General features: G+C 72.4%; 51 protein-coding genes and 1 pseudogene (2 of these 52 only partly in view). 27 read left to right on the forward strand and 25 right to left on the reverse strand.

All coding sequences use genetic code 11. The annotated features are described in order from the left end of the window. A protein-coding gene (locus ACFYXC_RS07700; protein WP_389548108.1) for a hypothetical protein crosses the window boundary here: on the forward strand, positions 1 to 44 show its final stretch. It extends 445 nt beyond the left edge of the window; only the last 44 of its 489 coding nucleotides appear in the window; the start codon falls outside the window, past its left edge; its stop codon occupies positions 42 to 44. Between the two features lie 114 nt (positions 45 to 158). Here the strand turns inward: ACFYXC_RS07700 and ACFYXC_RS07705 are convergent, their stop codons facing one another. Both ACFYXC_RS07705 and ACFYXC_RS07710 read right to left on the reverse strand, forming a co-directional pair. Next, positions 159 to 698: a hypothetical protein gene (locus tag ACFYXC_RS07705; protein WP_388905353.1), complete on the reverse strand. Its 540-nt coding sequence runs from the start codon at positions 696 to 698 to the stop codon at positions 159 to 161. 271 nt (positions 699 to 969) lie between these two features. Beyond that, on the reverse strand, positions 970 to 1,734 hold the full coding sequence (locus ACFYXC_RS07710; RefSeq protein ID WP_389548454.1) for a hypothetical protein: 765 nt from the start codon (positions 1,732 to 1,734) through the stop codon (positions 970 to 972). Between the two features lie 935 nt (positions 1,735 to 2,669). Here ACFYXC_RS07710 and ACFYXC_RS07715 point away from each other — a divergent pair. The 3 genes from ACFYXC_RS07715 to ACFYXC_RS07725 all read left to right on the forward strand — a co-directional run bounded on the left by ACFYXC_RS07715 (position 2,670) and on the right by ACFYXC_RS07725 (position 6,931). Then, positions 2,670 to 3,650 (forward strand): SCO0930 family lipoprotein, encoded by a 981-nt coding sequence (locus ACFYXC_RS07715; RefSeq protein WP_388905354.1) that lies wholly within the window; start codon positions 2,670 to 2,672, stop codon positions 3,648 to 3,650. Positions 3,651 to 3,986: 336 nt separating this feature from the next. Then, positions 3,987 to 4,799 carry an SAM-dependent methyltransferase gene (locus ACFYXC_RS07720; protein ID WP_389548111.1) on the forward strand — a complete coding sequence of 271 codons (813 nt, stop codon included), beginning with the start codon at positions 3,987 to 3,989 and terminating at the stop codon, positions 4,797 to 4,799. Then, the gene (locus ACFYXC_RS07725; RefSeq protein WP_388905356.1) at positions 4,796 to 6,931 is read left to right on the forward strand and encodes a putative bifunctional diguanylate cyclase/phosphodiesterase; all 2,136 of its coding nucleotides are present in this window, start codon (positions 4,796 to 4,798) and stop codon (positions 6,929 to 6,931) included. The genes ACFYXC_RS07720 and ACFYXC_RS07725 overlap by 4 nt, the downstream gene beginning before the upstream one ends. A gap of 409 nt (positions 6,932 to 7,340) precedes the next feature. On the opposite strand, the gene ACFYXC_RS07730 is transcribed toward ACFYXC_RS07725, so the two are convergent. Continuing rightward, entirely contained in the window at positions 7,341 to 8,225 is an 885-nt protein-coding gene (locus ACFYXC_RS07730) for a LysR family transcriptional regulator (protein WP_388905357.1), read from the reverse strand. Positions 8,226 to 8,319: 94 nt separating this feature from the next. On the opposite strand from ACFYXC_RS07730, the gene ACFYXC_RS07735 reads away from it, so the two are divergent. From ACFYXC_RS07735 to ACFYXC_RS07760, 6 genes are all read left to right on the forward strand, one after another. Further along, on the forward strand, positions 8,320 to 9,027 hold the full coding sequence (locus ACFYXC_RS07735) for a succinate dehydrogenase (protein ID WP_388905359.1): 708 nt from the start codon (positions 8,320 to 8,322) through the stop codon (positions 9,025 to 9,027). 2 nt (positions 9,028 to 9,029) lie between these two features. Next, positions 9,030 to 11,000, forward strand: a complete 1,971-nt coding sequence (locus ACFYXC_RS07740) for a fumarate reductase/succinate dehydrogenase flavoprotein subunit (RefSeq protein ID WP_389548115.1) — start codon at positions 9,030 to 9,032, stop codon at positions 10,998 to 11,000. Then, positions 10,997 to 11,746: a succinate dehydrogenase/fumarate reductase iron-sulfur subunit gene (locus tag ACFYXC_RS07745; RefSeq protein ID WP_388905362.1), complete on the forward strand. Its 750-nt coding sequence runs from the start codon at positions 10,997 to 10,999 to the stop codon at positions 11,744 to 11,746. The genes ACFYXC_RS07740 and ACFYXC_RS07745 overlap by 4 nt, the downstream gene beginning before the upstream one ends. Before the next feature lie 272 nt (positions 11,747 to 12,018). After that, complete coding sequence (locus tag ACFYXC_RS07750; protein ID WP_389548120.1) at positions 12,019 to 12,789, forward strand: GNAT family N-acetyltransferase; 771 nt, start codon at positions 12,019 to 12,021, stop codon at positions 12,787 to 12,789. A 221-nt stretch (positions 12,790 to 13,010) separates the two neighbouring features. Further along, positions 13,011 to 13,856, forward strand: a complete 846-nt coding sequence (locus ACFYXC_RS07755; protein WP_389548457.1) for a lysophospholipid acyltransferase family protein — start codon at positions 13,011 to 13,013, stop codon at positions 13,854 to 13,856. Between the two features lie 33 nt (positions 13,857 to 13,889). Then, entirely contained in the window at positions 13,890 to 15,410 is a 1,521-nt protein-coding gene (locus ACFYXC_RS07760; protein ID WP_389548123.1) for an acyl-CoA synthetase, read from the forward strand. Here ACFYXC_RS07760 and ACFYXC_RS07765 read toward each other — a convergent pair. Continuing rightward, positions 15,398 to 16,453 carry an LLM class flavin-dependent oxidoreductase gene (locus tag ACFYXC_RS07765; RefSeq protein ID WP_389548126.1) on the reverse strand — a complete coding sequence of 352 codons (1,056 nt, stop codon included), beginning with the start codon at positions 16,451 to 16,453 and terminating at the stop codon, positions 15,398 to 15,400. The genes ACFYXC_RS07760 and ACFYXC_RS07765 overlap by 13 nt on opposite strands. Before the next feature lie 86 nt (positions 16,454 to 16,539). Between ACFYXC_RS07765 and ACFYXC_RS07770 the strand changes: the two genes are divergently transcribed. Further along, a complete protein-coding gene (locus ACFYXC_RS07770) occupies positions 16,540 to 17,496 on the forward strand; it encodes a TerC family protein (RefSeq protein WP_389548129.1) in 957 nt (318 codons plus the stop codon). Positions 17,497 to 17,506: 10 nt separating this feature from the next. Further along, complete coding sequence (locus ACFYXC_RS07775; RefSeq protein ID WP_389548132.1) at positions 17,507 to 17,995, forward strand: hypothetical protein; 489 nt, start codon at positions 17,507 to 17,509, stop codon at positions 17,993 to 17,995. 68 nt (positions 17,996 to 18,063) lie between these two features. On the opposite strand, the gene ACFYXC_RS07780 is transcribed toward ACFYXC_RS07775, so the two are convergent. The 5 genes from ACFYXC_RS07780 to egtA form a co-directional block, all read right to left on the reverse strand. Continuing rightward, positions 18,064 to 18,279 (reverse strand): dodecin, encoded by a 216-nt coding sequence (locus tag ACFYXC_RS07780; RefSeq protein WP_388905371.1) that lies wholly within the window; start codon positions 18,277 to 18,279, stop codon positions 18,064 to 18,066. 124 nt (positions 18,280 to 18,403) lie between these two features. Next, the gene (gene egtD, locus ACFYXC_RS07785) at positions 18,404 to 19,366 is read right to left on the reverse strand and encodes an L-histidine N(alpha)-methyltransferase (protein WP_389548135.1); all 963 of its coding nucleotides are present in this window, start codon (positions 19,364 to 19,366) and stop codon (positions 18,404 to 18,406) included. Further along, positions 19,363 to 20,169 carry an ergothioneine biosynthesis protein EgtC gene (egtC, locus tag ACFYXC_RS07790; RefSeq protein WP_388905374.1) on the reverse strand — a complete coding sequence of 269 codons (807 nt, stop codon included), beginning with the start codon at positions 20,167 to 20,169 and terminating at the stop codon, positions 19,363 to 19,365. Before egtC ends, egtD begins: the two co-directional genes overlap by 4 nt. Further along, entirely contained in the window at positions 20,169 to 21,509 is a 1,341-nt protein-coding gene (gene egtB, locus ACFYXC_RS07795) for an ergothioneine biosynthesis protein EgtB (RefSeq protein WP_389548138.1), read from the reverse strand. The genes egtC and egtB overlap by 1 nt, the downstream gene beginning before the upstream one ends. Then, positions 21,506 to 22,831, reverse strand: a complete 1,326-nt coding sequence (gene egtA, locus ACFYXC_RS07800) for an ergothioneine biosynthesis glutamate--cysteine ligase EgtA (protein ID WP_389548141.1) — start codon at positions 22,829 to 22,831, stop codon at positions 21,506 to 21,508. Before egtA ends, egtB begins: the two co-directional genes overlap by 4 nt. A 257-nt stretch (positions 22,832 to 23,088) precedes the next feature. On the opposite strand from egtA, the gene ACFYXC_RS07805 reads away from it, so the two are divergent. After that, a complete protein-coding gene (locus tag ACFYXC_RS07805; RefSeq protein WP_389548143.1) occupies positions 23,089 to 23,970 on the forward strand; it encodes a TIGR02452 family protein in 882 nt (293 codons plus the stop codon). On the opposite strand, the gene ACFYXC_RS07810 is transcribed toward ACFYXC_RS07805, so the two are convergent. From ACFYXC_RS07810 to ACFYXC_RS07830, 5 genes and pseudogenes are all read right to left on the reverse strand, one after another. Further along, positions 23,955 to 24,401: a type II toxin-antitoxin system PemK/MazF family toxin gene (locus tag ACFYXC_RS07810; RefSeq protein ID WP_388905379.1), complete on the reverse strand. Its 447-nt coding sequence runs from the start codon at positions 24,399 to 24,401 to the stop codon at positions 23,955 to 23,957. The genes ACFYXC_RS07805 and ACFYXC_RS07810 overlap by 16 nt on opposite strands. A 294-nt stretch (positions 24,402 to 24,695) precedes the next feature. Next, a pseudogene (locus ACFYXC_RS07815) lies at positions 24,696 to 24,902 on the reverse strand (hypothetical protein); the annotation flags it as partial. Positions 24,903 to 24,912: 10 nt separating this feature from the next. Continuing rightward, the gene (locus ACFYXC_RS07820) at positions 24,913 to 26,355 is read right to left on the reverse strand and encodes an amidase (protein ID WP_389548147.1); all 1,443 of its coding nucleotides are present in this window, start codon (positions 26,353 to 26,355) and stop codon (positions 24,913 to 24,915) included. Positions 26,356 to 26,706: 351 nt separating this feature from the next. Next, positions 26,707 to 27,531, reverse strand: a complete 825-nt coding sequence (locus tag ACFYXC_RS07825; protein WP_389548149.1) for an HAD family hydrolase — start codon at positions 27,529 to 27,531, stop codon at positions 26,707 to 26,709. Positions 27,532 to 27,724: 193 nt separating this feature from the next. Continuing rightward, on the reverse strand, positions 27,725 to 28,288 hold the full coding sequence (locus ACFYXC_RS07830) for an NAD(P)H-dependent oxidoreductase (RefSeq protein ID WP_389548152.1): 564 nt from the start codon (positions 28,286 to 28,288) through the stop codon (positions 27,725 to 27,727). A gap of 130 nt (positions 28,289 to 28,418) precedes the next feature. Between ACFYXC_RS07830 and ACFYXC_RS07835 the strand changes: the two genes are divergently transcribed. Both ACFYXC_RS07835 and ACFYXC_RS07840 read left to right on the forward strand, forming a co-directional pair. Next, positions 28,419 to 29,081 (forward strand): TetR/AcrR family transcriptional regulator, encoded by a 663-nt coding sequence (locus ACFYXC_RS07835; RefSeq protein ID WP_388905384.1) that lies wholly within the window; start codon positions 28,419 to 28,421, stop codon positions 29,079 to 29,081. 111 nt (positions 29,082 to 29,192) lie between these two features. Next, on the forward strand, positions 29,193 to 30,227 hold the full coding sequence (locus ACFYXC_RS07840; RefSeq protein ID WP_389548155.1) for a LacI family DNA-binding transcriptional regulator: 1,035 nt from the start codon (positions 29,193 to 29,195) through the stop codon (positions 30,225 to 30,227). A 139-nt stretch (positions 30,228 to 30,366) separates the two neighbouring features. On the opposite strand, the gene trxA is transcribed toward ACFYXC_RS07840, so the two are convergent. Further along, positions 30,367 to 30,738, reverse strand: a complete 372-nt coding sequence (trxA, locus tag ACFYXC_RS07845) for a thioredoxin (RefSeq protein ID WP_388905387.1) — start codon at positions 30,736 to 30,738, stop codon at positions 30,367 to 30,369. Positions 30,739 to 30,860: 122 nt separating this feature from the next. On the opposite strand from trxA, the gene ACFYXC_RS07850 reads away from it, so the two are divergent. Beyond that, positions 30,861 to 32,297, forward strand: coding sequence for a dihydrolipoyl dehydrogenase family protein (locus tag ACFYXC_RS07850; protein WP_389548160.1), 1,437 nt, complete (start codon positions 30,861 to 30,863; stop codon positions 32,295 to 32,297). Positions 32,298 to 32,312: 15 nt separating this feature from the next. Here the strand turns inward: ACFYXC_RS07850 and ACFYXC_RS07855 are convergent, their stop codons facing one another. Next, complete coding sequence (locus ACFYXC_RS07855; protein WP_389548163.1) at positions 32,313 to 32,972, reverse strand: peptide deformylase; 660 nt, start codon at positions 32,970 to 32,972, stop codon at positions 32,313 to 32,315. Positions 32,973 to 33,122: 150 nt separating this feature from the next. On the opposite strand from ACFYXC_RS07855, the gene ACFYXC_RS07860 reads away from it, so the two are divergent. Beyond that, positions 33,123 to 34,535 (forward strand): PepSY-associated TM helix domain-containing protein, encoded by a 1,413-nt coding sequence (locus tag ACFYXC_RS07860; RefSeq protein ID WP_389548165.1) that lies wholly within the window; start codon positions 33,123 to 33,125, stop codon positions 34,533 to 34,535. A 63-nt stretch (positions 34,536 to 34,598) separates the two neighbouring features. Here ACFYXC_RS07860 and ACFYXC_RS07865 read toward each other — a convergent pair whose 3' ends face one another. Continuing rightward, a complete protein-coding gene (locus ACFYXC_RS07865; RefSeq protein ID WP_388905391.1) occupies positions 34,599 to 34,946 on the reverse strand; it encodes a tetratricopeptide repeat protein in 348 nt (115 codons plus the stop codon). Between the two features lie 175 nt (positions 34,947 to 35,121). Between ACFYXC_RS07865 and ACFYXC_RS07870 the strand changes: the two genes are divergently transcribed. Continuing rightward, on the forward strand, positions 35,122 to 36,087 hold the full coding sequence (locus ACFYXC_RS07870) for a pirin family protein (protein WP_388905392.1): 966 nt from the start codon (positions 35,122 to 35,124) through the stop codon (positions 36,085 to 36,087). Between the two features lie 75 nt (positions 36,088 to 36,162). On the opposite strand, the gene ACFYXC_RS07875 is transcribed toward ACFYXC_RS07870, so the two are convergent. The 8 genes from ACFYXC_RS07875 to rhaI form a co-directional block, all read right to left on the reverse strand. After that, positions 36,163 to 37,098: a squalene/phytoene synthase family protein gene (locus ACFYXC_RS07875; protein ID WP_389548168.1), complete on the reverse strand. Its 936-nt coding sequence runs from the start codon at positions 37,096 to 37,098 to the stop codon at positions 36,163 to 36,165. Positions 37,099 to 37,213: 115 nt separating this feature from the next. Continuing rightward, positions 37,214 to 38,131 (reverse strand): lytic polysaccharide monooxygenase, encoded by a 918-nt coding sequence (locus tag ACFYXC_RS07880; protein ID WP_389548171.1) that lies wholly within the window; start codon positions 38,129 to 38,131, stop codon positions 37,214 to 37,216. A 178-nt stretch (positions 38,132 to 38,309) separates the two neighbouring features. Further along, on the reverse strand, positions 38,310 to 38,957 hold the full coding sequence (locus tag ACFYXC_RS07885) for a lactate utilization protein C (protein ID WP_388905396.1): 648 nt from the start codon (positions 38,955 to 38,957) through the stop codon (positions 38,310 to 38,312). Continuing rightward, on the reverse strand, positions 38,954 to 40,411 hold the full coding sequence (locus tag ACFYXC_RS07890) for a LutB/LldF family L-lactate oxidation iron-sulfur protein (protein WP_389548460.1): 1,458 nt from the start codon (positions 40,409 to 40,411) through the stop codon (positions 38,954 to 38,956). The genes ACFYXC_RS07885 and ACFYXC_RS07890 overlap by 4 nt, the downstream gene beginning before the upstream one ends. Before the next feature lie 20 nt (positions 40,412 to 40,431). Next, positions 40,432 to 41,184: a (Fe-S)-binding protein gene (locus ACFYXC_RS07895; RefSeq protein WP_388905397.1), complete on the reverse strand. Its 753-nt coding sequence runs from the start codon at positions 41,182 to 41,184 to the stop codon at positions 40,432 to 40,434. 153 nt (positions 41,185 to 41,337) lie between these two features. Then, positions 41,338 to 42,771 carry a rhamnulokinase family protein gene (locus tag ACFYXC_RS07900; protein WP_389548463.1) on the reverse strand — a complete coding sequence of 478 codons (1,434 nt, stop codon included), beginning with the start codon at positions 42,769 to 42,771 and terminating at the stop codon, positions 41,338 to 41,340. A 44-nt stretch (positions 42,772 to 42,815) separates the two neighbouring features. Then, on the reverse strand, positions 42,816 to 44,867 hold the full coding sequence (locus ACFYXC_RS07905) for a bifunctional aldolase/short-chain dehydrogenase (RefSeq protein ID WP_389548175.1): 2,052 nt from the start codon (positions 44,865 to 44,867) through the stop codon (positions 42,816 to 42,818). A 229-nt stretch (positions 44,868 to 45,096) separates the two neighbouring features. Beyond that, entirely contained in the window at positions 45,097 to 46,257 is a 1,161-nt protein-coding gene (gene rhaI / locus ACFYXC_RS07910; protein WP_388905399.1) for an L-rhamnose isomerase, read from the reverse strand. A gap of 283 nt (positions 46,258 to 46,540) precedes the next feature. Here rhaI and ACFYXC_RS07915 point away from each other — a divergent pair, with 283 nt between their 5' ends. The 9 genes from ACFYXC_RS07915 to ACFYXC_RS07955 all read left to right on the forward strand — a co-directional run. After that, a complete protein-coding gene (locus ACFYXC_RS07915) occupies positions 46,541 to 48,058 on the forward strand; it encodes a sugar ABC transporter ATP-binding protein (RefSeq protein ID WP_389548179.1) in 1,518 nt (505 codons plus the stop codon). Continuing rightward, positions 48,055 to 49,095, forward strand: coding sequence for an ABC transporter permease (locus ACFYXC_RS07920; RefSeq protein WP_389548182.1), 1,041 nt, complete (start codon positions 48,055 to 48,057; stop codon positions 49,093 to 49,095). The genes ACFYXC_RS07915 and ACFYXC_RS07920 overlap by 4 nt, the downstream gene beginning before the upstream one ends. Beyond that, positions 49,088 to 50,098: an ABC transporter permease gene (locus tag ACFYXC_RS07925; protein ID WP_389548185.1), complete on the forward strand. Its 1,011-nt coding sequence runs from the start codon at positions 49,088 to 49,090 to the stop codon at positions 50,096 to 50,098. Before ACFYXC_RS07920 ends, ACFYXC_RS07925 begins: the two co-directional genes overlap by 8 nt. 97 nt (positions 50,099 to 50,195) lie before the next feature. Then, the gene (rhaS, locus tag ACFYXC_RS07930) at positions 50,196 to 51,281 is read left to right on the forward strand and encodes a rhamnose ABC transporter substrate-binding protein (protein WP_388905404.1); all 1,086 of its coding nucleotides are present in this window, start codon (positions 50,196 to 50,198) and stop codon (positions 51,279 to 51,281) included. Positions 51,282 to 51,383: 102 nt separating this feature from the next. Further along, positions 51,384 to 51,704 carry an L-rhamnose mutarotase gene (locus tag ACFYXC_RS07935; protein ID WP_388905405.1) on the forward strand — a complete coding sequence of 107 codons (321 nt, stop codon included), beginning with the start codon at positions 51,384 to 51,386 and terminating at the stop codon, positions 51,702 to 51,704. Between the two features lie 59 nt (positions 51,705 to 51,763). Beyond that, a complete protein-coding gene (locus ACFYXC_RS07940; protein ID WP_389548188.1) occupies positions 51,764 to 53,185 on the forward strand; it encodes a BNR repeat-containing protein in 1,422 nt (473 codons plus the stop codon). A gap of 78 nt (positions 53,186 to 53,263) precedes the next feature. Next, entirely contained in the window at positions 53,264 to 54,289 is a 1,026-nt protein-coding gene (locus ACFYXC_RS07945) for a LacI family DNA-binding transcriptional regulator (RefSeq protein WP_389548191.1), read from the forward strand. A 137-nt stretch (positions 54,290 to 54,426) separates the two neighbouring features. Continuing rightward, positions 54,427 to 55,728: an alpha/beta fold hydrolase gene (locus tag ACFYXC_RS07950; RefSeq protein WP_389548194.1), complete on the forward strand. Its 1,302-nt coding sequence runs from the start codon at positions 54,427 to 54,429 to the stop codon at positions 55,726 to 55,728. Positions 55,729 to 55,804: 76 nt separating this feature from the next. Next, positions 55,805 to 56,245, forward strand: the 5' portion of a protein-coding gene (locus ACFYXC_RS07955; protein ID WP_388905410.1) for an SDR family NAD(P)-dependent oxidoreductase. The gene runs 336 nt beyond the window's last position; the window shows 441 of its 777 coding nt (coding positions 1-441); its start codon is at positions 55,805 to 55,807; its stop codon lies off the right edge, out of view.

Consider the following 56,245-nt stretch of genomic DNA (forward strand, 5'->3'; position numbering starts at 1 on the left):
GCGGGGTGTTCTGGATGCGGCGCCGCTCCGAGAGCAAGATCTGACCCCCGCCGCCCCTCCCCGGAGTCCGGCCTCTTCCCGCCGGAGCCGTGCCCGCACGCGAACGGCCCTGCGCCCCGGCCCCACGAGGGTCCCGGGGCGCAGGGCCGTCCGGTGCGTCAGCCGCGATGCTCGCCGGCGCGCCTGCGTGACCAGTGGTACGCCGCGCCGACCGAGCCGGCGATGAGGAGTGCCCCGAGCCCGATCTCGCCCGGGTCGAAGCCGTCGGCGGTGCCGCCGACGCCCGCCTTGACGCCCCGGTGGACGGGGGGATGCGTCGGATCGTCGGGCCGGCCGGTGGCGATGGTCAGGTCCGTACGGCCGGACTCGTGCCCGCACCGGAACGTCACCTCGTACACCGCGCCGGGCTTGGCCTCCCAGTCGACGGTGGCCGTGGCCGTGCCCTGCCCTTTGTGGATCGTCACCGTGTCGAAGACGCCGGAGGTCACCTTGGTCTGCGACCTGCAGCCGTCGACCGAGAGCGTGACGCGGCCGCCCGCGGCGATGGTCGACGGCGTGACGTCGAAGCCGAACGAGGTGATGTTGCGGTCCCTGCCGCCGTCCCCGTCGCCCTCGCCCTCGGCGACGGCGACGGGCGTGGTGAGGGTCAGGGCGGTCATGCCCAGCAGTGCGGCAGAGGCGACACGTATCGCGCGCATGGTGAGTCCTCCGGGTCCCCGAGGAGCAGACCGCGGACCTTTTCCGCTGCGCCGTACATGCACCTCGATGACCGAAACGCTAGGAAGGTGCGGGCGCGGGCGCGATCGCAGTAGCGCGAATGGGGCAACCGTGTGGGCCGAACCGGTTGCCCCGTACCCGCGACCGGGGGACGGGCGCGGCGTGGCGCACGTCCCCCGGCACCGCTCTCCGGTGCGGTCCGCTGTCTCCCGCCTCCCGCCTCTCGGCCGCCGGCTCGCGGTGCGCGGTCCGTCAGCCTCCGGCTCTGGGGAAGTGCGACAGGAACGGGTCGGCGGTGGCCGTGATCCCGCGGCTGTAGGGCGCGTCGAAGTCCCAGATCAGGAAGAGCAGGAAGGCGATCAGCGCGGCGAACAGACCCGCCAGGACCACTTCGCGCAAGGTGCGGCGGATCTGCAGGGCGAAGATGAGCCCCACGGTCACCACGGCCCCGGTGATCAGACCGAACCACACGACCCCCGGCATGGTCGGCCCCGTCGACTCGGCCCGGGCGGTGCGCGCCGTGTCCGCCACGGTCACCTGGTCGACGAGCGGCTGGTACGCCTGGGCCTCGAAGTCCGACCTCGGCTCGTAGTCGGTGATGTCGTGGCGGACCCGCTCCAGCAGCTTCCCGCCCCGCTCGGTGACCCGGCCCTGCTCGGCCATGGTCTTCCACTCGGTGGTGACGACGTGGTCCACGTACGCGTCGACGTCCTCCCGGATGCGGTCGCGCACGTCGGCAGGGTAGATCCGGACGCGCTCGGAGATCTCGTGCAGCGCGTTCGCCTCCGTCCGGACGTGGTCCTCGGCGACACCCCGGGCCTCCCAGACGCCCGCGATGGCCAGGCCGAGCACGATGGCGTACACCACGCCGATCATCATCGTCATGTACTCGATGACGTCGGGGGTGTCGGACGGATCGTCGTCCTCGGAGGCCGTGTGGTGCCGTACGAAGGTGACGATGAGGACGACGACGGCGGCAGCCGCCATCGCGAGGGCGAGAACAAGCCATTCCGACAAGGGATCCTCCAGGGTCAGCGCGGACGCAGCGCGGCGGCGGCGAGCACGGCGGGCGCGGTGATGAGCAGGGTGAGCGACACCAGGGACGGACCGCCGCGGGGCGGGGTCCGGTGCGCCCTGACGCGGTACGGCGGATAGCTCACCGGGGTCGCCGACGGACCGGGCCGCGCGCTGGGGGTCGGCGCCGGGGGCGGCGCGGGCGGTGCAGGTCGTGGCGCGGCGGGGATCGGCCGCGGCGCCACGGGGGCCGGCGGTGCGACGGTCGGGGGAGCCGGGGACGGCCGTGGCGGGGGCGGTGGGGCCGGCGCGGGCGGCGGGGTGGGGGCCGGCTTCGGCGGGGGCTTCGGTGGGGGAGGCGGCTTCGGCGGCGGCGTCGGACTCGGGGGAGGGGGCTTCGGCGGCGGCGTCGGTGTCGGACTCGGGCAGGGCGGCGGAGGCGTCGGGGTCGGGCAGGTGCCCGCCACCGCCACCGCTCCGCCCCCGTCGGGGCCGGTGGAGGCCCACGCGCACGCGTCGGCGGCGGCGGGCGCCGGTGCGCCGCCCGCGATCCAGGTCAGGGTCAGCAGCGCCAGCAGCCTTATGCCGAGGGCGAGTCGGTGCGGCGGTGTGGTTCGTCGTGGTCCAGGCACGATCGCGATCATCGGTCCCCGCGCGTCCGTACACGCGGGACTGACTCCTAATCCCCCCGAAGGAGGGACAAACAGCCCCATGAAGTTGCCGAACACCGCCGCAGGACGCTCCGCAGGGGCGCGGGACGGCCCTCGGCCCAAGGCGCCGGCCGCCCCCTCGAACCCCACGGGGAGCAGGGCTCCCGGGCGTTACCGGAAAGAAATGTGTGCCCTCTTTGAACACTCACCGCACCCCCGCCCGTACCTAGGGCCATACGCGGTGCTGAGCGGTGCCGCAACACCCTATGCAGACAGCGGGAGTTACCAATGAAGACCTCCTGGCGGAGCGCCTCACTCGTAGCGTCAGCTGCGGCAGTGCTGGTGCTGACGACGGCGTGCGGTCAGGAAAAGGCGGACACTTCGACCGGCAGCCAGAACGTGGGCGCGGCGCCCGCGGCCGATGGCTACGGTACGGCGGGAGTGGGGGCTAGCCCGGGCACCGAGGCGGGTGCCGCCCCCGCGGGGCAGGGCGCGGTGGCGCAGAGCGCCGGCCAGCTTGCGGTTGCCGACACCGACAAGCTCGGTGAGGTGGTCACGGACAGCGCGGGCATGACGCTGTACCGCTTCGACAAGGACACGGCCGAGCCGCCGAAGTCCACCTGTGAGGGCGACTGCGCCACCGCCTGGCCTCCCGTGCCCTCCTCGGGTGCCGCCGCCCCGGTCGGCATCGACAAGGCTCTGCTCGGCGAGGTCACCCGTGCCGACGGTACGAAGCAGCTGACCATCGACGGCTGGCCGCAGTACCGGTTCGCGAAGGACACCAAGGCCGGTGACATCAAGGGACAGGGTGTGGGCGGCACCTGGTACGCGTCCGCCCCCACCGGGAAGAAGGCGTCCGCCGGCGGCGGGGGCGGAGCGGCGGCCGCCGATCTGCCGGGTCTGTCGACCCGTGAGGACGCCGAACTGGGCGAGGTCGTCGTCGACAAGAACGGCATGACGGTCTACCGCTTCGAGAAGGACACCCCGTGGCCGATGAAGTCGGCCTGTGTCGGCGCGTGCCTCGAGAAGTGGCCGGTCGTCGAACCGGTGGACGCCGCCGACACCAAGGGCATCGACAACAAGAACGACGGCCGGCGCGGATACGTCGTCCTGAACCGTCCGGACGGACTCAAGCAGCAGAGCATCGACTGCTGGCCGCTCTACACCTTCGCGGGCGACAAGAAGCCCGGGGACATCAACGGCCAGGGCGTCGGCGGCACTTGGTACGCCATCTCGCCCGAGGGCAAGCCGCTCGGCAAGCCGCAGTAGCACCGGGAGCACCGGGAGCACCGGGTACGAAAGCAGCCACCGGGCACATCGCGACACATGCGTACGAGCTCCGCTTCACTCCCTCCGCACCGCACGGAGGGGGTGAAGCGGCTTTTTCACATCCGAACCGCTCCTGTCGCGACTCTTCGTGACGCTGCGCGATTCCCCCGGATCTCTTTGGAACGCTTCGGGGCGATTTCGCAAGACATTCCGTCCGGCACGTGCCGGAGGCAGAGGTCTTGAACGGACGGTCAATTTCCGTTTCCACTCGCTCCATTGGCGGGCGATCAGTAGCCTCTGCTCGAACACCGGATCGTCTACGCCTTGGAGAGACAGATGGAGCGTCCCGCCTGGGCCCCGCGTGGCATCGACATCTCGGTGCCCAGCGTGAGCCGTGTCTACGACTACTACCTGGGCGGATCGCACAACTTCGAGACCGACAGGGAAGCCGCGCGCAGGGCCATGGAGTTCATGCCGGGCCTCCCCAAGATCATGCAGGCGAACCGGGCGTTCCTGCGCCGCGCCGTGCGCTTCGCGGCCGGCGAGGGCATCACGCAGTTCCTGGACATCGGCTCCGGCATCCCCACCTTCGGCAACGTCCACGAGGTGGCCCAGAGCGCCCGTCCGGGCGCACGCGTCGTCTACGTGGACCACGATCCGGTGGCCGTGGCGCACAGCGAGGCCGTGCTGGCCGGCAACGAGGACGCGGACGTCATCGCCGCCGACCTCCGCAAGCCCCGGGAGATCCTGTCGAGCCCGCGGCTGCAGCGGCTGATGGACCTGAATCAGCCAGTCGCGCTGCTTCTCGTTGCCATACTGCACTTCGTGGAGGACGAGGACGACCCGTACGGTGCTGTGGCAGAGCTGCGGGACGCGCTGGCGCCCGGCAGTCTGCTCGTCGTCACCCACGCCTCGTACGAGGGGATCCCGCTCCCCCCGGAGCGGGCCCGTGGTGCCGTCGACGTCTACAAGGACATCAGAAACCCGCTGATCATGCGCTCGCGCGACGACATCGCGCGGTTCTTCGAGGGGTACGACATGGTGCAACCCGGACTGGTGCCGATGCCGAACTGGCGGCCCGACCCGGCGTGTGAGGAAGAGGATCCCTATTCCTACTCGGGTTTCGCGGGCGTGGGGCGCACGGCGTGACCGCGGAGCCGGACGGGCCGGAGGACAGACTGCGCAGGTTCGCGACGATCTGGAGCCGGGCGGTCTTCCCGGTCACCGCGACCTCGCTGACCAGGCCGGAGTTCGAGCAGCGCCTCGTGCCGCTCGCCCGGCGGCTCAGTGAGGCGCTGCGGGCCAGGACGTTCCAGGCGGCCGAGGGACAGGCCGTCGGCGCCGCGCTCATCGGGGCGCACTGCACGGAACCCGAGGCCCTCAGCGCCACGCTCGACTGCGTCGACGCCTACCTGGTGCTCTACTGCGGAGGTGACGGGCCCCAGGACGCCCTGCGGGCCCGCTCGGCGCGGCTGCAGCACGCCATGGCCGCCGGGTTCGCGCACGCGCTGCGGGAACGGACGCTGGCCGAGCAGGAGACCATCGCCCGCGCCGCCCTCCAGGCCCAGGGCGTCGTCGCGGACGCCCTGCACGCCACCGAGGCACGCTTCCGCGCGGTCTTCGAGGGCGCGGCCATAGGCATCGGTGTCGCCGACCTCGACGGCAACATCCTCCAGGTGAACAACGCCCTGCTGCGTATGTTCGGCGGCACCGAGCAGTCGGTGCGCGGACGCAGCGTCACCGACTGGACCCACCCCGAGGACGCCCCGCAGGTCTGGCGGCTCTACGAGGAACTGGTGCGCGGCGACCGCGAGCACTACCACGTCGAAAAGGCGTTCTACCGGCCCGACGGAACGGTCCTGTGGACGAACCTCACCGTCTCGCTGCTGCGCGACGCGGACGGGCGCCCGCAGTACCAGCTCGCCCTCATGGAGGACACCACCGAGCGCAGGCTGCTCAACCTCCGTCTCCGGTACGAGGCGACGCACGACGCGCTCACCGGGCTGCCCAACCGCACGCTGTTCTTCGAGCGGCTCGACAAGGCCCTCTCCGCGGGCGAGGGCATGCGCTTCGGTCTCTGCTACCTCGACCTCGACGGCTTCAAGACCATCAACGACAGCCTCGGGCACGCGGCGGGGGACCGGCTGCTCGTCGAGGTCGCCGACCGGCTGCAGTCCTGCGCGACCGCGCCCGGCGAGATGGTGGCCCGGCTCGGCGGTGACGAGTTCGTGGCCCTGACCACCGGGCCCGACACCGAGAGCGAGGTCGACGCGCTCGCCGACCGCATCATGAACGCCCTGGTCACCCCGGTGCGTATCGAGGGCCGGGAGCTGACGGTCCGCGGCAGCATCGGCATCGTCGAGGGTCCGACGGGTGAACGCGGTCCGGCGGAGGTGCTGCGCAGCGCCGACATCACGATGTACCGGGCCAAGTCGGCGGGCGGCAACCGGTACGAACTCGCTGACGCCGAGGCCGACGCCCGTGCCATCACCCGGCACGGGCTCACCACGGCGCTGCCCGCGGCGCTGGACCGGGGTGAGTTCTTCATCGAGTACCAGCCGCTCGTGCATCTCGGTGACGGCAGTGTCCACGGGGCGGAGGCGCTGGTGCGCTGGCTGCATCCGCAGCACGGCGTGCTCGGGCCCGACCGGTTCATCCCGCTCGCCGAACACACCGGTCTGATCGTGCCGCTGGGGCGGTGGGTCCTGGAGCAGTCGGTGCGCCAGGCCCGGGTCTGGCAGGAACGTCACTCCGACGCCGGTCCGCTGCGGATCAATGTCAACCTCTCGCCGTGCCAGCTGACCCATCCCGGTCTGGTCTCCGACACGGTCGACATCCTGGAGCGGGCCGGCCTCGAACCGGACGCGCTCTGCCTGGAGGTGACGGAGTCGGCGCTGATCGGTGCCGACGACGATCTGCTCAAGCCGTTGCGGCGGCTTGCCGAGATGGGTGTCGACATCGCGCTCGACGACTTCGGTACGGGGTACTCGAACCTGGCCAATCTGCGGCGGCTGCCGGTGAGCATCCTCAAGCTCGACCGGTCCTTCACGCAGGGCATGCAGCAGTTTCCCGCGGATCCCGTCGACCTCAAGATCGTCGAGGGGATCGTCTCGCTGGCCCACAGCCTGGACCTCGCGGTCACGGTGGAGGGGGTGGAGACGGGGGCGCAGGCCGAGCAGTTGCGGATCCTGGGCTGTGACACGGCTCAGGGCTGGTACTACGCCCGCCCTGGTCCTCCGGACCGGCTGCACGATCTGGCCCTGGTGGACGCAACGGGCTGACCGCCCGCGCCCTTTTTGGGGGTGGGGGTGGCTGGGCGTTGTTCGTGACGTGCGGGTGCGTCGTGGCTGATCGCGCAGTTCCCCGCGCCCCTTAAAAGCGGGGTGCCTGCGGCTGGGCGGTCTTTCAGGGGCGCGGGGAACTGCGCCCCCAGCCACACGCGACCCGCGCCGGACCACCGGAGGGACGCCGGTTTTGTGGGGGCGCGGGGAACTGCGCCCCCAGCCACACGCGACCCGCGCCGGACCACCGGAGGGACGCCGGTTTTGTGGGGGCGCGAGGAACTGCGCGATCAGCCACGTGCGGCCCGCGCGTGACCGTCGGGGGACCCTGGGCTTTCTGAGGGCGCGGGGAACTGCGCGGTCGGTTGCGGCGTCGGTCGCAGGAGTGAAAGGCGCCCCCCAACCCCCCTCAGCGTTCAAGCAGCATGCGTTGGAGCTCGCGGGCCGCCCGCGGTGGGGCCACGTCACTGCGGTGGGCCAGCGCGATGGTGCGGGCCAGCCCGGGCCGGGCCAGCGGCGTCACCCGCAGCCCCCGCCCCGACCGAGCCGCCACCATCCGCGGCACCACCGCCACCCCGAGCCCCGCCCGCACGAACCCCAGCACCGCGTCCATCTCCCCGCCCTCCACCGCGAAGTCCGGCTCGAACCCCGCGGAGCGGCACGCGGCCACGGTCAGCTCCCGCAGGTCGTACCCGTGGCGGAACATCACCATCCGTTCCCCCTCCAGATCCGGGACACGGACGGTCCGCCGCCCGCCCCCCGGCGCGGGCGCCTCCGGTGACGACACCACGACCAGGTCCTCCCGCAGCACCTCCACCGTGGTCAGCGCGGGCGACGGCGTGGGCAGCGGGAGGACGACGAGGGCGAGGTCGAGAGCACCGCGGGCCAGCTCCCGTACCAGGTCGTGGGAGCCGCCCTCCTCGATCAGCAGCCTGACGCCCGGATACCGGTCGTGGAAGGCCCGGAGCACGTCCGGCAGCAGACCCGTGCACAGACTGGGCGTCGCGCCGAGCCGGACCCGGCCGCCGCGCAGCTGGACCAGCTCCTGCACCTCGTGCCGGGCCGTGTCGGCGTCCGCCAGGATGCGCCGGGCCAGCGGCAGCAGGGCCTCTCCGGCGTCCGTGAGCGTGATGTTCCCGCGCGCCCGGAGAAAAAGGCCGGCCCCCAACTCCCGCTCCAGCGCCTTGATCTGCTGGGAGAGCGACGGCTGGGCGACGTGGACCAGCTCGGCGGCGCGGGTGAAGTGACGGGTCTCGGCGACGGCCACGAAGTACTGGAGCTGCTGGAACTGCATCTTTCCATCGTACGTCGACGATAGGAGTTGCCTATGGAAACGAGCCGCACCATGTCTTGGACCGATCGGCCCGACCGGTCGTAGCGTCGCTCCCATGGCTCTGGCAACACGGACGGACCGAAAACGGTCCGTGACGCGCACCATGTGGGACTCGTCCGTCGGCAAGAAGACCGTGATGGCCGTCAGCGGCCTGATCATGCTGGGGTACCTGGTCGTCCACATGCTCGGCAACCTCAAGATCTTCTTCGGACCGGGGGAGTTCGACCACTACGCGCACTGGCTGCGCACCCTCGGCGAACCCTTCCTGCACTACGAGTGGGCGCTGTGGATCGTCCGCGTCGTCCTGGTCGCCGCCGTCGTCGCGCACGCCGTCTCCGCGTACCAGCTCAGCCGCCGTGACATCAGGGCGCGCCCCACGAAGTACGTGCACAGGAAACCCCGGGCCGGGTACGCGACACGCACCATGCGGTGGGGCGGGGTCATCCTCGGCCTGTTCATCGTCTGGCACATCCTGGACCTGACGACCGGCACCGTGCACCCGAACGGCTTCCAGTCCGGACACCCGTACCAGAACGTGGTCGACACCTTCTCCACCTGGTACGGGAACGCCGTCTACATCGTCGCGGTGCTCGCGCTCGGCCTGCACGTCCGGCACGGCTTCTGGAGCGCGGCGCAGACCCTCGGCGTGGGCAGCCGTACCCGTGACCGGGCCCTCAAGACCGTCGCAGACGTGCTCGCCGTGGCGCTCACGGCGGGTTTCGTCGCCGTACCCGTGGGCGTGATGACCGGAGTGGTGAACTGAACATGACCTCTGCATTCACCGAGTACGCCCAGTACTCGACCGGAGAGCCCGTCGTCGACACCAAGGCCCCGAAGGGTCCGGTGAACGAGCGCTGGGACACCCGCCGCTTCGAGGCCAGGCTGGTCAACCCCGCGAACCGCCGCAAGCACACCGTGATCGTCGTCGGTACGGGGCTCGCGGGCGGCTCGGCCGGCGCCACGCTCGCCGAACAGGGCTACCACGTCGTGCAGTTCTGCTACCAGGACTCCCCGCGCCGCGCCCACTCCATCGCCGCGCAGGGCGGTATCAACGCCGCGAAGAACTACCGCAACGACGGCGACTCGGTGCACCGCCTGTTCTACGACACCGTCAAGGGCGGCGACTTCCGGGCACGCGAGTCGAACGTCCACCGGCTCGCCCAGATCTCCGTGGAGATCATCGACCAGTGCGTCGCCCAGGGCGTGCCCTTCGCCCGCGAGTACGGCGGTCTCCTCGACACCCGGTCCTTCGGCGGCGTCCAGGTGTCCCGCACCTTCTACGCCCGCGGCCAGACGGGCCAGCAACTGCTCCTCGGCGCCTACCAGGCACTGTCCCGCCAGATCGCGGCCGGGAACATCGAGCTGCACGCCCGCACCGAGATGCTCGACCTGATCGTGGTCGACGGACGGGCCCGCGGCATCGTGGCCCGCGACCTGGTCACCGGGAAGATCGACACGTACTACGCGGACGCCGTCGTGCTGGCGACCGGCGGCTACGGCAACGTCTTCTACCTGTCGACCAACGCCATGAACTCCAACGCCACCGCCATCTGGCGGGCCCACCGGCGCGGCGCGTACTTCGCGAACCCCTGCTTCACGCAGATCCACCCCACCTGCATCCCGCGCACCGGCGAACACCAGTCCAAGCTGACGCTGATGAGCGAGTCGCTGCGCAACGACGGCCGCATCTGGGTACCGAAGGCGAAGGGCGACGACCGGCCGGCGAACGCGATCCCCGAGGACGAGCGCGACTACTACCTGGAGCGCGTCTACCCGGCCTTCGGCAACCTCGTGCCCCGCGACATCGCCTCCCGCGCCGCGAAGAACGTCTGCGACGAGGGCAGGGGAGTGGGACCCGGCGGGCAGGGCGTCTACCTCGACTTCGCCGACGCCATCCGGCGCATGGGCCGCAGGGCGGTCGAGGAGAAGTACGGCAACCTCTTCGACATGTACGCGCGGATCACCGCCGAGGACCCGTACACGGTGCCCATGCGGATCTACCCCGCCGTGCACTACACGATGGGCGGCCTCTGGGTCGACTACGACCTGCAGACCACCGTCCCCGGCCTGTTCGCGATCGGCGAGGCCAACTTCTCCGACCACGGGGCGAACCGGCTCGGCGCCTCCGCGCTCATGCAGGGCCTCGCCGACGGCTACTTCGTCCTGCCGTCCACGATCAACGACTACCTCGCCCGCCACCCGCACCGCTCCGGCGACGACGACGTGGACGACGAACACCCCGTCGTGCAGGAGATCCTGGCCGACACCGAGGACCGGCTGCGGGTGCTGCTCGCCGTCGACGGCGACCGCACCCCCGACTCCTTCCACCGCGAACTCGGCGAGCTGATGTGGGAGTTCTGCGGCATGGCCCGTACGGACGCGGGGCTGCGCAAGGCTCTGGAGCGCATCCCGCAGATCCGCGAGGAGTTCTGGCGGCGCATCAAGGTCCCCGGCACCGGCGAGGAGTTCAACCAGTCGCTGGAGAAGGCCAACCGGATCGTCGACTACCTAGAGCTCGCCGAGCTGATGTGCCTCGACGCGCTGCACCGCGAGGAGTCCTGCGGCGGCCACTTCCGCGAGGAGTCCCAGACCCCGGACGGCGAGGCGGCCCGCCGCGACGAGGAGTTCTCCTACGCGGCCGCCTGGGAGTTCACCGACACCGGTGACGCGCCCGTCCTGCACAAGGAAGACCTCGTCTTCGAGTACGTCCACCCCACCCAGCGGAGCTACGCATGAAGCTCACCCTGCGCGTCTGGCGGCAGAAGAACGCCGACGCCGACGGAGCGATGTCCACGTACGAGGTCGACGGCATCTCGGCCGACATGTCCTTCCTGGAGATGCTCGACACCCTCAACGAGGAGCTCATCCTCCAGGGCGACGACCCCGTCGCCTTCGACCACGACTGCCGTGAGGGGATCTGCGGCGCGTGCTCGCTCGTCATCAACGGCGACGCGCACGGGCCCGAGCGCACCACCACCTGCCAGCTCCACATGCGGTCCTTCGAGGACGGCGACACGATCGACATCGAGCCGTGGCGGGCCTCCGCGTTCCCCGTCGTCAAGGACCTCGTGGTCGACCGGTCCGCCTTCGACCGGATCATCCAGGCCGGCGGGTACGTGACCGCGCCGACGGGGGCCGCGCCGGAGGCCCATGCCACGCCGGTGCCCAAGCCCGACGCGGACTTCGCGTTCGAGCACGCCGAGTGCATCGGGTGCGGGGCGTGCGTGGCGGCCTGCCCCAACGGGGCCGCGATGCTCTTCACCTCGGCGAAGGTGAACCATCTCAACGTGCTGCCGCAGGGGGCGCCGGAGCGCGAGACACGGGTGCTGGACATGGTGGGGCAGATGGACGAGGAGGGGTTCGGGGGGTGCACGCTCGTGGGCGAGTGTGCGACTGCCTGCCCCAAGGGGATTCCGCTGATGTCCATCACCGGGATGAACAAGGAGTGGCTGCGGGCCACGCGGAAGGCGTCCAGGCGGTAGCGCTCGGCCGCCTCGGTGAACAGCCTCGGTCGTTCGTCGGGTGCGGGTGCGGGTGCGGGTGTGGGGGCCGGTCGCGCAGTTCCCCGCGCCCCTTGCGGGCCTTCGGCCCCTGCGACGGAGCCCGGCCCCTGGCATTCAGCTAGCTCACATCCGGGCTCCCTCCCCGGGTCGCCCGGCGGTCAGCCGGGGTCGGAAGAACAGGAACGCACGGACCGTACGCTGCGGTCCGCCGCGCCGCTCCGCCGCATCCGGCCTGTGACCAGGAGAGAGCCATGACCGGCGTTTCCATGCTCGACAGCCCCCCTCTGTCGACGGCACCCACCCGCTACACCGTCACCCTCGCCCGCGACGAGTCCGACGTCCGGGACGTACAGCGCCTGCGCCACGACGTCTTCGCCGGTGAGATGGGCGCCCTGCTGGCCACCCCCCGGCCGGGCCTCGACATCGACGCCTTCGACGCCTACTGCGACCACCTCCTCGTGCGCGACACCACGAACGGCCAGGTCGTCGGCACCTACCGGCTCCTGCCGCCCGAGCGCGCCGCCGTCGCGGGCCGGCTCTACTCGGAGAGCGAGTTCGACCTCGGCCCGCTCGCCGGAATCCGCCCGGACCTCGTCGAGGTCGGCCGCTCCTGCGTCCACCCCGACCACCGCGACGGTGCAGTCATCGGTCTGATCTGGGCCGGCATCGCCCGTTACATGACCGACCGCGGCCACGAGTGGCTGGCGGGCTGCTGCTCCGTCCCGCTCGCCGACGGCGGAACACTCGCCGCGGGCACCTGGGACCGGGTGCGGGACAAGCACCTGGCGCCCGAGGAGTACCGCGTACGGCCGCTGCTGCCCTGGAGCGCCGAGGGCGTCACCCGTCCCGCCCGCGCCGAACTCCCCCCGCTGCTGCGCGGCTACCTGCGCCTGGGCGCCTGGGTCTGCGCGGAGCCGGCGCACGACCCGGACTTCGGGGTCGCCGACCTGTACGTACTGCTGTCGATGCGCCGGGTCAATCCGCGCTATCTGCGGCACTTCCTCTCCCTCGTGCCCGCGTGATGAGCGCGCCCCGCATGAGTGTGCTCCTGCGTCCCCGGCGCGCCGCTGCGACCCTCGCCGGGCCGGGCGCGGGCACCGCGGCGCTCCTCGGAACAGGCACGGGCCCCGGCACTGGTACCGGCGCCGGTCCGGTGAAGGTGCCGAGTCCGCGCCGGGGCGGGACGCCGGCCGGGTCCCGCCCGGCCGCGGCGGCCCCGGCGGCTCCTTCTCCCGCGGTGCCCGTGAGCGCCTGGCTGCCCAGCGCCCCCTGCACCCCGGGGGCCTGCGTGGAGTCCGCGCGGGCGGGCACCGCCGTACCGCTCGCCGTGCTGCGGCTCGTCTCGCTGCTCCTCGTGGTCGCCACCGGCATCGCCCTGATCCCGCTCGTGGGGCGGGTCCCGGCCGGGCCGCGCGACCGGCTCATCAGGGTGTGGTGCCGGACGATCGTGCGCACCGCGGGCCTACGCCTACGGACCACCGGCGCGGCGCCGCCCACCGGGGGCCTGCTGCTGGTGGCCAACCACATCTCCTGGCTCGACATCCCGCTGCTCGCCGCCGTCCGCCCCGGCCGGATGCTCGCCAAGGCGGAGATCAGGCACTGGCCGGTGGCCGGGGCGCTCATCGCGAGCAGCGGCGGGCTGTTCATCGAACGCGACCGGCTGCGCGCCCTCCCCGCGACGGTCGGACGGATCGCGGAGTCCCTGCGCGGCGGCGGGGCGGTCGTGGTCTTCCCCGAGGGCAGCACCTGGTGCGGCCGGGCACAGGGCCGTTTCCGCCGGGCCGCCTTCCAGGCCGCCCTCGACGCCGACGCGGCCGTCCAGCCCGTGCGCCTGCACTACCGGCACGACGGGGGCGCGCCGGCCACCGCACCCGCGTTCGTGGGCAGCGACTCGCTGCTCGCCTCGGTGTGGCGGGTCGTGTCGGCCCGCGGCCTCGTCGCCGAGGTCGACGTCCGTGCGGTGCTGCCGCCGGGCAGCGCCCCCGACCGGCGGACACTCGCCCGGGCCGCCGAAACGGTCACGACCGGCCCGGCGTGTGCCGCACATCCCCCGGTGCGCGCGAACAGGCAAGCCCCTGCACACCTCTGACGGTCCGTCACCGGACCGGGGTACCGTCCCCGCATGTACCCCGGAGCGTACGACCCCGCCAGGACGGCCGTCGTCACCGCGGACGGCGGCCGCGCCCTCACCTACGGCCAGTTGGAGGACCGCTCCCTGCGGCTCGCGGACCATCTCCGGTCCGCCGGACTGCGCGTGGGCGACCATCTGGCGCTCCTCTCCGACAACGACCCGCGCGTCCTGGAGGTCTACTGGGCGGCACTGCGCTCCGGCCTCTACCTGACCGTGGTCAACCACCACCTGACCGCCGGCGAGGCCGCCTACATCGTCCGCGACTGCGGCGCGAAGGCACTCGTCGTCGCCGCGCCGCTCGCCGGACTCGGGCGGACGATCGCGGAGTCGGCGCCGGGACCCCGGCTGCGGCTGGACTTCGACGACGGTTCCTACGAACGCGCCCTCGCCGGCGCCTCGCCCCGGCCCCCGGACCACCAGCCCCGCGGCGCCGACATGCTCTACTCCTCCGGCACCACCGGCCTGCCCAAGGGCATCGCGCCGACACTTCCCGAGGGCGACGTCCGCGAGACCATGTCCGTCGCCCAGCTGATCTTCCAGCCCATGTACGGCTTCGGGGAGGACTCCGTCTACCTCTGCCCGGCCCCGCTCTACCATGCCGCGCCCCTGCGCTTCTGCCTGGTGGTGACCGCGACGGGCGGCACCGTCGTCCTCATGGACTCACTGCGCTCCTTCGATCCCGAGGCCGCGCTGGCGGCGATCGAGCGGCACCGGGTCACGCACAGCCAGTGGGTGCCCACCATGTTCGTACGGATGCTGAAGCTGCCGCGCGAGGTGCGCGACGCGTACGACGTGTCGTCGCTCAAGGTCGCCGTCCACGCCGCCGCGCCCTGCCCGGTCGAGGTCAAGCGGCGGATGATGGACTGGTGGGGCCCCGTCCTGTACGAGTACTACGCGGCGACGGAGGCCAACGGGATCACCTTCGCCGGCCCCGACGAATGGCTGCGCAGGCCCGGGACGGTGGGCCGCGGCGGATTCCTCGGCGAGCTGCGGATCTGCGACGACGACGGCAAGGTGGTGCCCGCCGGCGAGACGGGGACCGTGTACTTCGAGCGCGACGAACTGCCGTTCCGCTACCACAACGACGAGGCGCGTACCCGGGAGGCCCAGCACCCGGAGCACCCGAACTGGACGACCACCGGCGACATCGGACACGTCGACGAGGACGGCTACCTCTTCCTCACCGACCGCAAGGCGTTCACCGTCATCTCCGGCGGCGTCAACATCTACCCCCAGGAGATCGAGGACTGCCTCACCCTGCACCCCGCGGTCTCCGACGTCGCGGTCGTCGGCGTACCGGACGCGGAGATGGGCGAGGCGGTCAAGGCCGTCGTCCAGCCCGCCCCCGGCGCGGCCCCCGGCCCCGCCCTCGAACGTGAACTCCTCGACTTCGTCCGCGCCCGCATGGCTCACTACAAGGCACCCCGCAGCGTGGACTTCACGGCGGAACTGCCCCGGACGCCCACCGGGAAACTCGCCAAGTCCCGGCTGCGGAAGAGCTATTGGCCCTGAGGCGGGTCGTGCGGTCGCGGGGCGGTCCCGGGCGGCCGGGCGGTCCCGAGGTCCGCGACCGCCGCCAGCCTGCGGTACGAGTCCAGCAGCGCCTCGCGGTCGTACGTGCTCGTCGTGACCAGGACCTCGTCGGCGGCGGTCTCCTTGAGCACCGTTTCCAGTTCGTGGGTCACCTGGTCCTCGGTGCCGGCGATGTGGCCGGTGAGCCCCGACTCGTAAAAGCCGCGCTCCCTGTCCGTCATCGGCAGGGTCTCGACGCGCTCGGCGGGCGGCAGTGGCGGGAACGTGCCGCGGGTGCGCGAGTGCGCCATCGACCAGGCTTCGGGGAGCAGCAGGCGGCGGGCCTCCTCGGGGGTCGCCGCGACCGCGACGGTGCCCGAGATGACGACGTACGGCTCCCGTGACCAGGCCGACGGCCGGAACGTCTCGCGGTAGTGGTCGACGCCGCGCCGCATCTTCTCGCGGTTCCTGAGGTCGCCGATCACCATCGGCAGCCCGGCCCGGGCGGCGATCGTGGCGCCCTCGCCCATGGCCAGCACGAACGGCGGGACGGCCAGGCCCTCGGCGGGGCGCGCGTGCACACCCGTCGGGGACGTGCCGCGGAACCAGCCGAGCAGTTCGTCCAGCTGCGCCGCGAAGTCGTCCGCGACGTCCTTGTCCCGGCCCAGCGCCTTCCGTACGCCGTCCGTGAACCCCACCGAACGGCCCAGGCCCATGTCGATGCGGCCGGGGAACAGGGACTCCAGGACACCGAACTGCTCCGCCACCACCAGGGGCTGGTGGTTGGGCAGCATCACCCCGCCCGTGCCCACCCGGATCGTGCGCGTCGCGGCGGCGACCGCGGCGGCCAGCACGGTCGGCGCGGAGCCGGCGACCCCCGGCACGCCGTGGTGCTCCGAGACCCACACCCGGTGGTAGCCGAGCCGCTCCAGATCCCCCGCCAGCCGCACGGTGTCACGCAGCGCCTCGGGCGCCGTGTGACCTTCCCGGGTGCGGGAGCGGTCGAGGACGGAGAAACGGGTCGACGCGATCACTGAGCTCACACGAGGTTCAACAGCGGGGGAGCCCCGGGATTCCCGCCGGAGGTGGTTTCGTTCTGTCATTCGCATCACCGGCCCCCGGAGGAACCGTGGACGTCACCCTTGGCGTGTGGGCGCTGACCGTCGCCGTGCTCTGCGCGCTCGTCGCTGTGGACTTCCTCGTCGGACGCACACCCCACGAGGTCTCCCTCAAAGAGGCCGGCATCTGGAGCGCCGTCTGGATCGCCCTCGCCGTCGCGTTCGGTACCGGCCTGCTGGTCGTCTCCGGCGGCGGCCCGGCGGGCGAGTTCTTCGCCGGGTACGTCACGGAGAAGGCGCTGAGCGTCGACAACCTCTTCGTCTTCGTGCTGATCATGGCGAAGTTCTCGGTGCCGGCGCAGTACCAGCAGCGGGTGCTGATGGTGGGCGTGCTGGTGGCGCTGGTGCTGCGCACCGTCTTCATCGCGGCCGGCGCCGCAATCATCTCCACGTTCTCCTGGGTCTTCTACCTCTTCGGGGCGTTCCTCATCTGGACCGCGTGGAAGCTCGTACAGGACGCCCGCAAGGGTCACGGGGAGGAGGAGTACGAGGAGAACAAGCTGCTCAAGGCCGTCGAGCGGCGCTTCGGGGTGGCCGACCGCTACCACGGCACCAAGCTGTGGGTCGAGCAGAACGGCAGGCGTGTGATGACGCCGATGCTGGTGGTCATGCTCGCGATCGGCTCGACGGACGTCCTGTTCGCCCTGGACTCCATCCCGGCGATCTACGGCCTGACCGAGGAGCCGTACATCGTCTTCACCGCGAACGCCTTCGCCCTGATGGGCCTGCGGCAGCTGTACTTCCTCATCGGCGGCCTGCTGAAGCGGCTCGTCCACCTCTCGTACGGGCTGGCGGTCATCCTCGGCTTCATCGGCGTCAAACTGGTGCTGCACGCCCTGCACGAGTCGGGGGTGCACGTCCCGGAGATCGGCATCCCGTTCTCGCTCGGCTTCATCGTCCTGGTGCTCGCGGTGACGACCTTCACCAGCCTGCGGGCCTCGAAGCGGCAGGAGAGAGGGGCGTCCTAAGGTGGGCGGTGTGACGAACGACAGCAGGCCGCTCGCCGTCTTCGACCTCGACGGGACGCTCGCCGACACCGCGCACCGGCAGCGGTTCCTGGAGCGCAGCCCGCGGGACTGGGACGCCTTCTTCGCGGCGGCGCCGGACGACCCGCCGCTGGCCGAGGGGGTGGCGCTGGTACGGGAGCACGCCGAGGAGTGCGAGATCCTCTACCTCACGGGCCGGCCCGAGCGCTGCCGCAAGGACACCGAGGCATGGATCGCCGCCCAGGGGCTGCCCGGGGGCCCCGTGCGGATGCGCCGCGACGACGACCGCAGGCCCGCCCGGCGCACCAAGCTGCAGGTCCTGCGCACGCTGGCCCGGGGCCGCCGGATCAGGGTGTTCGTGGACGACGACGAGCTGGTGTGCGAGGACGCCGAACGAGCCGGCTTCCGGGTCGTACGGGCACGCTGGGCGGCCGCGTCGGCGGCCCTGAAGGCGGCGCAGGAGCGGGAGGGGCGGACCTGACGGACAGGACCGGTCCCTCCGGCGTGCGGGAGGGACCGGTCCTGTCGTCACATGGGGCGGGGCGGTCGTCAGTCCGCGTCCTCCAGGCGGAAGCCGACCTTCAGGCCCACCTGGTAGTGCTGGACCTGCCCGTTCTCGATCTGCCCGCGGACCTGGGTGACCTCGAACCAGTCGAGGTTGCGCAGGGTCTGCGAGGCCCTGCTGATCCCGTTGCGGATCGCCTGGTCGACGCCCTCGTGCGAGGTCCCGACGATCTCGGTGACCCGGTAGGTGTGGTCGGTCATGCGGGTTGCTCCTCTCCGCCGTGGCCCGTGTGCCACGTGTCGTTCCACGGTGCCCCACGGGGCGGGGGACCGCGAGATGTGGGCCCGGGAGCCCCGGGTCATCGCGGGCCCCGGTCCGGCCCGGTCACCGGGCCGTGCTCAGCGACAGCGCGAACCTCCCCCCGGTGTCCGTCCACCAGTGGGTGAGTTCGAGTCCCGTCGCCGCGAGTTCCGCGCGTACGCCCGCCTCCCGGAACTTCGCCGACACCTCGGTCCGCAGCTCCTCGCCCTCGGCGAACTCGACGGCCAGATCGAGCGCGGGGATCTTCACGGTCAGCGCGGAAAGGGCGCGCAGCCGCATCTCGATCCACTCCTCCTCGGCGTTCCAGCGGGCGACGTGGGCGAACCGGCCGGGATCGAAATCGGCGCCGAGCTCACGGTTGACGACGCTCAGCACGTTCTTGTTGAACGCGGCCGTCACACCGGCCGCGTCGTCGTAGGCCGCGACGAGCACCGACGCGTCCTTCACCAGGTCCGTGCCGAGGAGCAGGGCGTCTCCCGGCGACAGCAGCGACCGTACGGACGCCAGGAACGAGGCACGCTCGGCGGGCAGCAGATTGCCGATCGTGCCGCCCAGGAACGCCACGAGCCGCGGCCCGGGCGTACCGGGCAGCGTGAGACCTCCGGTGAAGTCGGCGATCAGCGCGTGCACGTCGAGCGCGGGACGCTCGGCGGCCAGCGCCTCACCGGCCTGCGTCAGCGCGCTCCCGCTCACGTCCACCGGTACGTAGGTGTGCAGGGCGGGCAGCGCGTCGAGCAGGTGCCGGGTCTTCTCGGACGAGCCGGAGCCCAGCTCGACCAGGGTGCGGGCACCGGTCGCCGCGGCGATCTCCGGGGCCCGGGCGGCCAGGATCTCGCGCTCGGCGCGGGTGGGGTAGTACTCGGGCAGTGCGGTGATCCGCTCGAAGAGCTCGCTGCCCAGCGCGTCGTAGAACCACTTGGGCGGGAGGGTCTTCGGGGTGTGGGTCAGCCCGTGCAGGACATCGGCGCGCAGCGCGGCCTCCGTGGCGTCCTCGGGCAGGGTGCGGGTGACCAGGAACGGGCTCACGTACGGGGCTCCTCGGGTGTCACGGATGCCGGTGTCGCGGATGCCGGGGGTTGGTCGATCTCCTTGAGCGGGGTGAGCAGGACGTCCGTGCGGCTCGCGGCGAGCAGCGTGCGGTCCGGCACCTCCTGCCAGTGCGGGTCGTCGTCGTACGGCTCGGACGCGACGACGGTGCGCCGGCCGGGCTCGGTCAGGTACCAGAGCGTGTCGCCCCAGGCGGTGGCGGCGATCACCTCCCCGTTGGTGAGCAGCAGGTTGAGGCGCGAGCCGGGGGCCGCCGCCGCGACGTCGAGGACCGTGTCGGCGAGGGCCTGGCCCTCCTCGTCGCCGCCGCGCAGCCGGTTCAGGAGCAGCGCCCAGACGAGCGCCGAGTCGCAGCGTGCCTCCATCGACAGCAGGTCCTCGGCGGGCAGTGTCCGGGCGAGCGGGGCCAGGGAGCGCGGCCAGCCGGCGATCGCGCCGTTGTGGCTGAACAGCCAGGTGCCCGCGGCGAACGGCGCCGCCGCGGCCTCACCGTCGGCGCCCGCCAGGGTCGCGTCACGCACCGCGGCGAGCAGCGCGCCCGAGCGCACCACCCGCGTCAGGTCGGCGAAGGACCGGTCGGCCCAGACGGGCCCGGTGCGCCGGTAGCGCGCGGGCACCGGGTCGCCCCCGGCGTACCAGCCGACGCCGAAACCGTCGGCGTTGACGGTCCCGTACCGCTGGCGCCGGGGCGCCCACGACTGGCGGTACAGGCTGTGTGCCGGGTCCACGAGGAGCCGCCCGAGCGGCTCCTCGGGACCCAGGTAGGCCAGGTGCCGGCACATCAGGCGCCGTCCGGGCGGGCGTCGCGAGCGGTGCGGAACCCGGAGAAGATCTGCCGCCGGACGGGAAGGTCCCAGTTGCGGAACGTCCCCCGGCAGGCCACCGGGTCCACCGCGAACGAGCCGCCGCGCAGCACCTTGTGCTCCGACCCGAAGAACACCTCCGAGTACTCCCGGTACGGGAAGGCGCTGAAGCCGGGGTAGGGCAGCAGGTCGCTGGACGTCCACTCCCACACGTCACCGATCAACTGCCGTACACCGAGCGGCGACTGGCCCTCGGGATAGCTGCCGGCCGGAGCCGGCCGCAGATGCCGCTGGCCGAGGTTGGCGTGCTCGGGCGTGGGGTCGGCGTCGCCCCACGGGTAGCGTGTCGAGCGGCCCGTCTCGGGGTCGTGGCGGGCGGCCTTCTCCCACTCGGCCTCGCTGGGCAGGCGCCGCCCCGCCCAGCGCGCGTACGCGTCGGCCTCGTACCAGCTGACGTGCAGAACCGGCTCGTTCGGTGGTACGACCTCGGTGGCGCCGAAGCGCCGCCGCAGCCAGTCCGAGCCGTCGCGGCGCCAGAACAGCGGCGCCTCGATGGAGTGCGCCCGGATGTGCGACCAGCCCTCCGGCGCCCACCAGCGCGGGTCGCCGTAGCCGCCGTCCGCGATGAACGCCTGGTACGCCGCGTTCGTCACCGGGGTGGTGTCGATCCAGAAGGGCGGCACCAGACGGGCGTGCGCGGGCCGTTCGTTGTCGAGTGCCCACGGTTCGGTGGACGTGCCCATCGTGAAGGTGCCACCCGGGACCAGCACCTCGGCGGGGCCGGTGAACGCGGGCGCGGGCATCGGGTCCGGCGCCGTCAGGGCCACCGGTCCCCTGCGGAGCTGGTGGGTGATCAGCATGGTCTCGTCGTGCTGCTGCTCGTGCTGGGCGACCATGCCGAAGGCGAAAGCGGCCTCGGTCAGCGGGGTGCCCCGCAACTCGGTGCTCTCCAGGACGTCGAGGGCCCGTCCGCGCACCTCAGCGGCGTAGTGGCGGGCCTCCGCGGGCGGCAGCAGGGGCAGGGAGGGCCGCTCGGCGCGCGGATGCTCGAACGCGTCGTACAGGCCGTCGATGTCGGGCCGCATCGCCGCACGGCCCGCGACCGTCCGCAGCAGCCACAGCTCCTCCTGGTTGCCGATGTGCGCGAGGTCCCACACCAGCGGGGACATCAACGGCGAGTGCTGTGCGGTCAGGTCGGGGTCCTCGACGCACGAGGTGAGGAGGGCGGTGCGCTCACGGGCGGTGAGCAGGGCCGTCAGCGCCCGCTTCCTGAGCGCCTCCGGGTCGAGGGACGTGGTGTCGGTACCGGGATCGGTCATGGGCGGATGTCCTTCCCGTGGGGCCGGCGTTCCGTGCCGTCGTAGGGGTGGCCTGTGCCGTCGCCGGCGAAGCGGTCGAGGAGGTCGTCGGCGGGGCAGCGGCCGCGGGCCACATAGCGGTCGGTGAACTCCGCCACCGCCCTGCGCACCCCGGCGCTCGCGCCGATCCGGGGCAGCGCGTCGGCCGCCGCCGCGAAACAGACGACGGCCGCCTCCCGCAGCTCGGGGTCGGCCAGGCCCGAGCGGGCGGCGGCCGTCCACAGCGGGTTGTGCGGGGCGGGCGAGGACCCGGCCCGTTCCGCGAGCGGTTTCACCGTCCGGTAGGCGGTCTCGGCGGCCTCCGGGTCGTCGAACAGCGCCGCCGTCACGGCCAGCGGCACGATCCAGCCGTCGTCGCCCGGCTGCGCGTCGATCATGCGCAGCTCCAGATGCCCGCGCGGACGCACCGGCGGGAACAGGGTCGTCTGGTGGTAGTCGAGGTCCTCCCGGCCGGGGGGTGCGTCGGACCGGGTCCACGCACGGAAACTGAGCCCGTCCGGCACGTGCCAGGGGCCGTCGGGTGCCCGTACGCACATCACCGGCGCGTCCAGGACGTGCCGCGCCCAGGCCGCCCGCGGGTCGCCGTCCAGGGGCGGGGCGCCCGAGCGGCCCGGATCCATCGCGGTCCACAGGGACTGCCGGGTGGAGCGCCAGCCCGTGGGCCTGCCCCGCGCCATCGGGGAGTGGGCGAACGCGCCCACCAGCACCGCGCCCAGCTGGTGGGCCAGCCACCAGCGCCGCCCGAGACCGAGCGGTCCGGGCTCCTCGTACCCGGCGTCCAGACAGACCTGGACGGAGGCGGAGGAGCACATCATGGCGCGGCCCTCGGGGCCCGTGCGGTCGAGGCACGCCTCCATGGCGTCGTAGCGCGGCTCATGGAGGAACCGGGTGGGTTCGTTCCAGGGGTCCTGGCCCACCCCGCTGAGGGCGAGACCCGCCTCGCGCAGTGCCGCGCGGACGACGTCGAGGTCCGCGGAGACGGACCCGACGCATTCCATCAGGGAGGCGGCGGGTGCGGAGCTGAGCTCCAGCTGGCCGCCCGGTTCGACGGTGAGCGCCGAACTCAGGGGCAGGGCCCGCAGCGCGGCGTAGGCCGCTTCGAGACGTTCTGGTGGTACGGGAAGCCGCGGATCGCGCGGCTCGTGGACGAGCCATTCGAGCTCCACACCGAGGAAGCGGGGCGGTCCGGTCTTGAAGCAGATGCCGCGGACCAGCGCCTCCACTTCGGCCTCGGTGACGGTGGAGCGGCGGGGCTCCGTACAGTCACACACCGAATCGGACATGTCGGGATCCTCCTGAGATTCCATCCATGCCGCCGGTCCGGGTCCTGAGGGCCGGACCGACAGTCGCTCGTCCCACCCAAGACCCTTACGCGGGTTCGCACAAGGGTGCCTATGGGCGCTTATGGGGGCCGGGAAACTCCGTTGCGGCGCCATACCAGGATCGCTCACCATGCGTTCATGAGCACGACGACGGCCGCGAGCGCAGCATCGCGGAGGAACGCACGGGACGCGGTCATGCCGCCCACGGGGGTGGCGGCATGAGCGCCCGGCTGCGCGCGATCGCACGCGAGACGGAGGAGATCGTCGCGGCGGGCCGGTACCGCGCGTCCGGCGGGCGCGAGGTCTCGATCGCCGCGGCGGCGGCCGCAGCCCGCGAGGGTACGCGGATGTACGGGCCGGAGCCCGTGCGGGCGCAGCTCCCCGGTCCCGCCGGCGCCGCCCGGAGCACTCCGGCGGACCCCGCGGACGGCTCGTCGGCCGACCCGGCGGACACGTTCTTCGAGGTCACAGGCGAGAGCAGCCTCGAAGCGGCGCGCCGGCTGACCGGCCGGGTCGCGGTACTGAACTTCGCCTCGGCGCGCAATCCGGGCGGCGGATACCTGAACGGCGCGCAGGCGCAGGAAGAGGCCCTCTGCCGGGCCTCCGCGCTGTACACGTGCGTGGTCCGGGCGAGGGAGTTCTACGACCACCACCGGACACACCGCGATCCCTTCTACACCGACCGGGTGATCCACTCCCCGGCCGTGCCGGTCTTCCGCGACGACGGGGGAGCGCTCCTCGACGAGCCGTACACCGCCGGATTCCTGACCGCCGCCGCACCGAACGCCGGAGTGATCGCACGCACCGCGCCGGAGCGCACGGCCGACATACCGGGCGCTCTCGCCTCCCGCGCCGAGCGGGTGCTGGAGACGGCGGCGGCCCACGGCTACCGGCGGCTGGTGCTCGGGGCGTGGGGCTGCGGGGTCTTCCAGAACGATCCGGCCCAGGTGGCGGGCGCGTTCCGCACGCTGCTCGGGGACGGTGGCCGGTTCTCCGGCACCTTCGAGCACGTCGTGTTCGGCGTCCTCGACCGTACGAGGGGAGCGGTGGTCAGGGGCGTCTTCGAGCAGGTGTTCAGGACCCTTCAGCGCCAGCCGTAGCGCTCCCGCAGCCGGTGCACCACCAGGTTGAACCGCATGCGGTCCAGCGCGCACGCCTCCCGGCGCATCCCCTTCTCGTGCAGCCGCAGCACCCGGTCCACGTCCACCCACGAGTCGCGCCCCGAGCGGTCCCACGGCCCGCTGCCGATCGGCACCCACTCCCGGTCGCCGTCGTGCCGCTTGCTGGACAGCTGCACGGCGAGGAACGTGCCGGCGGCCTCCCGGGCGACCACCAGCACCGGCCGGTCCTTGCCCCGGCCGTCGTTCTCCTCGTACGGCACCCAGGTCCAGACGATCTCGCCCGGATCCGGGTCGCCGTCGTGCGCGGGCGAGTACTCGGTCCGCACGGGCCCGACCCGCCGGGGATCGGCCCCGGCGGTGGCGAAGGGCCCGACCCGCCCGGGAACAGCACGCTCAACAGATCCAGTCACCCGCACAAGCTAACCCGCCCCCTGCCACCCCGGGGCCGCGGGCACCCGCCGTCTCTGCTGTGCGGGCTCCTACGCGTCCCCCTCCACGGGCACCCGCTGCGGAGCAGAGCCCGTCGGGAACCCGTTCACCTCCGCACCCGCCTTGCCCGCCTGTGTGTTCTGGCTCATGGTGGCGAGCAACTGCCGGGCAAGTCCCAGCCCCGTCCCACCCATGGTGAGCGCCTTGGCGAACATGTCGGACATCCCCTCGGCCCCGTTGAGCAGCACCATGTGCTCGACATTCCCGAAGGCCCCGGCACCCGCCTTCACGATCGTCCGCGGCGGCAGGTACTCCACCACCATCACCACCGTGCCCGACTCGATGCGGTCCTTGGCGGACGCGGGGTACGCGAGGAAGTGCTCGGCGCCGCCCCGGACGCGGACGATCACCTCACCGACGAGCCCGGGTCCCACCGTGCCGGTGACCCGCCCCATGAGACCCACCATCGACGCGTCGTCCATGACTCCAACCCTACGGGCCCGGGGGCGGACCGAACTCCGCCGCGTCGCCGTCCGGTCCGGGGGCGGGCCACCGTTCGTACCACCGCTGGTCCGCCTCCAGCTGTGCGGCGAGCGAGACGAGGAGCGGTTCGCTGTTCGCGGGCCCGAGGAGCTGCGCGCCGACCGGCAGCGAGCCGTCGACGAACCCCGCGGGGACGTTGACGCCCGGCCAGCCCAGCACGTTCCACGGCCAGGCGTACGGGCACGCGGCGATCATGGCCCGGTCCGTGCCGAAGCCGCTCAGCGCGTGCAGGGCGCCGATCGGGGGCGGCGGAGCGGCCGTCGTGGGCGCCAGGACCACGTCGTACGTCGCGAAGAACGCCCCGATCCGCCGCTGCAGCCGTGCCTCGGCGCGCCGGGCGGCCCGGAGCGGGGCCCCGCCGAGCAGCCGCCCGAGCCGGGCCGCCTCCAAGGTGCGGCGGTCCAGCACGCCGGGGTCGGGCAGCTCACGGACCCGCTCGGCGATACCGGCGGTGGCGCGGGGCACGAAGGCCAGCCCGATCCGCCCGTACGGCGGGTCGGCCTCCTCGACCTCGTGCCCCAGCGCGGCCAGCCGCTCCGCGAGGGCGACGACCCGCTCCCGTACGTCGGGGCGCAGCCGTGCGGGCAGCGCCGTGAAGGGGGGTCTGAGCGACAGGGCGATCCGCAGCCGCCCCGGCTCCCGGCCCGCCGCGTCGGACACGCGGAGCGCGGGCGGCCGGTGCGGATCGCGCGCGTGGTTGCCGCTCGCCGCGTCCAGGAGCAACGCGGCGTCCTCGACCGTACGGGCCAGTGTGCCGTTGACGGTGATGCCGTGGAAGGACTCCGGGCGCGGCCAGGTCGAGATGCGGCCGCGCTGCGGTTTGACGCCGATCAGGTGGGTCCAGGACGCGGGGATGCGTACCGAACCGGCGCCGTCCGAGCCCAGGGCGGCGGGGACCAGGCCGGCCGCGACGGCGGCGGCCGACCCGCCGGAGGAACCGCCCGGGGTGTGCCCGGTGTTCCAGGGGTTGCGGGTCTCGCCGAAGGCCGGGCCCTCGGTGAAGGGCCACTGTCCGAGCTCGCAGGTGTTGGTCTTGCCGACGATCACGGCCCCGGCCGCCCGCAGCCGGCGCACCGCCTCGCTGTCCTCGGCGGCCGGCGGGAACGCCCCGCAGCAGCCGAAGGCCGTCGGCGCGCCCGCCACCTCCATGTCGTCCTTGACCGCCACCGGCACCCCGAGCAGCGGCCGGTGTCCGCCCGCCGCGAGTTCCGCGTCCGCGGCGTCGGCCTCGGCGAGCGCCGCCTCGGCGCGCACCAGCCGGAAGGCGTTCAGCGTGCCCTGCGTGGCCTCGATCCCGGCGAGGGCCTCCTCGACGAGCTTCCGCGAGGACACCGAGCCCCCCGCGAGGGCGCGGGCACGTTCCGCGAGTCCCGCGGCACGGCCGGGAGTCATACGGACCACCTGGTCATACGGGCCACCTCCGGGAGGATGTCTACCGAACGGTAACCTCCGGACGGCCCGTGCGGTACGGGTCGGGCGACTTCCCTCGCCCGAACGGCGGTCCGTCCACCTCGCCGGCCCGCCGACGGTGGTCCACTCCGGCGACCCCCGGGTGGGACCGGACTCGACGCCTTCGTGCGGGAGTCGGCGGACTGCGCGAAGCCCGGCAGCGAGACCGTGATCCTCGGCCCGCGGGTGGACGAGCCCGCCGAGTGGATCGAGAACGGGGTCGCCCCGGTGGTCGAGCGGCCGGCCGGACCCGCCGGCCGAGCCCGGCCTCCCGGTGCCGTCCGGCGGCGTGGCCTACGCGGCCCGGCCGTGTGCCAGCCGTACGAACTCCTCCAGCACCCGGGCCACGCCGTCCTCGTCGTTCGAGGCGGTGTGGAACCGGGCGGCCCGCCTGACCTCGGGATCGGCGTTGGCCATGGCGTAGGGGCGGCCCACCACCCCGAGCATGGGCAGGTCGTTGGGCATGTCGCCGAACGCGGCGATGTCCTCGGGACCCAGCCCGAGGCCGGCGCTCCACGCCGTGAGCGCGCTGGCCTTGGTGACGCCCGGCGCGCTGAACTCGACCAGCGCGAGACCGGTGGAGTGGGTGGTCTCGGCGTCGGCGCCCGCACTGTGCCGTGCCCGCGCGTGGAAGTCGCGCAGCGACAGCGCCGGATGATGCGCGAGGACCTTGAAGACGGGACGGTGCGGGTTCCGTGCGAGCAACTCGTCGGCGTCACCGATCAGTTCGACCGACGACTCGCCGTACGACCAGGCGGGGTAAGCCTGTTCGTGGCCGAAGTCCTTCTCGTACTCGAAGGCGAAGGACACGCCGGGCACCGCCGCGCGGACGCGCGCCACGAGCGCGGAGAACGGCGACAGGCGTACGGCCGTGCCGTCGGGCGCGTACACGGCGGCGCCGTTGGCGGTGATCGCGAAGTGGCGTCCGATCCCGTCGTGCAGGACGGGGAGGCTCCGCGGAGGCCGGCCGGTGACGAGCACCAGACGGATGCCCGCCTCCTCGGCCGCCACCAGCGCGGCCGCCGTGCGTCCGGACACGGTTCCGTCACCGCGCAGCAGCGTCCCGTCCAGGTCGGTGGCCACGAGCTTCGGCGCGGTGGCGGGGGCGGACGTCGTCATGGTGGACCGGCACCTTCCGGGGGAGTCCGGCCGGCGGTGGTGCCGCCGACCGGTGGAGCGATCCGCGGAAAGGGCCGGAGCGGTCCGCTCCGGCCCTTCCGACGCGTGCGACGTGCGGCATGCGACGTGCGGCATGCGATCGACTGCGTGCGGCACGCGCCCGGCCGGCCGCGCGCCGCGGAACGTACCTCGGTCAGGCGGCGACGGACGCGGTGGCCTGGCCCTTGAGCCGGGCGACGACCTCGGTGAGCTGGGCGGCGATCTCGGTGTCGTCGCCGGGGTGCGTCTCGGCGAAGCGGACGACCGACTCGGGGATGGAGAGCTTGATGTCCTCGATGACCTTGGCGCCGGCGATCCCCGCGGCCTTGCGGGCCTCGTCCTGCGCCCAGACGCCGCCGTACTGGCCGTAGGCGGTGCCGACCACGGCGAGGGGCTTGCCGTTGAAGGCGCTCGCGCCGTACGGGCGGGACAGCCAGTCGATGGCGTTCTTCAGGACGGCCGGGATGGTGCCGTTGTACTCGGGCGAGAAGAGCAGCACGGCGTCGGCGGCGGCCACGGCCTCCCGCAGCCGCGCGGCTGCGGCCGGTACGTCGCCCTCGACGTCGATGTCCTCGTTGTAGAAGGGGATCTCGGCCAGGCCCTCGAACAGGTCGATCTCCGTGCCCTCGGGCGCGATCTTGACGGCGGCCTCGGCGAGCTGGCGGTTGTGGGAGCCGGCGCGGAGGCTGCCGACGAGCGCGACGATGCGAACAGACATGGGAACTCCAAGAAGGGGTGGAACGAGGGGGGAAACATTGCCGTAACGATCCGGACCGAGGTCCGTTTAAAGTTCTACCAGCGAAACGGACCGCGGTCCAGTTTTCATCCCCCGGCGTTACGCTGTCTTCATGTCCGCCTCCCTGCCGCCCTTCCCCCGACCCCAGGAGCCGACCGACGAGCCCGTCCTGCTGGAGCTGACCTCCGGGGCGGACGAACCCTGCCTGCGCGCCGACGCGGCCCGCAACCGCGCCCGGCTGCTGGACGCGGCCACGCGCCTGGTCGCCGAGCACGGCGCGGCCGGCGTGACGATGGAGGCGGTGGCCGCCGCGGCCTCGGTCGGCAAAGGCACCGTCTTCCGCCGCTTCGGCGACCGCACCGGCCTGCTGATGGCACTGCTGGACCACTCCGCCAAGCAGCTCCAGGCCGCCTTCCTCAGCGGCCCGCCGCCGCTTGGCCCCGGGGCGCCGCCGGTCGAGCGGCTGCGCGCGTTCGGAAGTGCCGTCCTGCGCCAGTCGGCCGAGCAACTGGACCTGCAGCTGGCGGCCCAGCCGGAACCGGCCCGCCGCTTCTCCTTCCCGCCCCAGCGCTTCCTCACCGGCCACGTCACCCTGCTGCTCCGGCAGGCGGTGCCGGACGCCGACGCGACCCTCCTCGCCCAGGCGCTGATGGGCTACCTCGACCCGGCCCTGATCCACTACCTGACCACGGAGTGCGGGATGCCGATGGAGCGCCTGGAGGCGGGCTGGACCGACCTGGTCGACCGCGTCACCCGTACGGAACTGCCCCAGTAGGAAGGCGACTTGGGCCAGGCCGCGCACCGGCCGGCGGCGCCGGACGTCCGACCTCCACGGCGCCCCCCGGCCCCGGGCCCGTCCCCCGCCTCTGCGAGGATGCCGTACGTCATGGTGCAGATACCGAAAACGTCCGCCCCTCCGTCGCCCGCGCCGCACTCCGTGCCGACGAGTGCCGATGTGGCCCGTCTGGCCGGTGTCTCGCGAGCGACCGTCTCCTACGTCCTCAACAACACCAGCGCCGTACGGATCAGTGAACCCACCCGCCGGCGCGTCCACGAGGCGGCCGAGGAACTCGGGTACGTACCGCACGCCGCGGCCCGCACTCTGCGCGCCGGGCACAGCCGCATGGTCCTGATGCCGGCCCCCGACGTGCCCGTCGGCCCCCTCTACAGCCAGTTCGTCAACGAACTCCAGTGGGCGCTGAGCCGCCTCGACTACACCGTCGTGCAGTACGGCGGCCTCGGCCTCCAGGGCGACGAGGCGGCCCGCGCCTGGGCCGAGCTGCGGCCGGTCGCGGTGCTGGCGCCCGGCGGTGGCCTCGGACCGCGGGGCGTGGCCGTGCTCAAGCGCTCCGGCGCCCGCGCCGTCGTCACCCTCGGTCCCGAACGGGTCGAAGGAGCACACGCCCTGCTCATGGACCACCACGGTGTCGGCCGCGGTGTCGGCGCGCACCTGCTGGCCCGGGGCTACCGGCGCGTCGGGGTCCTGGTGCCCGAGGATCCCGGCCTGGCGATCTTCTCCAGACCCCGGCTCGAAGGTGTACGGCAGGCCCTGGCCGGCACGGACGCGACGGTGACCGAGGTGCCGCTCGCCTACGACGAGAAGGCCGCGGCCGACCTCGCGGGGCGCTGGCGCGCGCTCGGCCTGGACGCCGTGTTCGCGTACAACGACGAGTTCGCGATGCTGCTGATGCGCGCCCTGCAGGACGAGGGCGTCGGCATACCGGACGAGACGGCCGTCGTGGGCGCCGACGACCTCATGCTCGGCCGGCTGCTGCGTCCGCGGCTGAGCACGGTCCACATCGAGCTGCCGTCCGGGCGGGAGCTCGCCGAGCTGGTCGACCGTGCGGTGCGGGAGCCGGGGGCGGCGCCGGAGGCGCACGAGGTGCTGGGGGCGACGGTCGTCCACCGGGAGTCGAGCTGACGGCTCCGCCGTCGGTTCGTCGGCCCCGTCCCGTCCGGTCTGCGACCGCCGGACGGGGCGGGGCGCCGACGGCCGTGTGCCGGCCGCGGCGGGGTGGGGGTTGCTCGCGCCGTTCCCCGCGCCCCTTCGGGGCGCCGTTCTACTGCTTGGCCTGTTCTTCCGCCACCGACTTGCGGACCTCGTCCATGTCCAGCTTGCGGGCCTGGCCGATGACGTCCGCCAGCGCGGCCTCGGGCAGCGCGCCCGGCTGGGCGAAGATCGCCACCTGGTCGCGGATGATCATCAGGGTCGGAATCGACTGGATGTCGAAAGCCGCGGCCAGCTCCGGCTGCGCCTCGGTGTCCACCTTGGCGAAGACCAGGTCGGCGTTGGCCTCCGCGGCCTTCTCGTAGACCGGCGCGAACTGCCGGCACGGGCCGCACCAGGACGCCCAGAAGTCGATCAGGACGAACTCGTTGTCGGTGACCGTCTGGTCGAAGTTCTCCTTGGTGAGCTCCACGGTGCTGCTCATGGTGTCGATTCCTTCTTCCTGGGGTCGGTGCGTGGCCGCTGTGCACAACCGTGCCGCTCGACCGGGTATTCCGCGCACGTACCCGTGTGGCCACGGCCCACACCAGCGGCCAGACTGACCCCATGACGGAAACGGAAACCAACGTGTACGACGTCGTGGTGCTGGGGGCCGGGCCGGTGGGGGAGAACGTCGCCGACCGCGCCCGCGCGGCCGGCCTCTCCACCGCCATCGTGGAGAGCGAACTGGTCGGCGGCGAGTGCTCGTACTGGGCCTGTATGCCCAGCAAGGCCCTGCTGCGCCCGGTCATCGCCCGCGCGGACGCCCGCCGGGTACCCGGTCTGAGCCAGGCCGTGCAGGGCCCCCTCGACACCGCCGCGGTCCTCGCCCACCGCGACTACTACACCTCGAACTGGAAGGACGACGGCCAGGTCCAGTGGCTCGAAGGCGTCGGCGCCGACCTGTACCGGGGGCACGGCCGCCTCGACGGGCCGCGCCGGGTCACGGTCGAGGGCCCCGACGGGGAGCGGCACGTCCTGACGGCCCGGCACGCGGTGGCCGTCAGCACCGGCTCCCGCGCCGTGCTCCCCGACCTGCCGGGCATCGCCGACGTCAAGCCGTGGACCAGCCGCGAGGCCACCAGCGCGCAGGCCGTCCCGGGCCGCCTCGTGGTGGTCGGCGGCGGGGTCGTCGGGGTGGAGATGGCCACCGCCTGGCAGGCCCTCGGCTCCCGGGTCACCCTCCTCGTCCGCGGGGGTGGCCTGCTACCCCGCATGGAGCCCTTCGCCGGGGAGCTGATCGCCGAGGCCCTCACGGAGGCGGGCGCCGACGTGCGGACCGGTGCTTCGGTCGAGTCGGTGACCCGGGACGGTACGACGGTCGTGGTCACCACCTCCACGGGCGACCGCATCGAGGCCGACGAGATCCTCTTCGCCACCGGACGCGCCCCGCGCACCGACGACGTGGGCCTGGAGACGGTCGGCCTCACGCCCGGTTCCTGGCTGGAGGTCGACGACAGCTGCCGGGTCACGGGCAGCGACTGGCTGTACGGGGTGGGCGACGTCAACCACCGCGCCCTGCTGACCCACCAGGGCAAGTACCAGGCCCGGATCGCGGGCGCCGCCATCGCCGCCCGCGCGTCCGGGGTGCCCATCCTGGAGACCGACGCCTGGGGCGCCCACTCCGCGACCGCCGACCACGCGGCCGTCCCGCAGGTCGTCTTCGCCGACCCGGAGGCCGCCGCCGCGGGCCTCTCCCTCGCCGAGGCCGAGCAGGCCGGACACCGGGTCAGGGCGGTCGACGTGGACCTCTCCTCCGTCGCCGGCGCCGGCCTCTACGCCGACGGCTACCGCGGACAGGCCCGGATGATCGTCGACCTGGACACCGAGACCCTGCGCGGTGTCACGTTCGTCGGCCCCGGCGTCGGCGAGCTGATCCACTCCGCCACGATCGCGATCGCCGGCGAGGTCCCGGTGAACCGGCTGTGGCACGCCGTCCCGTCCTACCCGACGGTCAGCGAGGTGTGGCTGAGGCTGCTGGAGGCGTACCGAGACAGCAAGTAACCCCGCCCGGCAACCCTAGAGAGCGAAGCCCAGCCCCTCCGCCGCGCGCGCCGGAGTGGGCTGGGCCCAGCGCTGCGCCATCGCCTCGTTGGAGGACAGCGAGCGCAGTTCGGCGCGGTCGAGGTAGAGCGTGCCGTCCAGATGGTCCGTCTCGTGCTGGACGATCCGGGCGGGCCAGCCCGTGAACACCTCGTCCACCGGGCTCCCGTGCTCGTCCAGGGCCAGCAGCCGCACCTCGGCGGGCCGCGCCACCACCGCCTGCCAGCCCGGCACGCTCAGGCAGCCCTCGAAGAACGCGGCACGCGCCGGGCCCACCGGCTCGTACACCGGATTGACCAGGACGCGGAAGGGCAGCGGCACCCGGCCGCGTACCTCGCGGATCTCGTCCGGGACCGGCGCCGGGTCCTCGATCACCGCGAGCCGCAGCGGGATGCCCACCTGGGGCGCGGCCAGCCCGACCCCCGGCGCCGCGCGCATCGTGTCGCGCAGCGCCGAGACCAGACGCGCCAGGAGCGCGACGTCCAGCTGGCCGTCGAACGGCTCGGCCGCACGGCGCAGCACCGGGTCACCGGCGGTGACGATCGGCAGCGGGCCGGGCCGGGAGAGGAGCTCCGCCACCCGGTCGCTGAGGGGCATGGGGTCGCTGAGGGGCGTGGGTTCTCCGGAACGTGCCATCGCGCCAGCATGCCAAGACGACGCCCGACATGCGCTGTGACCCACGCCACACAAACGTTCGGGAACTCAAAGGCCCCTTCCTCCGACTACTGCACCGCAACGGCCGAGTACGGCCCCCGTCGTCCCCTGCCCGACCGGAGAAGCCAGCCGATGTCCACCGCTCCCACGACCACCGGGACGGACGCGTCCCCGCAGTCCGTCGCCCCCGCCCCCAGACGCAGCGGCTGGGCGCCGCTGCGTCCCCTGGTGCTGCGGCTGCACTTCTACGCCGGAGTGCTCGTCGCCCCGTTCCTGCTCGTCGCCGCCACGACCGGCTTCCTGTACGCGGCGTCGTTCCAGGCCGAGAAGGCCCTCTACTCGCACGAGATGACCGTCCCCGTCGGCGACGACAAGCTGCCGGTCTCGGAGCAGGTCGCCGCGGCCCGCAAGGCCCACCCGGAGGGCACGGTCTCCGCGGTGCGGCCCTCGCCGAAGGACGACGAGACCACCAGGGTGATGCTGTCCGGCGTCCCCGGCATCGGCGAGACCCACACCCTCGCGGTGTTCGTCGACCCGTACACCGCCGAGGTGCGCGGCGCACTCGAACAGTACGGATCCACCGGCGCGCTGCCGCTGCGGACCTGGATCGACGAGTTCCACGCGAACCTGAAACTCGGCGACGACGGCCGCCTCTACAGCGAACTCGCCGCCAGCTGGCTGTGGGTGATCGCGGGCGGCGGTCTGGTGCTCTGGTTCAGCCGGCGTCGTACGCAGCGCAGGATACGCGGGACGAGCGGCCGCCGACGCACCCTCGGCCTGCACGGCTCGGTCGGTGTCTGGGCCGCGGTCGGCTTCGTCTTCCTCTCGGCGACGGGCCTGACCTGGTCGACGTACGCCGGAGCCAACATCGACGAGCTGCGCACCTCGCTGCGCCAGGCGACCCCGTCCGTGTCGGCGGCCGCGGGCGGCGAGCACTCGGGCCACGACGCCGGCTCCGCCGAGGGCGGCGTCGAGCACGGCGTCGGCCTCGACAAGGTGCTGGCGTCCGCGCGGGCGAAGGGCCTGGGCGACCCGGTCGAGATCGTCCCGCCCGCCGACGACTCGTCGGCCTACGTCGTCAGGCAGGTCCAGCGCAGCTGGCCCACCAAGCAGGACACCGTCGCGGTGGACCCGGCGACCGGCGAGGTGACGGACACGGTGCGCTTCGCGGACTTCCCGGTCCTGGCGAAGCTCACCCGCTGGGGCATCGACGCGCACACCGGTGTCCTCTTCGGCCTCGTCAACCAGCTCGTGCTGATGGCCCTCGCCCTCAGCCTGATCCTGCTCATCCTGTGGGGCTACCGCATGTGGTGGCAGCGGGGCCGCGCCTCGGCGTTCGGCCGTCCCGTCCCGCGCGGCGCGTGGCAGCAGGTACCGGCGTACGTCCTCGTCCCGCTGATGGCGGGCATCGCCGTCCTCGGGTACTTCGTGCCGCTCCTCGGCATCACGCTGGCGGCCTTCATCGCGGTGGACGTGCTCCTGGGCGAGATCGCGTACCGGCGCGGCAAGCGCACGTACGGGCCCGCCAAGGAGTCCGCGACATAGCGGGAGGCGGGGCCCCGGTACCGGCCCCGCCTCCCGCTGCTCACCGTGCGCTCGGCCCGCCGCTCACAGCGACGCGAAGTCGCCGGCGAGGGCCGAGGCCAGTCGCAGGTGCGGCTCCGCCTCCGCGGTCCGCCCCTGGCGCTGGAGGGTGCGGCCGAGCATGAGGCGGGCGTAGTGCTCCACGGGGTCCCGCTCGACGAGTACGCGCAACTGGGCCTCGGCCCGGCCGAGCTGGGCCGAGTGGTAGTACGCGCGGGCCAGCAGCAGGCGGGGCCCCGTCTCCGCCGGCACCTCCTCGACCAGAGTGTCGAGAACGCGCGCCGAGGCGGCGTAGTCCTTGGCGTCAAAGAACATCCGGGCGCGCTCCCAGCGCTCCGCGGACGTCCCGTGGTCGTAGTACGTCGTGTCCACGTCTGACCTCCTTCGACGGGCAGAACCGCCCGGGTTCGTTGAATATTCCACTACCGGGGGGGTGGGGGTGCGGGCCGAACCGTCCGTGGGCGCGCGCCGGTTCCCGGTCAGGTGGCCGCGGGGCGGCGGTGGGACGGCATGACGGACACATCCCGACAGGGCTAGGTTGTGGGCCATGAGCAATCTTGATCGCGAGGCCGTTCCCTCGCTGTGCGGCGGCCGGGGTTTCGTGGTGGCGGAGCCGGTGCGTGAACTCCTCAGCCCCCGCCGGGTCAAGCTCGGCGAGTCCAGCGAGGTCCGGCGGCTGCTGCCCAACCTGGGCCGGCGCATGGTGGGCGCCTGGTGCTTCGTCGATCACTACGGTCCCGACGACATCGCGGAGGAACCGGGGATGCAGGTCCCGCCGCACCCGCACATGGGTCTGCAGACCGTCAGCTGGCTGCACGAGGGCGAGGTGCTGCACCGCGACTCCGAGGGCAGCCTGCAGACGATCCGCCCCCGCGAGCTGGGCCTCATGACCTCCGGCCGGGCGATCAGCCACTCGGAGGAGAGCCCCCGGTCCCATGCCCGCTTCCTGCACGGCGCGCAACTGTGGGTCGCCCTGCCCGACAGTGACCGCCACACCGATCCGCACTTCGAGCACCACAGTGAACTGCCCGTCGTGACGGCCCCCGGACTGCGGGCCACGATCATCCTCGGGGGCGTCGACGGGGCCACCTCGCCGGGCACGACGTACACGCCGATCGTCGGCGCGGACCTGACCCTCGCCCACGGCGCCGACGTACGCCTCCCGCTGGAGCCGGACTTCGAGTACGCCGTGCTGTCCATGTCCGGCGAGGCGCACGTGGACGGTGTGCCGCTGCTGCCCGGGTCCATGCTCTACCTCGGCTGCGGCCGCACCGAACTGCCCCTGCGGGCCGTGTCGGACGCCGGCCTCATGCTCCTCGGCGGCGAGCCGTTCGAGGAGGAACTGATCATGTGGTGGAACTTCATCGGCCGCTCCCAGTCGGACATCGAACAGGCCCGCGCGGACTGGACGACGGGTTCGAGGTTCGGCGAGGTGAAGGGGTACGACGGCGGCCCGCTGGCGGCGCCCGCCCTTCCGGCGGTACCGCTGAAGCCGCGGGGGAGAGTGCGCTGAACGAGGAGGACACCCGCACCCACCGCGGCACCCTCGGGCACCTGGCCGTCAACCGCCGCCCCGGGCGGTGACCCCTCATCCGACAGGGGTGCCGCCGGGTGCGCCGGTGGGCGCGGTGCGGGGTGACGCGCTGCGGGTCAGCAGACGCAGGCAGGCCAGGGGGCGGTCACGCACCGGGCGGCGGGTGATCGAGGCGCCGCGGGAGGTCACCGTGCGCAGGCGCTGATGGTGCAGGTCCAGGACGAAACGGATCAGGCGGCGGTGTTCGCGCGGGCAGTGGTCCAGGAGGACGCCGGCCTCCCAGAGCGTCGTGTGCGCGGTGGCGGCGGTGGCCGCGATCAGCGCGCGGACTTCCGGCAGGTCGCGGCCCTGTTCGAGGTCCTCGCGTGTGACGCCGTACCGGTCGAGGTCGCTCACGGGCAGGTACAGGCGCCCGCCCCGCAGGTCCTCGGACAGGTCGGTCAGGATGTCCGTCCGCTGGGCCGCGTCGGCGAACAGACGGCAGGCGGCGGCGAACCCGGCGCTCCCGCCGCCCTCGTGGGCCAGTCCCGAGGTGATCATCAGGAACGGCCAGGTGAGCTGTTCCACGTACCGCTGGTAGTCGGCCTCGGTGGCGAAGCCGGGGAAGTCGAGGTCGATCCGCGCGCCGTCCAGGTACGACTCGACCCACCGGTGCGGCAGTTCACGGGCGGCGGCCGTGTGCAGGAAGGCGCGCAGCAGCGGGTGTCCGGCGCTGCCCGACCCCAGGGCCGTACGCACCTGCGCACTCCAGGCGTCGTAGCGCCGGACGCGCTCCGCGACCGTGCCCCGGTCGCAGAGGTCGTCGGTGTACGACGCGAACGCGTACCCGGCGAGCGCGTGCGGCTGGTGCGCGGCGGGCACCAGCAGGCGCACCGCGAGATAGCCGGCCGGCTCCCGGCGCCGCATGAACCGCGCGACCTTGCCGTAGTCGTCGCGCAGCGCGCCCTGGCTCACCCCGGCCGCTTCCAGGCTCCTCCGCCAGGTCCGCACGTTCCACTCCCTGAGACCGCCATGCTGCGGCGCCGATCCGTACCACTGATCCGCACCGCCGGAGCGACGCAGGCTATCAGTGGCGTGATCTTCGGCGGTCGGCAGGTCCGGGGCGTCAGCGCCGCCTGCGCAGGGTGAACGCGGCGCCCGCCGTGATCAACAGTCCCGCCGCGCCGCCCGCGATGAGGGGCAGGGCCGGGGCCCGGTCGCCCTCGGTGGGGGAGGAGACCGTCTCGCCGGGCGTGCTGGTCAGGGTCTGCGTGGGCCGCACGGGCGTGCTCGCGACACCGGACGCCGACTTCGAGGGGGTGGGGGCGGTGGGGGTCCTCGCCGCGGCGGACTTCGTCGGCGGCGCGGTGGGGGCCGGTGTCGCCGGCCCGGCGGCCCCGGCGCTCTTCCGCGCCGCGGGGAAGACCACGTCCGAGCACGAGTAGTACGTGTCCGGCGTGCTGGTGTTCTGCCAGATCGTGTAGAGCAGGTGGCGGCCGGTGCGGTCGGACGGCAGCTCGGCCCGGATCCGGTAGGCGCCGTTCACCAGCGCCGGGTCGGTGGCCGTGGCGAACGGCTCGGACGCCAGGTCGGACCACTTGAGCGGCTTCGCCGGATCGTAGCCCTGCTTCGTCAGGAACAGCTTGAACGTGCCCGTGTGCGGAATCGTCGACCGGTACGTGAGTGTCATGCCCGCCCCGGCGGCCAGCCGGGTCGAGGGCCAGTCGGCGCGGGCCAGGTCCAGGCCCCGGTAGGCGGCGAGCCCTCCGCTGCACAGTTCGCCGTCCGGCACGACCTGCCGGTCCCGGCCGCCCACACCCGCGAGGCGCAGGTTGTCGAAGGCGGCGACGCCGGAGGCGACGGCGGCCCGGCAGGCTGCCGACTGCGCCCGCTGCCCGCCCGAGGGCGAGCAGGCCACCGACCGGCTGACCGGATCCGTCGGCGCCCCGTGCGCGGCGGCGGGCCCGGCGGCCCACACCGTGAGCAGCAGCGGGGCCGTCCCGACGAGGGCGAGGCGGGCGGCGGTGCGGGGTGCGGTCGTCATGGGCGGGACTCCTCCTGGCGCGGCGGACGGGGGAGCCCGCTGTCCCTGAAGTACGAAAGAGGCACGGGAGGCGTTCAACTCCCCGTACCGGCCGACGATCCGCCCCCCCGTGGGACGGGCCGGGCGCCTCCTGACGTGACGGCTCCGCGACGTCGGTGACGGCCTACGGACGCGCCCGTCAGGGGGCGCCCACCAGCACCACCTCCAGGGTGCGCGGACCGTGCACCCCCTCGACCCGGTCGAGTTCGATGTCGCTGGTGGCCGACGGACCCGAGATCCAAGTAAGCGGACGGGCCGGATCGAGGCGCTCCAGACCCTGGGGCACGGACGACACGACCTGGTCGGGGACGCGGACGACACAGATGTGATGGTCCGGGACCAGCGTGATCCGGCGGCGGCCCTGGTCCGGGCCGCCGTCCAGCACGATGGTGCCGGTCTCCGCGACGGCGACGGCGCACGCCGTGACCACGCTGTCGACGCGGTCCAGCTCGGCCGGGGTGTCCGCGGCGCTGTCGAGCAACCGCGTGACGTCGGTGGCGGCGAGCCACCCGGGGTCCAGGCCCGCCGGTACGACGACCGACGTGGAACCCCGCTCGGCCAGCAGCCGCGCGACGGTCGCCGCCAGTTCACCGGCCGCGCAGCGGTGCACCAGCGCCCGGTAGTCCGCCAGGTTCTCCGCCAGCAGATCCACCGTCCGCCCGACGCTCCGGTTCCCGTGCTCGCGCAGATACCGGCGCTCGAACGCCTGCTCGTACGGCGTGTCGTCCCGCGGCACGTCGGCGAGCGCGCGCCGCACCCGGGCCAGGATCAGGTCCCTGCTGCTCACTTCGCCGTGTCCTTTCCGCCGTGCGTCCGCTGCCACCAGTCGCGGAACGGCTCCGCGGGAACCGCCGGCACGGACCGGGTGTCGCTCCATGCCCTGCCGGGTCCCGGCAGCGTCCGCGGATGGAAGCGGCGCGTGCGGGACGCGAGCCGCTGGCCGGCGCGCAGCGCGCCCGGACGGCTGAACGCCCACCGTGCGGCACGCATCGCCGCCCGCTCGGCGGCGTGCCCCTTCGCCGGCTTCACCAGGACCTTGACGCCCTCGCGGGTCACGGCGCCGCCCTGCACGACCCGCTCCCGCAGGTGCACCAGCACCTCCGGGATGTCGATCGCCACCGGGCAGACGTCGTAGCAGGCGCCGCACAGCGACGACGCGTACGGGAGGGAGGCGTCGATCTCGCTCTCCGTGCCCCGAAGTTGAGGACTGAGGATCGCGCCGATCGGGCCCGGGTACACCGAGCCGTACGCGTGGCCGCCCGCCCGCTCGTACACCGGACAGACGTTGAGACACGCCGAGCAGCGGATACAGCGCAGCGCCTGCCGGCCCACCTCGTCGGCCAGCGTGTCGGTGCGCCCGTTGTCGATGAGGACCAGGTGGAAGTCCCGCGGACCGTCCCCGTCCGTGGTGCCCGTCCAGGTGGAGGTGTACGGGTTCATGCGCTCGGCCGTGGAGGAGCGCGGGAGGGTCTGCAGGAAGACCTCCAGGTCCTGCCAGGTCGGAACAATCTTCTCGATGCCGACGACCGAGATCAGCGTCTCGGGCAGGGTCAGGCACATCCGGCCGTTGCCCTCGGACTCGACCACGACCATGGTGCCGGTCTCCGCGACCATGAAGTTGGCCCCGGAGACGCCGACCTTGGCGCGCAGGAACTTCTCGCGCAGGTGCAGGCGCGCCGCCTCGGCCAGTTCGGCGGGCGTGTCGGTGAGACCCTCCGGCGCCGGGCGGCCCCACTCGCCCATCTCCCGCGCGAAGATGTCACGGATCTCGCCGCGGTTGCGGTGGATGGCCGGGACGAGGATGTGCGAGGGCCGGTCCTTGCCCAGCTGCACGATCAGCTCCGCGAGGTCGGTCTCGTAGGCGTGGATGCCCTCGGCCTCCAGCGCCTCGTTGAGGCCGATCTCCTGCGTGGCCATCGACTTGACCTTGACGACCTCGCTCTCGCCGGTCGCCTTGACGAGGTACGTGACGATCCGGTTGGCCTCGTCCGCGTCGGCCGCCCAGTGCACGGTGCCACCCGCCGCCGTGACGGACTCCTCCAACTGCACCAGGTAGCGGTCCAGATGACGGAGCGTGTGGTCCTTGATCTGTTTGCCCGCCTCGCGCAGCTCGGTCCAGTCGGAGACCTCCGCGACCGCGTTCGCGCGCTTGGCGCGGATGGTGTGCGTGGCGTGACGCAGGTTGTCGCGCAGGGTCTGGTTGTGGACGGCCTCGTGCGCGGCCTTCGGAAAGGCCGGCATGCCCAGATACGTCCCGCCGCTCATGCCGGTCCCTCCTCCGTGCTCGCCAGGATCTCCGCGATGTGCACCGGACGCATGCCCGTCCGGAGCCGGGTCATGGTGCCGCCGATGTGCATGAGGCAGGAGTTGTCGGCGGCGCACAGCACGTCGGCGCCCGTCGACGCGGCGTTGCGGACCTTGTCGGCACCCATCGCCGCCGACACGTCCGCGTTCTTGAGGGCGAAGGTGCCGCCGAAGCCGCAGCACTCGTCGGCGCCCGGCAGCTCCTTCAGCTCCAGTCCCTTCACGGACCGGAGCAGCCGGCCCGGCCGGTCACCGAGGCCCAGGCCGCGCAGGCCGTGACAGGTGGGGTGGTAGGTGACGGTGTGCGGGTAGTACGCGCCCACGTCCGTCACGCCGAGCACGTCCACCAGGAACTCGGTGAGCTCGTACGTCTTCGGCACGACCGGGGCCAGGGCGGTGGCAAGACCCTCACCGCGGCCCTCGGCGCGGGCCCGGGCGCCCATCCGGGGGTACAGCTCGCGGACCATCGCACCGCACGAGCCGGAGGGGGTCACGACGGCCTCGTACCCGGCGAACACCTCGGAGAAGTGCCGGGCCAGGGGTTCCGCCTCGTGCCGGTACCCGGTGTTGTAGTGCGCCTGCCCGCAACAGGTCTGCGCCATCGGGAAGTCGACGTCGACGCCCAGCCTGGTCAGGAGTTTCACCACGGCTCGGCCGGTGTCCGGATAGAGCGTGTCGTTGACACAGGTCAGGAACAGAGCGACACGCATCGCGGCTCCTTGGGGTTGGTCGTCGGATGAATGCACCGTACGCGGCGCTGTGCTGTGCCGGAACGGGGTGCGTTGTCGGGTGCCGGGCCGTCGTGGCTGGGCGCCCCGCGGCGGAGCCGCAGATCCATACAGCCCCGCGCCCTTTCGGGACGCTCATCGGCTCAGGCGGTTCTCCGCCGCCTCCCATGCCGCTGTGGTGCCCTGGGGCTCGTAGCGGGTCAGGGGCTGGGTGCGGGCCAGCAGGGCTCGCATCTCCGCGCGGTCGCCGACCTGGCCGTGTGCCCGGGCCTGGACCAGGACGTTGCCCAGGGCCGCCGCTTCCGGCGGGCCCGCCACGACGGGGAGGCCGCAGGCGTCGGCGGTGAGGCGGCACAGCAGGGTGTTGCGGGCGCCGCCGCCGACGATGTGGACGACGTCGACCGGATGGTCGGCCAGCTCCTGCGCCCGGCGGACGGCCTGCCGGTGGGCGAGGGCGAGCGAGTCGAGGATGCACCGGGTGATCTCGGCGCGCGATCCGGGCACGGGCTGCCCCGACGCACGGCAGGCGCCGGCGATCCGGGACGGCATCCGGCCGGGAGCCAGGAACGCCGCGTCGCCCGCGTCCACGACGGACCGCAGCGCCGGGACCTCGGCCGCGGCGGACAGCAGGTCACCCAGGTCGGGGTCGCCCCACTCCCGCAGGCACTCCTGGAGCAGCCACAGCCCCATGATGTTGCGCAGGTAGCGGACCGTGCCGTCCAGACCCAGCTCGTTGGTGAAGTTCGCCGCGCGGCTCGCCTCGGTGAGGACGGGCGCCTCCAGTTCCAGGCCCGCCAGGGACCAGGTGCCGGTGCAGATGTACGCGAACCGCTCGTCCACCGAGGGGACGGCCGCCACCGCCGAGGCCGTGTCGTGGGAGCCGACCGTCGTCACCGGTACCGGCCCCGTCAGCCCGGTCTCCTCCAGCACACCCGGCCGCAGCAGACCGGCCGGGTCCCCGGGCCGCCGCAGCGGCGCGAACAGCTCCAGGTCGATACCGAGGCGGGCCGCCACGTCGTACGACCAGTCGCCGGTGCGCGGGTCGACCAGCTGCGTGGTGGAGGCGTTGGTCAGCTCCGTGCCCGCCTCGCCCGTCAGCCAGTACGTCAGCAGGTCCGGGACGAGCAACAGGCGCCTCGCTTGAGCCAGTTGAGCGGAGGAACCGGCCGCCACCAGCTGGTACAGCGTGTTGAAGGGGGCGTACTGCAGGCCGGTCGCGGCATACAGCTCGGTGGCGGGCACCGTGGCCCACACCTTCTCCGCGACGCCCTGCGTACGGGCGTCCCGGTAGTGCACCGGATTGCCGAGCAGCGCCCCGTCCGCGTCGAGCAGGCCGTAGTCCACGGCCCAGCTGTCGATGCCGACCGAGTCGACCTGCCCGGCCGCGCGCAGCCCGTCGAGGACCCCCGCGTACAGCGAGAGGATGTCCCAGCGCAGCCCTTCGGGGGTCCGCACCGGCCGGTTCGGGAAGCGGTGCGCCTGCGTCAGCTCCAGCGAGTCGGGGCCCACCCGGCCGACCATGACGCGCCCGCTGGACGCGCCGAGGTCGACCGCGGCGTACGACTTCACAGCCGCCTCCCGCGTCACGTCCGTCGTCGGCCGCGTCACGTCCGTCACCGCAGGAACGCGGCGGCGACACCCGCGTCGACCGGGACGTGCAGACCGGTGGTGTGGGTGAGGTCGCCGCCCGTGAGGGCGAACACTGCGTTCGCGACGTGCTCGGGCAGGACCTCGCGCTTGAGGATGGTGCGCTGGGCGTAGAACTCGCCGAGCTTCTCCTCCTCGATGCCGTAGGTGGCCGCGCGCTGGGCGCCCCAGCCGCCCGCGAAGATCCCGGAGCCGCGGACGACCCCGTCGGGGTTGACGCCGTTGACGCGGATGCCGTGTTCGCCCAGCTCGGCGGCGAGCAACCGCACCTGGTGCGCCTGGTCGGCCTTGGTCGCCGAGTAGGCGATGTTGTTCGGGCCCGCGAAGACCGCGTTCTTGGAGGCGATGTAGATGACGTCGCCGCCCAGCTTCTGCGCGATCATCACCCGGGCCGCCTCGCGCGAGACGAGGAAGGAACCGCGGGCCATGATGTCGTGCTGCAGGTCCCAGTCCCTGGCCGTGGTGTCCAGGAGCGGCTTGGAGATGGAGATGCCGGCGTTGTTGACGACCAGGTCGACACCGCCGAAGGCGAGGACCGCCGCCTTGAACGCCTCGGCGATCTGCTCCTCCGACGTCACGTCCACGGTGACGGCGACCGCCTTGTCGGGACCGCCGAGCGCGGTGGCGACCTCGGCGGCGTTCTCGCCGTTCAGGTCCGCGATCACGACGCACGCGCCCTCGGCGACGAGCCGCTCGGCGACCGCCTTGCCGATACCGCTGCCGGCGCCGGTCACGAACGCGACCCGGGTGGCGAGCGGCTTGGGCTTCGGCATCCGCTGGAGCTTGGCCTCCTCCAGGGCCCAGTACTCGATGCGGAACTTCTCGGACTCCTCGATCGGCGCGTACGCCGAGACGGCCTCCGCGCCGCGCATCACGTTGATGGCGTTGACGTAGAACTCGCCGGCGACGCGCGCGGTCTGCTTGTCCTTGCCGAAGGAGAACATGCCGACGCCGGGGACCAGCACGATCGCCGGGTCCGCGCCGCGCATGGCGGGGGAGTCGGAGCCGGCGTGCCGCCGGTAGTAGGCCGCGTACTCCTCGCGGTACTCGGCGTGCAGCTCCCGCAGTCGCGCGACCGCCTCGTCCAGCGGGGCCGTGGGCGGCAGATCGAGGACGAGCGGCCTGACCTTCGTCCGCAGGAAGTGGTCCGGGCACGAGGTGCCGAGGGCGGCGAGGCGCGGGTGCTCGGCGCTCGCGAGGAAGTCGAGGACGACCTCGGAGTCGGTGAAGTGGCCGACCTGCGGACGGTCCTGCGAGGCCAGCGAACGGATCACCGGCGCGAGGGCGGCGGCCCGCTCCCTCCGCTCGGCGCCACCGAGGGCCGCGTACCCGTCGAGTACGGGACCGAAGGGCTCGGCCCTGCCGCGCGCGACGAGGAACTCCTCGGCGGTACGGATGATGTGCAGCGAGTTGCGCTCGCACTCCTCGGCGGTGTCGCCCCAGGCGGTGATGCCGTGTCCGCCCAGGATGCAGCCGACGGCCCCCGGGTTGGCCTCCTTGACGGCGGCGATGTCCAGCCCGAGCTGGAAGCCGGGCCGGCGCCACGGCACCCACACGACACTGTCCCCGAAACACTCGGCGGTGAGCTTCTCCCCGTCGGCCGCGCAGGCGAGCGCGATCCCGGAGTCGGGGTGCAGGTGATCCACGTGCGCGGCGTCGACGAGCCCGTGCATGGCGGTGTCGATGGACGGCGCCGCCCCACCCTTGCCGTGCAGGCAGTAGTCGAACGCGGCGACCATCTCGTCCTCGCGCTCGACGCCCGGATACACGTCCTTCAGCGCCAGCAGCCGGTCGATCCGCAGCACGGCGAGCCCGCCCTCGGTCAGGGTCCCCAGATCACCACCGGACCCCTTGACCCACATCAACTCGACGTCCCCACCGGTCACGGGGTCGGTGCCGGTTCCCTTCGCGGACGTGTTCCCGCCCGCGTAGTTGGTGTTGCGCGGATCGGCCCCGAGCCGATTGGACCGCCCGAGCAGAGCAGCGGCTTCAGGATGAGGATGGGGACGGGTTGCCATGTTCCGGTTCCTTAAAGAAGAGAGAGGAAAGAGGAGAAAGGGGCGCAGCACTCTTTCAGGGGCGCGGGGCTGTATCGATCTGCGGCTCCGCCGCGGGGCGCGACCAGCGGCGGTCAAGCCCCGTCAGGGGCGCGGGGAACTGCGCGACCAGCCGACACGGACCCGCGGTCGGCCCCCGGGCCTCAGGCCCAACGGCGAGCGGGCCGCAATGCCGGGGCGGAGGGCGGGGCTACGCCCCCCAGCCGGCCTGCTGCCCACCCACCCGCTCCGCGGCGATCTTCCGAGCCCACCCGGAGGCGTGGTACGCCGCGATCGGATCGGGGTCGAGCCCCAGCTCACCCCGGACCTCGGCGACCAGCGGCCGCACGTCCGTGTTGTACGCGTCCATCACGACGGCGTTCGCGGCGAGCACGTCCCCGCTCCGCTGCGCGGCGGCCAGCGCCTCCCCGTCGACCAGGAGCGCCTTCGCCGTCGCCTCCTGCACGTTCATCACGGAACGGATGATCGCCGGGATCTTCGCCTCGATGTTGTGGCACTGGTCGAGCATGAACGCCACGTCCGGGGTGAACCCGCCGCCCCGGATGACCTCGTACATGATCCGGAACAGCTGGAAGGGGTCGGCGGCACCGACCATCAGGTCGTCGTCCGCGTAGAACCGCGAGTTGAAGTCGAACGCCCCGAGCTTCCCCTCCCGCAGCAGCGTGGCGACGATGAACTCGATGTTGGTGCCCGGCGCGTGGTGTCCGGTGTCGACGACGACCTGCGCCTTGGGCCCGAGCTTCAGGCAGTGGGCGTACGCCGTGCCCCAGTCCGGTACGTCGGTCGCGTAGAAGGCCGGCTCGAAGAACTTGTACTCCAGCAGCATCCGCTGGTCGTCACCGAGCCGCTCGTAGACGAGCGCGAGGCCCTCGGCGAGCCGGTCCTGCCGCTCCCGGAGGTCGTCCTGGCCCGGATAGTTCGTGCCGTCCGCGAACCACAGCTTCAGGTCCTTCGACCCCGTGGCGTCCATGATGTCGACGCATTCGAGGAGGTGGCCGACCGCCTTGCGGCGCACGGCGGCGTCCGGGTGGCAGATGCTGCCCAGCTTGTAGTCGTCGTCCTGGAAGGTGTTGGAGTTGATCGCGCCGAGTTTCAGGCCGCGCTCCTCGGCGTGCTTCGCCAGCGCCGCATAGTCGTCGACCCTGTCCCACGGAATGTGCAGCGCCACGGTGGGCGCGGCCCCCGTGAACTCGTGCACCTTCGCCGCGTCGTCCAGCTTCTCGAAGGGATCGCGGGGGACCCCGGGCTGCGCGAACACCTTGAAGCGGGTTCCCGAGTTCCCGTACGCCCACGACGGCGTCTCTACTGCCTGGGTCTTGAGGGCGGCCTTCACCGCGGCGAGCTCGGTCACTTCGGGGCTCCTGTGACTTCCGTTGTGGCATCGGTTCTGAACGACTTCTGAACACCAGGGCTCTGAAACGATTCAGACAGCAGAAGCTATGAGCCCCCCGAAGGGCTGTCAACCCCTCCGGCGCGCACCCATTGCCGTGACTCGGTTGTGACCTTTGGCTATCGAAAATTTCGGCCGGTACCCATTGACGTGACCTGGGCTACATGTCTAACGTCCCGGCAACCTAGTTGAAACCTTTCACGACGTCGTGAGGCCGCATCGCCCGCGTCGTTGAGGAGCCCTCATGACTGACCGGTCCGACGCGGGTCCGGCCCCCGTACTGGCGCTCAAGGACATCTCCAAGTCCTTCGGCGCCGTACGCGCCCTGCGGGACGTGTCCCTGGAACTGTTCCCCGGCGAAGTGCACGCACTCGCCGGTGAGAACGGTGCGGGCAAGTCGACCCTCATCAAGACGCTCGCCGGCGTGCACCGACCGGACGCCGGTCAGGTGCTCCTGGACGGCGAGCCCACCGTCTTCCACGGTCCCGCCGACGCCCGGGACGCTGGCATCGCGGTGATCTACCAGGAGCCCACGCTCTTCCCCGACCTGTCGATCGCCGAGAACATCTTCATGGGCCGCCGGCCCCGGCGCGCGCTCGGCCGCATCGACCACAGGGCCACGCACGCCCTGACCCTCGCCCTCATGGCGCGGCTCGGCGTCGAACTCGACCCCGACCGCCCGGCGCGCGGCCTGTCCATCGCCGACCAGCAGATCGTCGAGATCGCGAAGGCCCTCTCCTTCGACGCCCGCGTCCTGATCATGGACGAGCCGACCGCCGCGCTCACCGGCAGCGAGGTGGCCCGGCTCTTCAAGGTCGTCCGCACACTGCGCGAGCAGGGCTCGGCGGTGCTGTTCATCTCGCACCGCCTGGAGGAGATCTTCCAGATCTGCCGGCGGGTCACGACCCTGCGCGACGGCGCCCTCATCTCCAGCGAACCGCTGGACGGCATGACCGAGGAGGACCTCGTCCGCCGTATGGTCGGCCGCGACCTCGACGAGCTCTACCCCAAGCAGGACGTCCGACCCGGCGAGGCAGCCCTGAGCGTGCGGCGGCTGACCCGCGAGGGCGTCTTCACCGATGTCTCCTTCGACGTCCGGTGCGGAGAGATCGTCGGCCTCGCCGGACTCGTCGGCGCCGGACGCACGGAGGTCGCCCGGGCCGTCTTCGGCGTCGACCGCTGGGACGCCGGAGAGGTCGAGGTCGGCGGCAGGAAGCTCACGAACGGAGCGCCCTCCACCGCCATGGCCGCCGGGCTCGCCCTCGTCCCCGAGGACCGCCGCGCCCAGGGCCTGGTGATGGACATGTCCATCGAGCGCAACATCGGGCTGACCGGACTGCGGTCGACCGTCAGGGCGGGCCTGATGGACCGCGGCGCCGAACGCAGCCGCTCCCTCGACTGGGCCGTGAAGCTCCAGGTCAAGTACGCCCGCATCGCCGACACCGTCAACACGCTGTCCGGCGGCAACCAGCAGAAGGTCGTCCTCGCCAAGTGGCTGGCCACCGGCCCGAAGGTGCTGATCGTCGACGAGCCGACCCGGGGCATCGACGTCGGCACGAAGGCCGAGGTCCACCGGCTGCTCAGCCAGCTGGCGGCCGACGGGGTCGCCATCCTGATGATCTCCTCCGACCTGCCCGAGATCCTCGGTATGGCCGACCGGGTCCTCGTCATGCACGAGGGCCGGCTCACCGCCGAGATCGCCCGCACCGACGCCACCGAGGAATCCGTGATGGCCGCAGCCACGGGGAGGGCAGCCGCGTGACGGTGACCGCTCCCAAAACCGCTCCTGCCGCCGAGGTGCCCAAGTCCAGTGGCACCCGGCTGGTGGACCGCGTCTTCAAGATGCGGGAACTCGCCATCCTGCTCGTCTTCCTGGTGATGATCGTCATCACCCAGATCGGCAACAGCGACTTCCTGTCGGAACAGGGCATCAAGGACCTCCTGCTGAACGCGACCATCCTCGTGCTGGTCGCCACCGGCCAGTCGCTGGTCGTCATCACCCGCAACGTCGACCTGTCGGTCGGCTCGACGCTCGGCATCAGCGCCTTCGCCGCCGGCACCTATCTGGAGGGCGGCGGCAGCTCCGTCCTCGCGATCGTCCTGGCGGTCCTGCTCGGCGTCGGCTGCGGCCTGGTCAACGGACTGCTCGTCAGCCTCGGCCAGGTGCCCGCGCTCGTCGTCACCCTCGGCACCCTCTACATCATCCGCGGCATCGACTCCATCTGGGTCGGCTCCCGGCAGATCACCGCGGCGGGCCTGCCGGACGGGTTCATCGACTTCGGCTCCGGCGGCATCTCCGCGGTGCCGTACCTGGCGCTCATCGCGCTGGCGGTGCTCGTCGCCACCGCGTACTACCTCAAGCACTTCGGCAGCGGCCGCGAGCTGTACGCGCTCGGCTCCAACCCGGAGGCCGCCCGCCTCGCCGGCATCCCCGTACGCAGGCGGATCCTCGCCGCCTACACCTTCTGCGGCGCCCTCGCGGGCCTCGCGGGCGCCCTGTACCTCGCCCGGTTCGGCAACGTCGACTCCGGCACCGGCAACGGCTACGAACTCACCGTCGTCAGCGCGGTCGTGGTCGGCGGCGTCGTCTTCACCGGCGGCTCCGGCAGCGTCTACGGCGCGGCGCTCGGCGCGCTGCTCCTCACCTCCATCAACAGCGTGCTGCCCGCCCTCGGTGTCAGCTCCGTCTGGGTGCTCGCCATCAACGGCATCCTGCTCATCCTCGCCATCGCGGTCGACCGGATCGTCGCCCTGCGGGTGGCGACCGCCCTGAAGAAGAGGAACGCCCGCCATGGCTGACTCCGCCCTCACGCGCGCCGTCCGCCGGTCCGCCCTGAAAAGGTGGGACTCGGCCGTCGGCGCCCTCCTGGTCGTCGTCCTGCTGCTGTCCTTCACCACCGTGGACGGCTTCGGCAACGCCCTCAACCTGTCGTTCCTGATCGGCAACACGCTGCCCATCGCGCTGATCGCGCTGCCGATGACCCTGCTCGTGGTGTCCGGTGAGATCGACCTCTCGGTGGCCTCCACGGCGGGACTGTCCGGCGCGGTGATGGGCGCCCTGTGGAACCAGGGCATGACCATCGAGACGATCATCCCGATCTGCCTGCTCCTCGGCGTGGTGTGCGGGCTGGTCAACGGTCTGCTGGTGACCCGCCTCGGCCTGCCGTCGCTGGCCGTCACCATCGGTACGCTCGCCGCCTACCGGGGCATCGCGCAGATCGTGCTCGGCTCCGACGCGGTGACCGACTTCCCCTCCCAGTACCTGGACTTCGCGGCCGGGCGCATCGGCGACACCTTCATCCCGTACGCGTTCCTCCCCTTCCTGGTGCTGCTCGCGATCGCCGGGGTCGCGCTGCACGCCACCCCGTTCGGGCGCTCCCTGTTCGCGGTCGGCGCCAGCGAGGAGGCCGCTCGGTTCGCCGGCATCCGCGTCAAGCGGCAGAAGCTGATCCTGTTCACCGTCACCGGCCTCATGGCCTCGCTGACCGGCGTGTTCTGGGCGCTGCACTACGCCAGCGCCCGGTACGACAACGCCACGGGGCTCGAACTGTCCGTCGTGGCGGCCGTCCTGCTCGGCGGCATCGACTTCGACGGCGGCAAGGGGACGCTCGGCGGGGCGATCGCCGGTGTCTTCCTGCTGGGGGCTCTGCAGAACGTGATGAGCCTGCAGGACGTCTCCGCGCAGTCGCAGATCGTCGTCACGGGTGTGCTGCTGGTGCTCTCCGTCCTCGGGCCCCGGGTCGCACGGCAGGTGTCCGTCGCGCGGGCCGGGCGCCGGGCGGCGCGGAGTTCCACCGGTTAGGCAGTTCGTCGGCTGCGGGTCCGTTGTGGCTGGTCGCGCAGTTCCCCGCGCCCCTTCGGGGCGCGCCCATCGTACTCACCCTTGTAAAGGACCCACCATGCGTAAGTCTTCCGTCCGCCGGGCCTGTGCCGTTCTCGCCGCCTCCACCTCTCTGGCCCTGGCCCTCACCGCCTGCGGTGGGGGGACCTCCAAGGACGACGTCAAAGAGGAGGGCGGCTCCAATGCCGCGGCCGGCAAGGCCGACCCGAACGCGGCCACCAAGAAGGGGCTGACCGTCGGCTTCCTGCCGAAGCAGGTCAACAACCCGTACTTCACCTCCTCGGACAAGGGCGGCGAGAAGGCCCTGATCGAGCTGGGCTCGAAGTACAAGGAGGTCGGCACCAACAGCGGCACCGACACCTCCGGCCAGGTCTCCTACGTCAACACGCTCACCCAGCAGCAGGTCGACGCCATCGCCGTCTCCGCGCAGGATCCGGGCGCCCTGTGCACCGCGCTCAAGCAGGCCATGAAGAACGACATCAAGGTCGTCACCTACGACTCGGACACCAAGGCCGACTGCCGCAACGCCTTCGTGTCGCAGGCCAGCGCCGAGGACCTGGGCCGCACCGAGGTGCAGCTGCTCGCCGAGCAGATCGGCTACAAGGGCGAGATCGCGATCCTGTCCGCCGCGCAGACCGCGACGAACCAGAACACCTGGATCGACTTCATGAAGGACGAGCTCAAGGACCCGAAGTACAAGGACATCAAGCTGGTCAAGACCGCCTACGGCAACGACGACGCCCAGCAGTCCTTCCAGCAGACCCAGGGCCTGCTCCAGGAGTACCCGAACCTGAAGGGGATCATCTCCCCGACCACCGTGGGCATCAAGGCCGCCGCCCAGTACCTGTCGGGCTCCAAGTACAAGGGCAAGGTCAAGCTGACGGGTCTCGGCACCCCGAACGACATGCGCAAGTACGTGAAGAACGGCACCGTCGAGGCGTTCGAGCTCTGGGACCCGGCGAAGCTCGGCGAGCTGGCCGCCCGCACCTCCGTCGCGCTGGTCTCCGGCCAGATCACCGGCAAGGAGGGCGAGACCTTCAAGGCCGGCGACATGGGTGAGTACACCATCGGCAAGGACGGGGTGATCAACCTCGGCAAGCCGACCGTGTTCAACGCGAAGAACATCGACCAGTTCGACTTCTGACCGCGCGAACGGCCCGCGTGAACGGCCCGCGCGCCGCGGGCCGTCCGGCCGACGGCACCCCACCTACACCCCATCCCCCCACCGAAACCGGAGCGGTACTTCATGCAGCGCGTCTGTTTCCTGCTCAAGGTGCGTGCGGACCGGCTCGACGAGTACCGCGAGCGGCACGCCGCCGTGTGGCCCGAGATGCGGGAGGCGCTCTCGGCCACCGGCTGGCACAACTACTCGCTCTTCCTGCGCGAGGACGGTCTGCTGGTCGGGTACCTGGAGACCGAGGACTTCGCCGCCGCGCAGGCCGGCATGGAGGCCACCGGGGTCAACGCCCGCTGGCAGGCCGAGATGGCGCCGTTCTTCGAGTCGCTGGACGGCGCCCGTCCCGACGAGGCCATGAAACCGCTCGCCGAGGTCTTCCACCTCGACTGACCCGCCGTGCTCTTCCCCCGTTCGTTCTCCTCGTCCCCACACGCCAAGGAGCTCCGCACATGAAGAGACGCACCCTGCTCGCGACCGCCCTGCTCTCCGCCGCCGCGGGGCCCGCCCTCGCCGGCACCGCCGGGGCGGCCGCCCCCGGCCCCTCGGTCACCCGAAGGGCCACCACCACACTCGACAGCCAGGCCATCTATTTCGTGTCCTACGACGGGCTGGTCAACAACAACTCGTTCCAGAAGAACGGCCTGCTCACGTACAAGGGCCACCAGTACGCCGTCTGGTACACCGCCGACCGCAACGCCGTCGTCGGCCGCCGGGCACTCGGCGCGAGCACCTGGTCGAGCGTCAAGGTCGGGCACACCCTGCGCTACGACGACTCCCACAACGTCATCTCCATGGGTCTGTCCAGGACCGACGGCCGCCTCCACCTGAACATGGACTCCCACAGCGACGGCTTCACCTACGTGAAGTCGGTGGCCGGTCTCCTGGACGACCCGGCCGGTCTGTCCTGGACCGCGAGCCGGTTCGGGGCGCCGCAGCCCACGCTCGACGGGCTCACGCCCACCTCCCAGTTCACGTACCCGCAGTTCGTCGCCACGCCCGGCGGGAGACTCCAGCTCAGCTACCGCACCGGGGTCTCGGGCAACGGCCGCCACGCGCTCGCCGAGTACAACGGCACCTCGTGGACCGACCTCGGCGAGTGGAGCAGCTCGACCGGCACGTACACCAGCGCGCACGGCTCCAGCGCCGTCCGCAACATGTACCTGCACGGCATCGACTACGACCGCAACGGCCGGCTGCACTCGTTCTTCACCTGGCGCGAGCAGAACGGCGCGGTGATGTGCAGCGGCGGCGGCATCACCAACCACGACACCGGCTACGTCTACTCCGACGACCGCGGCCGCACCTGGCGCAACGACGCCGGCACGGTCGTCGGCACCACCGGCGGCGCCGACAAGGTCGCCGTCACCGACAGCGGCCTCGTCGTGGACCCCCTCGGCCCGGACCACTCCCTGATGAACCAGGAGAGCCAGGCCACCGACTCGGCGGGCCGGCCGCACGCGATCATCAGCTACGTCCCCGGCCGCTTCGGGCAGTGCACCACGAACTACGTCAGGGACCGGACGGCCAACGGGCGTGCCTTCCACCTCCGCAGGACCGCCACCGGCACCTGGCGCAAGACCGAGATACCGGTCGCCCTGAACTCCAGCCAGCGCACCCGGCTGATCCTCGACAAGTACGACAACGCGTACGCGGTCCTGCCCTTCGCCCGCATCGCCGGCGCGTCCGCCGCCTCCGGGCACACCGACTGGACGACCCTGTTCGACGGCGGCGGACTGAACGCCTTCGGCGAGGTCGTCGTCGACGAGACGAGGATCGCCCAGGACGGCGTGCTGTCCATCCTGTACCAGGTCAAGTCCACTGGTACGACGCCTTCGGCGCTCCGCGTCATCGACTTCGGACTGCCCGCCTGACGGAGTCCGATCCGGGTGGGCACGCGGGTAATGTGACTGCGTGCCCGCCACTCCCCGTTCCCTGGAGGTAACCGCCTGATGGCCCAGTCGGTGGGTATCAAGGACGTCGCCCGAGTCGCCGGAGTCTCCGTCGGCACGGTCTCGAACGTCATCAACCGCCCTGACACGGTGGCGTCCGAGACCCGCGCGCGCGTGCTCTCCGCGATCGACCGGCTCGGCTATGTCCGCAGTGAGTCGGCCCGGCAGCTGCGGGCCGGGCGCAGCCGGATCATGGGCCTGCTCGTCCTCGACATGGGCAACCCCTTCTTCGTGGACGTGGCGCGCGGCGCCGAGCGGGCGGCCCGCGAGGCCGGGCTCGGCGTGATGGTCTGCAACAGCGCACAGAGCGCCGGCGAGGAGGCCGACTACCTGTCGCTCTTCGCCGAGCAGCGCGTCCGGGGCGTCCTGTTGACCCCCGCCGACGCGACCGGCCGCAACATCGCGGCGTTCCGCCGCCACGGCATCCCCTTCGTCCTGGTCGACCGGGTCGCGGAGGGCACCACGGAGTGCTCGGTGTCCGTCGACGACGTCGCGGGCGGCGCCCTGGCCGTGCGGCACCTCGTCGACGCGGGACACCGCTCCATCGCGTACGTGAGCGGGCCGCCCGGCCTCACCCAGGTCGCGGACCGGCGCACGGGCGCCCTGAACGCCCTGGACGAGGCGGGCCTGGGCCCGGAGTGCCTGCGGGAACTGCCCACCGAGCGCCTCGACGTGGCCGCGGGCCGCGACGCGGGAGCCCGGCTCCTCGGTCTCGCCGTCCGGCCGACCGCCGTGTTCTGCGCCAACGACCTGCTCGCCCTCGGCGTCCTCCAGGCGATGTTCGCGGCCGGTGTGAGCGTCCCCGACGACCTCGCGATCGTCGGCTACGACGACATCGAGTTCGCGGCCGCGGCGGCCGTTCCACTCACCTCGGTGCGACAGCCCGCCGTGACCATGGGCGCGCTCGCCGCGGAACTCCTCCTGGAGGAGACGGAGGCCGAGACGGCTCCCGTCCCGCACGAGCACCGGCGCGTGGTGCTCCAGCCGGAACTGGTGGTCCGGCGCTCAAGTCTCCCGCCGCGCTGAGCGGTTGTTCAGTACGTTCGCGCTCACCGGTCTGATCGGCCGGTCAGTACGATTTCTTGATCCCCGCCCTCGGCTCACCGGAGAACTTGTGCTGAACTGGGTCGCGGTCAGGAATCCGTCCGTCTCGGGAGCCCCTTTTGAGTGCCACTTACCGTCAGCCCGGTGTCGTCCTCAGTGACCGCCGGTTCACCGTACCCCTCGATCACGACGCCCCCACCGGGGAGACGATCGAGCTGTACGCCCGTGAAGTGGTGGCGAGCGACCGGGCGGACCGGGACCTGCCCTGGCTGGTGTACCTCCAGGGCGGCCCGGGTTTCGGCGCCAACCGGTTCGTCGGCAGACAGGCATGGCTCGGCCGCGCCCTGGAGGAGTACCGCGTCCTGCTGCTGGACCAGCGCGGCACCGGCAGCTCCACGCCCGCCAACCGGCAGACGCTCCCGCTGCGCGGCGGCCCCCGCGAACAGGCCGACTACCTGGCGCTGTTCCGCGCCGACTCCATCGTCCGCGACTGCGAGGCGATCCGCCCCGCCGTCACGGGCGGCGCCCCCTGGGCCGTCCTCGGCCAGAGCTTCGGCGGCTTCTGCGCGACCCACTACCTGTCCACCGCGCCCGAGGGCCTCAGCACGGCCCTGATCACCGGCGGACTGCCCACCCTCGACGGCCACGCCGACGACGTCTACCGGGCCGCGTACCCGCGTATCGAGCGCAAGGTCGCCGCGCACTACGCGCGTTACCCGCAGGACGTCGAGCGGGCGCGGCGCGTCGCCGAGTACCTCCTGCGGCACGAGCCGGTCCTGAACGGCGGCTACCGGCTCACCGTCGAGGCGTTCCAGTCCCTCGGCATCCTGCTCGGCGGCAGCGAGGGCAGCCACCGGCTGCACTACCTCCTGGAGAACGCCTTCGTCCGCACCGCCGGGGGCCCGGCCCTCTCCGACGCCTTCCAGGAGGACGTCCAGTCCGCCCTGTCCTTCGCCGGGCACCCCCTGTACGCGCTGGTCCACGAAGCCTGCTACGCGCAGGGCGACCGCCCCACCGCGTGGTCCGCCGAGCGGGTCCGCGCCGAATTCCCCCAGTTCGACGCGGCCAAGTCCCTGGCGGGCGACGGCCCGGTCCTGTTCACCGGTGAGTCCGTCCACCCCTGGACCTTCGACTGCGACCCCGCCCTGCGCCCCCTGCGCGAGACGGCCGACCTCCTCGCCGAGCGCACCGACTGGCCCGTCCTGTACGACGCCGACCGCCTCGCCGCCAACGAGGTCCCGGTCGCCGCGGCCGTCTACCACGACGACATGTACGTCGACACCGACCACGCCCTCCGGACCGCCCGCACGATCCGCGGCCTGCGCACGTACGTCACGGACGAGTACGAGCACGACGGAGTGCGGGCGAGCGGCCCCAGAGTCCTGGACCGTCTGCTGTCCCTGGCGCGGGACGAGGTGTGAGTCCCCAGGGGCGCGGGGAATCGCGCGCCCGGTCACGGACGACCCGCGGTCGCGCACACGTCCCCAGGCTGACCTCATGACACGATTCACCGGTTACGGAGCACTCGTCACGGCCGCGGGCCAGGGCATCGGCGAGGCGACGGCACACCGCCTCGCGGCGGAAGGCGCGGCCGTCCTCGTCACGGACCGCGACGCGACCCGCGCCGAGCGGGTGGCCGACGCGATCAGGACGGCCGGCGGCACGGCCGACCCGTACGCGTGCGACGTCTCCGACTCCGCCGCCGTCGAGGGGGCGGTCACGGCCGCGGTGAACTCCTTCGGGAGACTCGACGTCCTGGTCAACAACGCCTACGCGTGCCATCCCGACCCCGCGTCCTTCGAGGAGCACGAGGACGGGCCCTGGTACGAGGACTTCGAGATCACCCTGCACGGCGCCTACCGCTGCGTCCGCGCCGCCCTGCCGCACCTCGCGGCGGCGGGCGGGCGGGGCGCGATCGTCAACATCGGCTCGGTCAAC

The sequence above is a fragment of the Streptomyces sp. NPDC002701 genome, assembly GCF_042889045.1.
Taxonomy (GTDB): Bacteria; Actinomycetota; Actinomycetes; order Streptomycetales; family Streptomycetaceae; genus Streptomyces.

What these genes read in the sequence shown, in the direction of transcription:
- ACFYXC_RS07705 (WP_388905353.1), bottom strand. Translation starts at nt 698, where the DNA reads ATGCGCGCGATACGTGTCGCCTCTGCCGCACTGCTGGGCATGACCGCC.
- ACFYXC_RS07715 (WP_388905354.1), top strand. Translation starts at nt 2,670, where the DNA reads ATGAAGACCTCCTGGCGGAGCGCCTCACTCGTAGCGTCAGCTGCGGCA.
- ACFYXC_RS07720 (WP_389548111.1), top strand. Translation starts at nt 3,987, where the DNA reads ATGGAGCGTCCCGCCTGGGCCCCGCGTGGCATCGACATCTCGGTGCCC.
- ACFYXC_RS07730 (WP_388905357.1), bottom strand. Translation starts at nt 8,225, where the DNA reads ATGCAGTTCCAGCAGCTCCAGTACTTCGTGGCCGTCGCCGAGACCCGT.
- ACFYXC_RS07735 (WP_388905359.1), top strand. Translation starts at nt 8,320, where the DNA reads ATGGCTCTGGCAACACGGACGGACCGAAAACGGTCCGTGACGCGCACC.
- ACFYXC_RS07740 (WP_389548115.1), top strand. Translation starts at nt 9,030, where the DNA reads ATGACCTCTGCATTCACCGAGTACGCCCAGTACTCGACCGGAGAGCCC.
- ACFYXC_RS07745 (WP_388905362.1), top strand. Translation starts at nt 10,997, where the DNA reads ATGAAGCTCACCCTGCGCGTCTGGCGGCAGAAGAACGCCGACGCCGAC.
- ACFYXC_RS07750 (WP_389548120.1), top strand. Translation starts at nt 12,019, where the DNA reads ATGACCGGCGTTTCCATGCTCGACAGCCCCCCTCTGTCGACGGCACCC.
- ACFYXC_RS07760 (WP_389548123.1), top strand. Translation starts at nt 13,890, where the DNA reads ATGTACCCCGGAGCGTACGACCCCGCCAGGACGGCCGTCGTCACCGCG.
- ACFYXC_RS07780 (WP_388905371.1), bottom strand. Translation starts at nt 18,279, where the DNA reads ATGACCGACCACACCTACCGGGTCACCGAGATCGTCGGGACCTCGCAC.
- egtC (WP_388905374.1), bottom strand. Translation starts at nt 20,169, where the DNA reads ATGTGCCGGCACCTGGCCTACCTGGGTCCCGAGGAGCCGCTCGGGCGG.
- egtB (WP_389548138.1), bottom strand. Translation starts at nt 21,509, where the DNA reads ATGACCGATCCCGGTACCGACACCACGTCCCTCGACCCGGAGGCGCTC.
- egtA (WP_389548141.1), bottom strand. Translation starts at nt 22,831, where the DNA reads ATGTCCGATTCGGTGTGTGACTGTACGGAGCCCCGCCGCTCCACCGTC.
- ACFYXC_RS07805 (WP_389548143.1), top strand. Translation starts at nt 23,089, where the DNA reads ATGAGCGCCCGGCTGCGCGCGATCGCACGCGAGACGGAGGAGATCGTC.
- ACFYXC_RS07820 (WP_389548147.1), bottom strand. Translation starts at nt 26,355, where the DNA reads ATGACTCCCGGCCGTGCCGCGGGACTCGCGGAACGTGCCCGCGCCCTC.
- ACFYXC_RS07825 (WP_389548149.1), bottom strand. Translation starts at nt 27,531, where the DNA reads ATGACGACGTCCGCCCCCGCCACCGCGCCGAAGCTCGTGGCCACCGAC.
- ACFYXC_RS07830 (WP_389548152.1), bottom strand. Translation starts at nt 28,288, where the DNA reads ATGTCTGTTCGCATCGTCGCGCTCGTCGGCAGCCTCCGCGCCGGCTCC.
- ACFYXC_RS07835 (WP_388905384.1), top strand. Translation starts at nt 28,419, where the DNA reads ATGTCCGCCTCCCTGCCGCCCTTCCCCCGACCCCAGGAGCCGACCGAC.
- ACFYXC_RS07840 (WP_389548155.1), top strand. Translation starts at nt 29,193, where the DNA reads ATGGTGCAGATACCGAAAACGTCCGCCCCTCCGTCGCCCGCGCCGCAC.
- trxA (WP_388905387.1), bottom strand. Translation starts at nt 30,738, where the DNA reads ATGAGCAGCACCGTGGAGCTCACCAAGGAGAACTTCGACCAGACGGTC.
- ACFYXC_RS07850 (WP_389548160.1), top strand. Translation starts at nt 30,861, where the DNA reads ATGACGGAAACGGAAACCAACGTGTACGACGTCGTGGTGCTGGGGGCC.
- ACFYXC_RS07855 (WP_389548163.1), bottom strand. Translation starts at nt 32,972, where the DNA reads ATGGCACGTTCCGGAGAACCCACGCCCCTCAGCGACCCCATGCCCCTC.
- ACFYXC_RS07860 (WP_389548165.1), top strand. Translation starts at nt 33,123, where the DNA reads ATGTCCACCGCTCCCACGACCACCGGGACGGACGCGTCCCCGCAGTCC.
- ACFYXC_RS07870 (WP_388905392.1), top strand. Translation starts at nt 35,122, where the DNA reads ATGAGCAATCTTGATCGCGAGGCCGTTCCCTCGCTGTGCGGCGGCCGG.
- ACFYXC_RS07880 (WP_389548171.1), bottom strand. Translation starts at nt 38,131, where the DNA reads ATGACGACCGCACCCCGCACCGCCGCCCGCCTCGCCCTCGTCGGGACG.
- ACFYXC_RS07890 (WP_389548460.1), bottom strand. Translation starts at nt 40,411, where the DNA reads ATGCCGGCCTTTCCGAAGGCCGCGCACGAGGCCGTCCACAACCAGACC.
- ACFYXC_RS07895 (WP_388905397.1), bottom strand. Translation starts at nt 41,184, where the DNA reads ATGCGTGTCGCTCTGTTCCTGACCTGTGTCAACGACACGCTCTATCCG.
- ACFYXC_RS07905 (WP_389548175.1), bottom strand. Translation starts at nt 44,867, where the DNA reads ATGGCAACCCGTCCCCATCCTCATCCTGAAGCCGCTGCTCTGCTCGGG.
- ACFYXC_RS07915 (WP_389548179.1), top strand. Translation starts at nt 46,541, where the DNA reads ATGACTGACCGGTCCGACGCGGGTCCGGCCCCCGTACTGGCGCTCAAG.
- ACFYXC_RS07925 (WP_389548185.1), top strand. Translation starts at nt 49,088, where the DNA reads ATGGCTGACTCCGCCCTCACGCGCGCCGTCCGCCGGTCCGCCCTGAAA.
- rhaS (WP_388905404.1), top strand. Translation starts at nt 50,196, where the DNA reads ATGCGTAAGTCTTCCGTCCGCCGGGCCTGTGCCGTTCTCGCCGCCTCC.
- ACFYXC_RS07935 (WP_388905405.1), top strand. Translation starts at nt 51,384, where the DNA reads ATGCAGCGCGTCTGTTTCCTGCTCAAGGTGCGTGCGGACCGGCTCGAC.
- ACFYXC_RS07940 (WP_389548188.1), top strand. Translation starts at nt 51,764, where the DNA reads ATGAAGAGACGCACCCTGCTCGCGACCGCCCTGCTCTCCGCCGCCGCG.
- ACFYXC_RS07945 (WP_389548191.1), top strand. Translation starts at nt 53,264, where the DNA reads ATGGCCCAGTCGGTGGGTATCAAGGACGTCGCCCGAGTCGCCGGAGTC.